This window comes from Limnobacter sp., assembly GCF_036405155.1.
Classification (GTDB): domain Bacteria; phylum Pseudomonadota; class Gammaproteobacteria; order Burkholderiales; family Burkholderiaceae_B; genus Limnobacter.
Genome location: NZ_DASWYD010000006.1, coordinates 288356 through 345100, shown reverse-complemented (window position 1 = coordinate 345100; position 56745 = coordinate 288356). Strand labels below are relative to the sequence as shown.

General features: G+C 55.3%; 55 protein-coding genes and 2 tRNA genes (2 of these 57 only partly in view). 25 read left to right on the top strand and 32 right to left on the bottom strand.

Annotated features, from left to right (window positions below):
• The 3 genes in view from argH to VGE55_RS07890 are tightly spaced (at most 28 nt apart) and all read left to right on the top strand, a layout consistent with a single transcriptional unit that may run on beyond the window.
• A protein-coding gene (argH, locus tag VGE55_RS07900; RefSeq protein WP_331131162.1) for an argininosuccinate lyase crosses the window boundary here: on the top strand, positions 1 to 1367 show its 3' portion. The gene continues 58 nt to the left of window position 1, outside the view; only the last 1367 of its 1425 coding nucleotides appear in the window; the start codon falls outside the window, past its left edge; its stop codon occupies positions 1365 to 1367.
• A 28-nt stretch (positions 1368 to 1395) separates the two neighbouring features.
• The gene (locus VGE55_RS07895) at positions 1396 to 1989 is read left to right on the top strand and encodes a TRAP transporter small permease subunit (protein ID WP_331131161.1); all 594 of its coding nucleotides are present in this window, start codon (positions 1396 to 1398) and stop codon (positions 1987 to 1989) included.
• Positions 1990 to 1996: 7 nt separating this feature from the next.
• Positions 1997 to 3427: a TRAP transporter large permease gene (locus VGE55_RS07890; protein ID WP_414674983.1), complete on the top strand. Its 1431-nt coding sequence runs from the start codon at positions 1997 to 1999 to the stop codon at positions 3425 to 3427.
• Here VGE55_RS07890 and VGE55_RS07885 read toward each other — a convergent pair.
• The 4 genes from VGE55_RS07885 to pmbA form a co-directional block, all read right to left on the bottom strand.
• Positions 3382 to 4569: a HAMP domain-containing sensor histidine kinase gene (locus tag VGE55_RS07885; RefSeq protein WP_331131160.1), complete on the bottom strand. Its 1188-nt coding sequence runs from the start codon at positions 4567 to 4569 to the stop codon at positions 3382 to 3384. The genes VGE55_RS07890 and VGE55_RS07885 overlap by 46 nt on opposite strands.
• Positions 4566 to 5234, bottom strand: a complete 669-nt coding sequence (locus VGE55_RS07880; RefSeq protein ID WP_331131159.1) for a response regulator transcription factor — start codon at positions 5232 to 5234, stop codon at positions 4566 to 4568. Before VGE55_RS07880 ends, VGE55_RS07885 begins: the two co-directional genes overlap by 4 nt.
• Before the next feature lie 221 nt (positions 5235 to 5455).
• The gene (locus VGE55_RS07875) at positions 5456 to 6544 is read right to left on the bottom strand and encodes a TRAP transporter substrate-binding protein (protein ID WP_331131158.1); all 1089 of its coding nucleotides are present in this window, start codon (positions 6542 to 6544) and stop codon (positions 5456 to 5458) included.
• 20 nt (positions 6545 to 6564) lie between these two features.
• On the bottom strand, positions 6565 to 7917 hold the full coding sequence (gene pmbA / locus VGE55_RS07870; RefSeq protein ID WP_331131157.1) for a metalloprotease PmbA: 1353 nt from the start codon (positions 7915 to 7917) through the stop codon (positions 6565 to 6567).
• Positions 7918 to 7962: 45 nt separating this feature from the next.
• Here pmbA and yjgA point away from each other — a divergent pair, with 45 nt between their 5' ends.
• The 4 genes from yjgA (at position 7963) to VGE55_RS07850 (ending at position 10229) form a co-directional block, all read left to right on the top strand.
• Positions 7963 to 8529, top strand: a complete 567-nt coding sequence (gene yjgA / locus VGE55_RS07865; protein ID WP_331131156.1) for a ribosome biogenesis factor YjgA — start codon at positions 7963 to 7965, stop codon at positions 8527 to 8529.
• A complete protein-coding gene (mog, locus tag VGE55_RS07860) occupies positions 8526 to 9113 on the top strand; it encodes a molybdopterin adenylyltransferase (RefSeq protein ID WP_331131155.1) in 588 nt (195 codons plus the stop codon). The genes yjgA and mog overlap by 4 nt, the downstream gene beginning before the upstream one ends.
• 27 nt (positions 9114 to 9140) lie before the next feature.
• The gene (locus VGE55_RS07855) at positions 9141 to 9815 is read left to right on the top strand and encodes an alpha/beta hydrolase (protein ID WP_331131154.1); all 675 of its coding nucleotides are present in this window, start codon (positions 9141 to 9143) and stop codon (positions 9813 to 9815) included.
• 132 nt (positions 9816 to 9947) lie between these two features.
• On the top strand, positions 9948 to 10229 hold the full coding sequence (locus VGE55_RS07850; protein WP_331131153.1) for a DUF3717 domain-containing protein: 282 nt from the start codon (positions 9948 to 9950) through the stop codon (positions 10227 to 10229).
• 24 nt (positions 10230 to 10253) lie between these two features.
• On the opposite strand, the gene VGE55_RS07845 is transcribed toward VGE55_RS07850, so the two are convergent.
• Positions 10254 to 11534, bottom strand: coding sequence for a PcfJ domain-containing protein (locus tag VGE55_RS07845; protein ID WP_331131152.1), 1281 nt, complete (start codon positions 11532 to 11534; stop codon positions 10254 to 10256).
• Positions 11535 to 11619: 85 nt separating this feature from the next.
• Between VGE55_RS07845 and VGE55_RS07840 the strand changes: the two genes are divergently transcribed.
• A complete protein-coding gene (locus VGE55_RS07840; RefSeq protein ID WP_331131151.1) occupies positions 11620 to 12432 on the top strand; it encodes a crotonase/enoyl-CoA hydratase family protein in 813 nt (270 codons plus the stop codon).
• 136 nt (positions 12433 to 12568) lie between these two features.
• Positions 12569 to 14053 (top strand): OmpP1/FadL family transporter, encoded by a 1485-nt coding sequence (locus VGE55_RS07835; RefSeq protein ID WP_331131150.1) that lies wholly within the window; start codon positions 12569 to 12571, stop codon positions 14051 to 14053.
• Between the two features lie 71 nt (positions 14054 to 14124).
• Here the strand turns inward: VGE55_RS07835 and VGE55_RS07830 are convergent, their stop codons facing one another.
• The 3 genes from VGE55_RS07830 to VGE55_RS07820 form a co-directional block, all read right to left on the bottom strand.
• Entirely contained in the window at positions 14125 to 14958 is an 834-nt protein-coding gene (locus VGE55_RS07830) for a sulfurtransferase (protein WP_331131149.1), read from the bottom strand.
• Positions 14959 to 15079: 121 nt separating this feature from the next.
• A tRNA-Glu gene (locus VGE55_RS07825) sits at positions 15080 to 15155 on the bottom strand.
• 16 nt (positions 15156 to 15171) lie between these two features.
• A tRNA-Ala gene (locus tag VGE55_RS07820) sits at positions 15172 to 15247 on the bottom strand.
• A gap of 195 nt (positions 15248 to 15442) precedes the next feature.
• Between VGE55_RS07820 and VGE55_RS07815 the strand changes: the two genes are divergently transcribed.
• The 4 genes from VGE55_RS07815 to VGE55_RS07800 are packed head-to-tail and all read left to right on the top strand — an operon-like array spanning position 15443 to position 18597.
• Complete coding sequence (locus VGE55_RS07815; protein ID WP_331131148.1) at positions 15443 to 16006, top strand: NUDIX hydrolase; 564 nt, start codon at positions 15443 to 15445, stop codon at positions 16004 to 16006.
• A 26-nt stretch (positions 16007 to 16032) separates the two neighbouring features.
• Positions 16033 to 16764, top strand: coding sequence for a leucyl/phenylalanyl-tRNA--protein transferase (gene aat / locus VGE55_RS07810; protein ID WP_331131147.1), 732 nt, complete (start codon positions 16033 to 16035; stop codon positions 16762 to 16764).
• Positions 16751 to 17491, top strand: coding sequence for an arginyltransferase (locus VGE55_RS07805; protein WP_331131146.1), 741 nt, complete (start codon positions 16751 to 16753; stop codon positions 17489 to 17491). Before aat ends, VGE55_RS07805 begins: the two co-directional genes overlap by 14 nt.
• Before the next feature lie 59 nt (positions 17492 to 17550).
• Positions 17551 to 18597 carry a quinone-dependent dihydroorotate dehydrogenase gene (locus VGE55_RS07800; RefSeq protein WP_331131145.1) on the top strand — a complete coding sequence of 349 codons (1047 nt, stop codon included), beginning with the start codon at positions 17551 to 17553 and terminating at the stop codon, positions 18595 to 18597.
• On the opposite strand, the gene VGE55_RS07795 is transcribed toward VGE55_RS07800, so the two are convergent.
• Both VGE55_RS07795 and VGE55_RS07790 read right to left on the bottom strand, forming a co-directional pair.
• Entirely contained in the window at positions 18598 to 20004 is a 1407-nt protein-coding gene (locus VGE55_RS07795) for a LutB/LldF family L-lactate oxidation iron-sulfur protein (RefSeq protein WP_331131144.1), read from the bottom strand.
• Between the two features lie 10 nt (positions 20005 to 20014).
• A complete protein-coding gene (locus tag VGE55_RS07790; protein WP_331131143.1) occupies positions 20015 to 20767 on the bottom strand; it encodes a (Fe-S)-binding protein in 753 nt (250 codons plus the stop codon).
• A 133-nt stretch (positions 20768 to 20900) separates the two neighbouring features.
• Here VGE55_RS07790 and VGE55_RS07785 point away from each other — a divergent pair, with 133 nt between their 5' ends.
• Positions 20901 to 21713: an IclR family transcriptional regulator gene (locus tag VGE55_RS07785; RefSeq protein ID WP_331131142.1), complete on the top strand. Its 813-nt coding sequence runs from the start codon at positions 20901 to 20903 to the stop codon at positions 21711 to 21713.
• Between the two features lie 18 nt (positions 21714 to 21731).
• On the opposite strand, the gene VGE55_RS07780 is transcribed toward VGE55_RS07785, so the two are convergent.
• Positions 21732 to 22598, bottom strand: coding sequence for a serine hydrolase (locus tag VGE55_RS07780; RefSeq protein ID WP_331131141.1), 867 nt, complete (start codon positions 22596 to 22598; stop codon positions 21732 to 21734).
• 96 nt (positions 22599 to 22694) lie between these two features.
• Positions 22695 to 23645 (bottom strand): histone deacetylase, encoded by a 951-nt coding sequence (locus VGE55_RS07775; protein ID WP_331131140.1) that lies wholly within the window; start codon positions 23643 to 23645, stop codon positions 22695 to 22697.
• A 181-nt stretch (positions 23646 to 23826) separates the two neighbouring features.
• Here VGE55_RS07775 and VGE55_RS07770 point away from each other — a divergent pair, with 181 nt between their 5' ends.
• Positions 23827 to 24390, top strand: a complete 564-nt coding sequence (locus VGE55_RS07770; protein WP_331131139.1) for a phasin family protein — start codon at positions 23827 to 23829, stop codon at positions 24388 to 24390.
• Positions 24391 to 24552: 162 nt separating this feature from the next.
• Here the strand turns inward: VGE55_RS07770 and VGE55_RS07765 are convergent, their stop codons facing one another.
• From VGE55_RS07765 to hrpA, 3 genes are all read right to left on the bottom strand, one after another.
• Positions 24553 to 25371, bottom strand: coding sequence for a competence/damage-inducible protein A (locus VGE55_RS07765; protein ID WP_414674982.1), 819 nt, complete (start codon positions 25369 to 25371; stop codon positions 24553 to 24555).
• Positions 25334 to 26098 carry an EI24 domain-containing protein gene (locus VGE55_RS07760; protein ID WP_331131137.1) on the bottom strand — a complete coding sequence of 255 codons (765 nt, stop codon included), beginning with the start codon at positions 26096 to 26098 and terminating at the stop codon, positions 25334 to 25336. Before VGE55_RS07760 ends, VGE55_RS07765 begins: the two co-directional genes overlap by 38 nt.
• A 79-nt stretch (positions 26099 to 26177) precedes the next feature.
• Positions 26178 to 30101, bottom strand: coding sequence for an ATP-dependent RNA helicase HrpA (gene hrpA, locus VGE55_RS07755; protein ID WP_414674981.1), 3924 nt, complete (start codon positions 30099 to 30101; stop codon positions 26178 to 26180).
• Between the two features lie 141 nt (positions 30102 to 30242).
• Here hrpA and argA point away from each other — a divergent pair, with 141 nt between their 5' ends.
• Complete coding sequence (gene argA, locus VGE55_RS07750) at positions 30243 to 31646, top strand: amino-acid N-acetyltransferase (RefSeq protein WP_414674979.1); 1404 nt, start codon at positions 30243 to 30245, stop codon at positions 31644 to 31646.
• A gap of 10 nt (positions 31647 to 31656) precedes the next feature.
• Positions 31657 to 32868 carry a PLP-dependent transferase gene (locus VGE55_RS07745; protein WP_331131135.1) on the top strand — a complete coding sequence of 404 codons (1212 nt, stop codon included), beginning with the start codon at positions 31657 to 31659 and terminating at the stop codon, positions 32866 to 32868.
• Between the two features lie 18 nt (positions 32869 to 32886).
• On the opposite strand, the gene VGE55_RS07740 is transcribed toward VGE55_RS07745, so the two are convergent.
• Entirely contained in the window at positions 32887 to 35142 is a 2256-nt protein-coding gene (locus tag VGE55_RS07740) for an arginine/lysine/ornithine decarboxylase (RefSeq protein ID WP_331131134.1), read from the bottom strand.
• A gap of 224 nt (positions 35143 to 35366) precedes the next feature.
• Here VGE55_RS07740 and VGE55_RS07735 point away from each other — a divergent pair, with 224 nt between their 5' ends.
• On the top strand, positions 35367 to 36515 hold the full coding sequence (locus tag VGE55_RS07735) for a hypothetical protein (RefSeq protein ID WP_331131133.1): 1149 nt from the start codon (positions 35367 to 35369) through the stop codon (positions 36513 to 36515).
• Here VGE55_RS07735 and dcd read toward each other — a convergent pair whose 3' ends face one another.
• The 4 genes from dcd to apbC form a co-directional block, all read right to left on the bottom strand.
• The gene (dcd, locus tag VGE55_RS07730; RefSeq protein ID WP_331131132.1) at positions 36516 to 37082 is read right to left on the bottom strand and encodes a dCTP deaminase; all 567 of its coding nucleotides are present in this window, start codon (positions 37080 to 37082) and stop codon (positions 36516 to 36518) included. It lies immediately after the preceding gene.
• 45 nt (positions 37083 to 37127) lie between these two features.
• Positions 37128 to 37742 carry a hypothetical protein gene (locus VGE55_RS07725; RefSeq protein ID WP_331131131.1) on the bottom strand — a complete coding sequence of 205 codons (615 nt, stop codon included), beginning with the start codon at positions 37740 to 37742 and terminating at the stop codon, positions 37128 to 37130.
• Positions 37743 to 37796: 54 nt separating this feature from the next.
• The gene (locus VGE55_RS07720; protein WP_331131130.1) at positions 37797 to 38720 is read right to left on the bottom strand and encodes an alpha/beta fold hydrolase; all 924 of its coding nucleotides are present in this window, start codon (positions 38718 to 38720) and stop codon (positions 37797 to 37799) included.
• Positions 38721 to 38810: 90 nt separating this feature from the next.
• A complete protein-coding gene (gene apbC / locus VGE55_RS07715) occupies positions 38811 to 39899 on the bottom strand; it encodes an iron-sulfur cluster carrier protein ApbC (RefSeq protein ID WP_331131129.1) in 1089 nt (362 codons plus the stop codon).
• 222 nt (positions 39900 to 40121) lie between these two features.
• On the opposite strand from apbC, the gene VGE55_RS07710 reads away from it, so the two are divergent.
• Complete coding sequence (locus VGE55_RS07710; protein WP_331131128.1) at positions 40122 to 40286, top strand: rubredoxin; 165 nt, start codon at positions 40122 to 40124, stop codon at positions 40284 to 40286.
• A 10-nt stretch (positions 40287 to 40296) separates the two neighbouring features.
• Here the strand turns inward: VGE55_RS07710 and VGE55_RS07705 are convergent, their stop codons facing one another.
• From VGE55_RS07705 to VGE55_RS07690, 4 genes are all read right to left on the bottom strand, one after another.
• Positions 40297 to 40461: a hypothetical protein gene (locus tag VGE55_RS07705; protein ID WP_331131127.1), complete on the bottom strand. Its 165-nt coding sequence runs from the start codon at positions 40459 to 40461 to the stop codon at positions 40297 to 40299.
• 65 nt (positions 40462 to 40526) lie between these two features.
• Positions 40527 to 41537, bottom strand: coding sequence for a DUF2804 domain-containing protein (locus VGE55_RS07700; protein WP_331131126.1), 1011 nt, complete (start codon positions 41535 to 41537; stop codon positions 40527 to 40529).
• 51 nt (positions 41538 to 41588) lie between these two features.
• On the bottom strand, positions 41589 to 42761 hold the full coding sequence (locus VGE55_RS07695) for a hypothetical protein (protein WP_331131125.1): 1173 nt from the start codon (positions 42759 to 42761) through the stop codon (positions 41589 to 41591).
• Positions 42762 to 42842: 81 nt separating this feature from the next.
• Positions 42843 to 44105 (bottom strand): hypothetical protein, encoded by a 1263-nt coding sequence (locus VGE55_RS07690; RefSeq protein ID WP_331131124.1) that lies wholly within the window; start codon positions 44103 to 44105, stop codon positions 42843 to 42845.
• 187 nt (positions 44106 to 44292) lie between these two features.
• On the opposite strand from VGE55_RS07690, the gene VGE55_RS07685 reads away from it, so the two are divergent.
• Positions 44293 to 45534, top strand: coding sequence for a DUF445 domain-containing protein (locus tag VGE55_RS07685; protein WP_331131123.1), 1242 nt, complete (start codon positions 44293 to 44295; stop codon positions 45532 to 45534).
• A 93-nt stretch (positions 45535 to 45627) separates the two neighbouring features.
• On the opposite strand, the gene VGE55_RS07680 is transcribed toward VGE55_RS07685, so the two are convergent.
• The gene (locus VGE55_RS07680) at positions 45628 to 46404 is read right to left on the bottom strand and encodes a ferredoxin--NADP reductase (protein ID WP_331131638.1); all 777 of its coding nucleotides are present in this window, start codon (positions 46402 to 46404) and stop codon (positions 45628 to 45630) included.
• A gap of 198 nt (positions 46405 to 46602) precedes the next feature.
• On the opposite strand from VGE55_RS07680, the gene VGE55_RS07675 reads away from it, so the two are divergent.
• Both VGE55_RS07675 and VGE55_RS07670 read left to right on the top strand, forming a co-directional pair.
• On the top strand, positions 46603 to 47550 hold the full coding sequence (locus VGE55_RS07675) for an alpha/beta fold hydrolase (protein ID WP_331131122.1): 948 nt from the start codon (positions 46603 to 46605) through the stop codon (positions 47548 to 47550).
• A 141-nt stretch (positions 47551 to 47691) separates the two neighbouring features.
• The gene (locus tag VGE55_RS07670) at positions 47692 to 48282 is read left to right on the top strand and encodes a YceI family protein (RefSeq protein ID WP_331131121.1); all 591 of its coding nucleotides are present in this window, start codon (positions 47692 to 47694) and stop codon (positions 48280 to 48282) included.
• Positions 48283 to 48300: 18 nt separating this feature from the next.
• On the opposite strand, the gene feoB is transcribed toward VGE55_RS07670, so the two are convergent.
• The 4 genes from feoB to VGE55_RS07650 all read right to left on the bottom strand — a co-directional run bounded on the left by feoB (position 48301) and on the right by VGE55_RS07650 (position 51474).
• On the bottom strand, positions 48301 to 50202 hold the full coding sequence (feoB, locus tag VGE55_RS07665; RefSeq protein WP_331131120.1) for a ferrous iron transporter B: 1902 nt from the start codon (positions 50200 to 50202) through the stop codon (positions 48301 to 48303).
• Positions 50199 to 50507, bottom strand: coding sequence for a FeoA family protein (locus VGE55_RS07660; protein WP_331131119.1), 309 nt, complete (start codon positions 50505 to 50507; stop codon positions 50199 to 50201). Before VGE55_RS07660 ends, feoB begins: the two co-directional genes overlap by 4 nt.
• 105 nt (positions 50508 to 50612) lie before the next feature.
• Positions 50613 to 51023, bottom strand: a complete 411-nt coding sequence (locus tag VGE55_RS07655; protein ID WP_331131118.1) for a carboxymuconolactone decarboxylase family protein — start codon at positions 51021 to 51023, stop codon at positions 50613 to 50615.
• A complete protein-coding gene (locus tag VGE55_RS07650) occupies positions 51013 to 51474 on the bottom strand; it encodes a hypothetical protein (RefSeq protein WP_331131117.1) in 462 nt (153 codons plus the stop codon). Before VGE55_RS07650 ends, VGE55_RS07655 begins: the two co-directional genes overlap by 11 nt.
• An 86-nt stretch (positions 51475 to 51560) precedes the next feature.
• On the opposite strand from VGE55_RS07650, the gene VGE55_RS07645 reads away from it, so the two are divergent.
• Complete coding sequence (locus VGE55_RS07645; protein WP_331131116.1) at positions 51561 to 51863, top strand: hypothetical protein; 303 nt, start codon at positions 51561 to 51563, stop codon at positions 51861 to 51863.
• A gap of 29 nt (positions 51864 to 51892) precedes the next feature.
• Here the strand turns inward: VGE55_RS07645 and VGE55_RS07640 are convergent, their stop codons facing one another.
• On the bottom strand, positions 51893 to 53830 hold the full coding sequence (locus tag VGE55_RS07640) for an ATP-binding protein (protein ID WP_331131115.1): 1938 nt from the start codon (positions 53828 to 53830) through the stop codon (positions 51893 to 51895).
• A gap of 183 nt (positions 53831 to 54013) precedes the next feature.
• On the opposite strand from VGE55_RS07640, the gene VGE55_RS07635 reads away from it, so the two are divergent.
• Entirely contained in the window at positions 54014 to 54286 is a 273-nt protein-coding gene (locus tag VGE55_RS07635; RefSeq protein WP_331131114.1) for a hypothetical protein, read from the top strand.
• Positions 54287 to 54310: 24 nt separating this feature from the next.
• Positions 54311 to 55384, top strand: coding sequence for an MBL fold metallo-hydrolase (locus tag VGE55_RS07630; RefSeq protein ID WP_331131113.1), 1074 nt, complete (start codon positions 54311 to 54313; stop codon positions 55382 to 55384).
• A gap of 27 nt (positions 55385 to 55411) precedes the next feature.
• Here the strand turns inward: VGE55_RS07630 and VGE55_RS07625 are convergent, their stop codons facing one another.
• Both VGE55_RS07625 and VGE55_RS07620 read right to left on the bottom strand, forming a co-directional pair.
• Positions 55412 to 55825, bottom strand: a complete 414-nt coding sequence (locus VGE55_RS07625) for a hypothetical protein (protein ID WP_331131112.1) — start codon at positions 55823 to 55825, stop codon at positions 55412 to 55414.
• Between the two features lie 217 nt (positions 55826 to 56042).
• Positions 56043 to 56745, bottom strand: partial view of an AarF/ABC1/UbiB kinase family protein gene (locus VGE55_RS07620; protein WP_331131111.1) — the 3' portion only. Its footprint extends 701 nt past the window's final position; only the last 703 of its 1404 coding nucleotides appear in the window; the start codon falls outside the window, past its right edge; its stop codon occupies positions 56043 to 56045.

Genomic DNA, 56745 nt, shown 5'->3' with positions numbered 1-56745 from the left:
TGTCCGAATTGGTGAAACGCTACACAGCCTCCGTGTTTTTCGACAAACGCCTGGCGCAATTCGACATTCAGGGCTCGCTGGCCCACGCCACCATGTTGGCTGAAGCCAAAGTGATATCTGCCAATGACCTTGCAGCCATTGAACGTGGCATGGCCCAAATTCGACAGGAAATGGCTGACGGCGAATTTCAGTGGCAACTGGACCTGGAAGACGTCCACTTGAATATTGAGCGGCGTTTGACCGAAATTGTTGGCGATGCGGGCAAGCGTCTCCACACAGGTCGCTCTCGAAACGACCAAGTGGCCACCGATATTCGCTTGTTCATGCGACACGAGGTTGACCGCATTCAAGGCTTGATCAAAGCCCTGATCAAAAGCCTGGTGGACGTGGCTGAACGCCACTTTGACACAGTCATGCCCGGCTTTACCCATTTACAGGTTGCCCAGCCCGTCACCTTTGGCCACCACCTGTTGGCGTATGCAGAAATGTTTGAGCGTGACCTTGAGCGCATGCAAGATTGCCGCAAACGCATCAACCGACTTCCACTGGGGGCCGCTGCCTTGGCCGGAACAACATTTCCGATCAACCGCCACCGCACAGCCGAACTGCTGGGTTTTGACGAACCCACCCGAAACAGCCTGGACTCGGTTTCCGACCGTGACTTTGCGATTGAGTTTTGTGCGGCGGCCAGCCTGCTGATGATGCATGTCTCCCGATTGTCCGAGGAATTGATTCTCTGGATGAGTCCACGATACGCCTTTATTGATCTGCCGGACCGGTTTTGCACGGGCTCATCCATCATGCCGCAGAAAAAGAACCCGGACGTACCCGAGTTGGCACGCGGCAAAACCGGTCGGGTTTATGGCCACCTGACTGGCTTGCTCACACTCATGAAAGGCCAACCACTGGCCTACAACAAAGACAACCAGGAAGACAAAGAACCCCTGTTTGACACGGTGGACACCGTGGTGGACACGCTCACCATTTTCGCCGAAATGATCGACGGCGTTCGAGTCAAGCCCGAGAACATGCGCCGAGCAACGCTGGAAGGCTATGCCACAGCCACCGATTTGGCCGATGCTTTGGTCAAAAAAGGCATGCCCTTTCGAGATGCCCATGAAGCAGTTGCTCGGGCTGTGCGCTACTGCGATGAACACACCTGCGGCCTTGAACAATTGACTGTTGCGCAATTGCAAGAAGCCCTGCACCTGAGCGAACTGGGTTACAGCGACGACTTGGTCAACCCCGCATTGCTGGACGTGTTGACCTTGGAAGGTTCACTCAAAGCCCGCAACCACCTGGGCGGCACAGCACCGGAACAAGTCAAACAAGCAGTGATGGCCACACGGAACAGGCTCAAGCTGTGAGCTTCGCACCTTTGCGAGTGTAAACACCATGCAGCGTCTTCTGGCATTTTCAGCACAAGTCAGCAAACTGAACAGGCACCTGGGCAGCAGCTTGGCGTGGCTCATCCTCATCACCACGTTGGTTTGTGCATACAACGCTGTGGTTCGCAAAGTGTTCAACATCAGCTCAAATGGTTTGCTGGAGGTTCAGTGGTATCTGTTTGGCACGGTGTTTTTATTGGGTGCCGCTTACACACTGGCTGAAAATGCCCATGTGCGCATCGACGTGTTGTCCCAACGGTTCTCGGTACGCACCCAACTGTGGATCGATGTTGTGGGCTATGTATTTTTCATGCTCCCACTGATTGGTTTCATGTTGCTGTACGGCTGGGACTTTGCAGCTGAATCGATTCGTATCCAAGAGATGTCTGCGGATGCAGGCGGCTTGCCGCGCTGGCCTGCAAAAATCCTGATCCCACTGGGCTTTGCCCTGTTGGGTCTGCAGGTGTTGGCAGAACTCATTAACAAATCCGCCATGTTGAATGGTTATTTGCCAGCGGTCAGTACCCAACAAAACAACAATGAGGCTGAAGTCCAGTCTGCCCTGTCAGCACTGGGCCAACCCACCAACCCACAGCCCTGACTGTCCCATGATGATCCCGACCGACTGGTTACCTGTACTCATGTTTGGCACCTTGCTGGTGTTCATGTTGTCTGGCTTTCCGGTCGCTTTTGCACTGGCGGCCAATGGTTTGTTGTTTGGCTATGTCGCCATTGAACAAGGCATGATGAACCCAGCGCTGCTCCAGGCGCTGCCAGACCGTATTTTTGGCATCATGAGCAATGATACGCTGCTGGCCATCCCCTTCTTCACCTTCATGGGCCTCATGCTCGAACGCAGTGGCATGGCTGAAGAATTACTGGAAACCGTGGGCCAACTGTTTGGGCGGGTTCGTGGCGGCCTGGCCTTTGCGGTGATTTTGGTCGGCGCGTTGTTGGCAGCCACCACGGGCGTGGTCGCGGCATCGGTTATTTCCATGGCGCTCATTTCCCTGCCTGTCATGCTGAAGTACGGTTACAGCCCACGGGTTGCAACAGGCACCATTGCTGCTGCAGGCACACTGGCTCAAATCATTCCGCCATCGCTGGTGCTCATCGTGCTGGCCGATCAACTGGGTGTATCCGTGGGGGCCATGTACACCGGCGCACTGGTACCCGGCCTGCTGCTGGTTGGCCTGTTTATGGCTTACATTGCGCTGATTGCCATGTTCAACAAACAGGCCCTCCCTGCACTGCCAGCCAATACCCACTTCTCCGCCCACACTCACCAAGGCCCAAGCATTTGGTCAGCGTTGTTGTTTGTTCTTTTGCCTCCGCTGGTGTTGATATTTTTGGTACTGGGCAGTATCTACCTCGGTTTGGCAACCCCAACCGAAGGTGGTGCCATGGGTGCCGTGGGCGCCACCGCCTTGACCGCAGCAAAACGCCGGTTGAACGGCACCCTGCTGAAGCAAGCGTTAGACTCGACCACCAAACTGTCCTGCTTTGTCATGTTCGTGCTCATCGGATCGACCGTGTTTGGACTGTCATTCCGAGCCATTGAGGGCGACTTGTGGCTTGAACACCTGATGGGCAACCTGCCCGGTGGCAAGGTTGGTTTTCTGCTGGCTGTCAACGTGTTGGTGTTTGTGTTGGGCTGCTTTCTGGACTTCTTCGAAATTGTCTTTATTGTGCTGCCACTGCTGGTTCCGATTGCAGCAAAGTTGGACATCGACTTGGTGTGGTTCGGCGTCATGGTGGCCATGAATTTGCAGACATCGTTCCTGACACCACCCTTCGGTTTTTCACTGTTTTATCTGAAGTCGGTGGCACCGAAATCCATCCGATCGATTGAAATTTATCAGGGCATCATCCCGTTTATTGGACTCCAGCTGCTGATGGTCGGCCTCATTTATGCATTCCCGAATTTGGTGGGCGAGAAGGCTGTGAGATCCGTGGACGATGCGCCGCTTAAAGTCGACGTACCCGAGACAAACTATTGGGACGGGCAACCACAATTCGTGCCCAAGTTCAGCGAATGAGGGTCTGACTTCTCTTGCTTGGGCGTTATCCGGTCAGCCAACTCAAGCTCGAACACAGTGCCTTGCTCAATGCGGCGACTGACTGACAAATTCCAGTTCATTTCGTCGCACAGTTTGCGCACCACATACAAACCGATGCCGGTTTTTGGCAAATCGGACCCGAAACTGGAAACCTCTGCTGAGTTGTCTTTCAAACTCGACTCATCAAAACCGGGTCCGGTGTCAATGACTGAAAACTGGTGCACGCCACCACGCCGGGTGTATCTCAATTCAACCTTTCCTTCGTGGGTGTGTTCAACAGCGTTGAACACCAAATTGCCAAGGACGCGTTTTAGCCGACGTACATCGGTGTAAATCATCAACTCTTGAACCTGAACGGAAAATTGCAAGCCTTTGCTTTCGGCCAGTTGCGAAATCCAGGTTTCAATTGAATGGCACAGATCGCTGCTGGACACCGATTCAATTTTCTTTTCCCGCTGCTCGCCCAACTCCAAGCGAGTTGCCTCCAGCATGTTTTCAGCCAATTCATGCAGCCAACGCTGACAGCTCATCATTTGCTTGACGACCTGACGGGCAGGCCCTTTGGCCACTTGGGTTTCAAGTGCGGGATGCCCCACCAACAATCCCAATGCATGCAAGGGTTGGCGCATGTCGTGCTGGACACCGGCAATCCAGCGCAGCCGGGCTTTCCATTCGGTCAGAACAGCCTTTTTGGATTCACGCCACCGGGCTTGCTGGTCGCGGCGGTGTTGAATGCGCTGCCGGGCAATTTGATAGCGACAACGGCGCTCCAAAGCCACCGCCCAAATCACCAAGGGCAACACCCAACACAACACGGTGAATGACCACTGACGCCAGCCCACAGAAAGCAACAAACCGGATATGCAGGAGGTGAATACCAGCAGCCACAGTTTTTCGGTGCTGGGCACCCGAAGTGCCCGCTTCCGCAACAGTTTTGCGTACAACAAGGCACCGGAGATGGCCGCCAGGGCGAACAACTGAAGCTGCGCAGACAAATCAATGTTGGTTAACGCAAGGCTGAGCGGGAAAACACACCAAACCATCAACAAACAACTCTCGTGGTTTTGTTGAATCCAGGCACTGATTTTGAGTAGACGGGCCATGCTTGCGTTGTAGGTCAATCCGAATACACCTCGTCAGACTTTTGCTCCTGCCAGGCACGGTACAACATCGCCGCCTCCAGGCGATTGCGTGCATTCAAACGGGCCAAAATGCTGCGCACGTGGGTTTTTACCGTCTCGGGTGACAGACCCAGGTTTTGCGCAATTTCATGGTTTGACTCGCCTTTGGCAATTCGATACAACACAGAAACCTGACGCTCGGTAATGCGCGCCATGCGCTGCCCAATCGTGAAGCTGTTGTTCGGTTGTGCTTTGGGGCTGATGTGTTCAGTCCAATTGTTTCGACGCAACTTCAACACCATGCTGTCCAAAACACTCAGCACACGGTCTTGGGAAATGCCCTTGGACACAAACTCGGTCTCGGGATACTGGTCGGCCATGTCACCCAGGATGTCCTCATTGCCTGAAATCACCAAGGTCCGGCTGTAATCGAAGGTTTCCAAAGCGGTTTCCAGCACTTTTTCGGGTGTCATGTCGGGCAACCCAAGGTCCAAGAGAACCAGGTCAGGTTGCTCAAAGCGACTGTGCTCCAAAGCCGGACCAATGCGGCTGAACAGTTTCACTTCAAGGTCGGAATAGCGTGCATTCATGATGTCACGCAGTGCCATGGCGATGATGGGGTGATCATCAATGATGAATACACGAAGCTGGTTAGAAGCTGACATGGAGCGTTCCCTACAAGTCAAATGCCGTTCATGATTGTCGAATCTGGTTCGCCACCAGACCTGAATCCATTACGACAGGCATTACAAGGTCAAACAACCCCGGATGGGGCGACACTGCGTTGGGTGACTAAGGGGTAGCCTTTGGTTCCAAAAGTGAATAAAAAAAAGGCGGCCTGTAAAGCCGCCTTTTATAGCCTGAGCAAGATGGTCAGGTCAAAATGTCACTTCGTTCTGGGTGTGTAGGTTGCCATGGCATTTTCGGCCACCCTGAACCAGTTGGCCTGGTCATTCCGAAAGCGATTCCACGACTCGAAGACTTTTTTGAATCGTGGATTGCTTTTGCACTCTTGAGCGTAGAGCTTCTCTGCCTCAACATAGGCAGCGTCGAGAAGGTCACGCGGAAAAATCCGCAACTGAGCGCCAGACTTCAACAAACGCCCCAAAGCCGCCGGGTTTTTGGCATCGTAGGCGGCTTGCATGGTCAAATTGACCTCGGCCGCAGCCACTTCAAACGCCACTTGGTAGGTTTTGGGCAGTTTGTTCCAGGCATCCAGATTGACAAAAAAACTCAACATGGCGCTGGGCTCCCAAAAACCTGGGTAGTAATAAAACCGGGCCACCTTTTGAAAGCCGAGTTTTTCGTCGTCATAAGGGCCAACCCATTCCGCCGCATCAATGGTGCCTTTTTCTAACGAGGGGTAAATATCACCACCGGCAATGGTTTGGGGAACCGCCCCCAGCGCCGCCATGATCTTCCCCCCAAAGCCTGGTATGCGCACCTTCAGGCCTTTGAGGTCAGCCAGCGATTTCAATTCCTTGCGCCACCACCCACCCATCTGCGTTCCGGTGTTTCCACCGGGAAAACTGGTCATGTTGTAGCCCTTGAAAAATTCGCGCATCAGCTGCAAACCACCACCGCTGTACATCCAGGCATTTTGTTGGCGGGATGTCATGCCGAATGGCAACGTGGTGTCAAACGCAAAGGTGGCATCTTTGCCCACGTAGTAGTAACTGGCCGTGTGCCCCACCTCCACTGTGGCATTTTGAACCGCATCGGCCACTTGCAAACCTGGCACAATTTCTCCGGCAGCGAAGGGGCGAATATCAAATTTTCCATCGGTCAACTGGGCCACCCGTTGGGCCAATTGGGGTGCTGCGGTCCAAATGGCATCGAGGCTTTTGGGGAAACTGGAGGCCAGCCGCCACTTCACGGAGGGCAGGTTTGCCGCCTGCGCCGCTCCAGAAACGACGGAAGCACCGACGGCCGCACTGGCACCCATCGCTGATGTCAAAAAATCTCGGCGCTTCATGGTCATTTCTCCTCCAGACTTCAATTGCCGGCAACGGTCATGGATTCAATCAAAATGCTGCCGTTGTGCTTGCTGCCTCGCCACTGCGCATCGTCGGACATGGCCACCACATTGGCCAGCATGTCTTTCAAATTGCCTGCAATCGTGACCTCTTCAACCGGGTGAACAATCACCCCATTCTCAACCCAATAACCAAACACCCCACGGGAATAATCACCCGTGACGCCGTTGACTCCCTGCCCCATCAGCTCGGTCACCAAGAGGCCCGTGCCCATCTGGGCCAGCAAAGCCTGCAAGCCACCACGCACCGTACGGGACGAACTGAGCACAAGGTTGTGCGTACCACCCGCATTGCCAGTGGATTGCATTTTCAGTTTTCGGGCCGAATACGTGGACAAAAAGTAGCCTTCCACCACACCCTTCTTCACCACGGTGCGCGGCTTGACTTTCACGCCTTCTTCGTCAAAAGGCGAACTGCCATGTGCCCCCAAAATGAACGGATCTTCTTTCAAGGTGATGTGGGGTGCCCACACCGGTTTTCCCAGGCTGTTGAGCAAAAAACTGGTCTTTCGATAGAGCGACGAACCCGACACTGCACCCACAAAATGGCTGATCAGGCTGGATGCAACTGGTGCTTCAAAAATCACCGGGCATTTCCGGGTGGTCAGTGGCTTGGAGCCCAGGCGTGCGATGGCGCGTGTGGCCGCAATCTGTCCAATTGATTTTGGCTTTTCGAGATTTTTTGGATTGCGCTCGGACGAATACCAGAAATCCCGCTGCATGGGACTGTCTTTTGATCGGCCGGCCTGTGCAATCGGCGACACCGAGAGTGAGTGGCGTGAATAAGGGTAGCCACCTTTGAAGCCACGGCTGTTTGCAGCCCAAAAATGCCCGGTTTCCACGGACACGTTGGCGCCATCCGAATTCCGGATTTTTGTAGAGACATCAAAAGCAGCCTGCTCCATGGCCAGCGCTTTTTCAACCGCTTTGGCGGTTGAAATTTTCCAGGGATGGTAAAGCTCGAGATCGCGATGCCGCCGCGACAACTCCTCGACCTCGGGTAGGCCAGCAAAACGGTCTGCAGCGGTGTATTTGGCAATGTCCAAAGCGGCCTGAATGGTGGCATCAATCGCCTGCTTTGAAAAATCAGACGACGAGGCATTGCCCCGCTTTTTACCCACAAACAGGCTGACCCCGAAGCTTTTGTCACGGGTGTGCTCAATGGTTTCCACCTTGCCCATGCGCACGCTCACGGACTGCCCAACGCCTTCGCTGATGTCCACGGCACAATCGCTGGCCCCAAGGCTTTTCGCCTTCTGGAGTGCGTACTCGGTCAATTCCTGAAAAGTCTCGGTTTTAAAGCTGAAGGCCATGGGTTCTCGCAAACAATGCTGCCAAAAATGGCTAATATACAGCCCATGAAACATCAAAACGACCACGACCACGCGTTTAACGACGATGATCCCCCCAGCAAATCGGCTGTGAAGCGGGAAATGCTGGCCTTGCAGGACCTTGGCAAAACCCTGTGCGAGTTGCCGTTTGAAAAAGTCAAAAAAGCACCGATTGGCGAACGCTTGCTGGAAGCCATCGCAGAGTTTCACAAATGCCGCAGTTTTGGAGCCAAAAAGCGTCAACTGCAATTCATTGGCAAATTGATGCGCCAAGAAGAGCATGACGATATCCAGGCCTGGGTGAATGGTGAGTCGGTTGAGCAAAAACTCAAAGTGCTCAACTTGCATGCCGCTGAACAATGGCGCGACCGTTTGATTCAAGAACCTGCCCTGCTGGCAGACCTCATCAAAGCGTATCCGCAAGCAGCGCAACTGAACCTGAACACCATGATTCGCCAGGCCGCATCAGAGCGAACAAACAACAAGCCCCCCAAAAATTATCGGCAGTTGTTTCAGGCCATCTACAAAATGATCGCCGAAGCCTCTGGTGGAGATGCATCGCAGGAAGGCGATTTGGAGGACGATGAAGAATGAGCCTGGACACCATCAAAATTGGTTTGGTCTCCGTGAGTGACCGTGCTTCACAAGGGGTATATCAGGACCAAGGCATACCCAGCCTCCGGGAATGGCTAACCAAAGCGCTGGAAAACCCGATTGAATTTGTCGAGGTGCTGATACCCGATGAGCAGGCCGAGATTGAAAGCGCCCTGATTAAGCTGGCAGATGATGACCGTTGTGCATTGATTTGCACCACCGGCGGCACTGGGCCTGCAAAAAGGGATGTAACGCCCGAGGCCACACTGGCAGTTGCTCACAAAGAAATGCCCGGTTTTGGTGAACAAATGCGACAAATCAGCCTGCATTTTGTGCCCACGGCTATTTTGTCCAGACAGGTGGCCGTCATTCGCAGCGACAGCCTGATCATCAACCTGCCAGGGCAACCCAAAGCGATTGCAGAAACCCTGGAAGGTTTGAAAGATGAGCACGGCAAGCCCATCGTCAAGGGGATATTTGCAGCTGTTCCCTACTGCATTGACCTGATTGGTGGGCCTTACATCGAGACCCGGGAGGCGGTGGTGAAAGCTTTCCGCCCGAAGTCAGCCATTCGCACAAAATAAACCGCGCTCGGCATCACAGGACAGCACATGAATACACCACTGCACAGCGTACGGGTCGAGACCGGGCCCAACCCCAAAAACTGCGTGATTTGGCTGCATGGGCTGGGTGCGGACGGTTACGATTTTGTACCCGTTGTGAAAGAACTGGAGCAACTTGGCCTGCCAGCCACCCGCTTCATTTTTCCGCATGCCCCGGAAATTCCGGTGTCCATCAATGGTGGATATGTGATGCGGGCCTGGTACGACATTCGGAATGTGGACCTTCAGCGCCAGGAAGATGAACAGGGCGTGCGCCAAAGCCAGCGCTGGGTCGACGGTTTGATTCAGGAGCAATGCGCTGCAGGCATTGCCTCCGAACGGATTGTGCTGGCGGGGTTTTCACAAGGCGGGGCTATTGCTTATCAGACTGGCCTTCGCAGTGAAGTACCCCTGGGCGGCATTGTGGCCTTGTCCACCTACCTGCCGTGCGAACAGACACTGGATGCCGAGCGCAGCCCAGCCAACCAAAACACCCCCATATTCGCTGCACACGGCGAGCATGACGACGTGGTGGTGGTCGAGCGGGGTCAGCGGGCCGTGCAATTGCTGAGCGACCGCGGTTACCGCGTGAGTTGGCACACCTACCCAATGGCACACTCGGTCTGTGGTGACGAAATTGTGGACATCGCGCGTTTTTTTGAACCCCTGCTGACCCGCGCTTAACCCAACCAATCCCTCACTCTTCCCATGCGCTTGATACAACAGGGCCGTCAAATTGGCCACAAAATATACTGTATATATTCACAGCTTTTTGGTACACTGAATAGCCCGAGTGATTCAATTCAGGTGAAATCAATGGCCAGCAACTTGCCAACCACCAGTCCGAATGCGGTTATCACCATGACCGAACTGGAAAATGCCATCAACTGGTGGCGTGCACAGCACCCTGCGCCACGGGACAGCATGACACTGTGCAAAGAAGCAGCCGCCTTGGCTGAGCTGTATGCCCAATGGATCTGGGAAGGCCGACATAGCCAAACCGTCGATCACATTGAACCCGCTGTATTGAGCCTTCTGGATGCTGCAAAAGCGGCCTCGCCTGCGCCACTGGTCGACAGCATGGCCAAAGCCGCCTGAGTCTGCTGAATTGGCCAGTTTGGCTTAGCGGGCCGATAGTTCGTAGGGGCCTGGTCGGCTTATTTTCAGGGCCAACAGTCTGGCGGCGGCCCACAGTTCATCCCCCACAGTCGCATTGCAAGGGCCCTTCAATTGGCTTACCTGCCAGCGACCCTGGCCAGTTTTGCGAAGCTCCAGCGTTGCGCGTTCAGCAGCTGCCCCGCGCTGCTGCAAGTGAAACAAGCACACATCCCCGGCCATGCAACGGTCGATGTACGATGGCACGCAGTGGTGCATCCGCTTGGCTTCCATCAGCAAAGCATTTAGCGACGTTAACTCAAAGAACAACACGCCACTGGTCAATTCACCCATGCCCAACACTTCCGGCCAGAAGACGTTAACGCGGGTCTTATCGATTTGCTTTTCCACCAAGTGCCAGTGGGATTGCCGAGCCATCAAAGTGTCGTAAGTCCATTCCCGTGTAATGCCGTTGCCGCCAGCCTTGGCCAGGGTGGGGTTGGCGAGCAACCAATCGGCAATCAACGGAAACTCCTCCTGCTCAATTTCCCGCTGTAAAGCAACACTGCCGCACTGATTGCGACGCGCCAACGCCAATCGAAGTGCGCGCAACAGGTTCAAAGCCTGGTCGATGTTCAACTGCTCATGATGCCGACGCAGCCAGGTTTGCAAGCCGCCAAAACCTTTGAGGGCCCCGGTTTGGGCATCCACCCACGACACAGGTATTTGTCGCCCCACCGCCGCATGCAGATTAACCCACGCAATGTGACTCAATTGGTTCCACTCAAACCGAGCAATGTAGGCACGGGACCGCCGGCACAACCACCGCCAGGTTGGCGCATTCAACCCCATCGCCATGAGACGGGTTTTGATCATTTTCCAGTTGTCCAGCGATGACCACATGCCCGGGTCATGGCGCAGCAAAGGCGCCAGGGTGGGTGCCTCCAGCAAGCGCTGCGAGAGAATGGTGCGATGCGCCCGCACACGGGCGAGGTCCAGCAAATTGGCACCACGCGGTTGAATCTTCAACAGCATGGCAACGCAATCTTTGCCATACCGGTCGCGCACGGCTTTAAACCAGGCGCGCTGCATGTCACTGAGCGTGATTTGTTGCAATGACAGACCGACAGCGTGATCGGCCCAAATGCGCTTCAGCGGAAAACTGGGCGGACACTGCCAAGGAGACAGGCGAAGGCTGGACAACAACTGGTGCGCCTGCTCCAAGCCCAACTGCACAGGAAGGCTTTCCATCAAGCGAATGCGGGCAAGCCCCGCCCACTCCAAATGCAGACCGGAATGTGTATTCACGAAACGCAGCGGCAATTCAGCAGAGTGCACTCGTTGTATGCTGTGCCGTGTAGTCAAACAATCATTCAAACTCAAGGGCTGCATCATGACAAACCAGGGCAAGGATCCCGTACAAATCGAAATATTACACGAAGGGCAAATCTGGCTGATTTCCATTCAGCGCCCAGAAGTCCGCAACTGCGTTGACAAACCCACAGCCGATGCACTGGAATTGGCATTCAACCAATTTGACCGGGACAGCACCGCCAAGGTGGCCATACTGACGGGTCAGGGTGGTCACTTTTGTGCGGGTGCAGATTTGACGGCAGTAGCCTCCGGCAACCCGGAAAGGGTCAACCGTCTGGAACGCCATGGCGCCGGGCCCATGGGCATTAGCCGCATGCAATTGAGCAAACCCGTGATTGCTGCGGTCAGCGGGTACTGCGTGGCGGGCGGCCTGGAATTGGCGGCATGGTGTGACCTTCGGGTCGCAGACACCACAGCCGTGTTTGGTGTGTTTTGTCGGCGTTTTGGCGTGCCGCTGATCGACGGCGGCACCGTTCGACTGCCTCGCCTCATCGGCCAAAGCCGAGCTTTGGACATGATACTGACCGGACGCGCGGTGGAAGCCCAAGAGGCCTATCAATGGGGTTTGGCCAACCGACTGGTGGAAGCGGGTGGCGCAGTGCAGGCAGCCACCGAACTTGCACGGCTGTTGTGTGATCACCCTCAGACCTGCCTTCGAAACGACCGGCAAAGCGTGCTCAACCAATGGTCTTTTGGTGAGCAAACTGCCTTGGCCGAGGAATTTGAGTTTGGACTGAACACGCTGCAATCCGGAGAAACCGTGCAAGGTGCCTTGGCGTTTCGGGATGGCGCCGGTCGCCACGGGGGCTTGTTGACTACGCAAAGCGAATAATTCGCGGGTCAGTACATTACCAATTGGTAACATTCACCAATATTGGTGATATACTTCGAGCCACACATAACGGCCCCCTGCGCACCACAGCAGGCGAGAAAAGCCGCATCAAGCCGAAATCTGGAGACAAAACAGCATGCATTTTACTGGCCGGCGCCCTGCGCCCTGCTTTACCATTCGCGCATTGGTGGCGGGTATTTCTGCCACATTCATCAGTTCAGCCGCCATGGCTGGCGGAACTGCGTTTGATGTGACCAGCATCAGCGCCATGGGCAATGCCCAAGCAGGCCAGGCGGCGGAAGGCGGGGACGCATCGGTGATCTTCGCAAACCCGGCGGCACTCACCCGCTTCAAGCGAGCTGAACTGACCCAGGGCGCAGCATTCATTACCGTAGACAGCCCCTATACCTCCAACCAGAACAACGATGGTGCTTCCACTGGGGCGCCACAAGGCCAAAACGGTCAGGTATTCGACCGAAATGATGGGTATGACGCATCGGTGCTGGCGCCCAATATGTACGTGGCCATTCCGTTGAGCGAAAAAACCGTGATGGGCTTTAGTGCATCGGGCTCTCATGGACTACTGGTGCACTACGACGCCAACTTCCCGGGACGAAATCAGGGTCGCGACATTGATTTCAAAGTGATTCGACTGAACCTGGGCGTGGGCCACAAGGTTAGCCCGACACTGTCCTTGGGTATCAACGGCTCTTATGAACGCTACTTCCAGTCCATCAAACTCAAATTAAACTACCGCGAAGCCGTTCAAAGTTTACTGGACCAAAACAATGCAGGCGCCTTGGCTGGGCCGGCCAATGCGCTGCTTCAAACACCGACCGAGGAAGGTGATGCAAAACTGCGCATGTTTGGTTGGGCGTTCAACGCACAAGTCGGCGCCTTGTGGGAACCCACCGAAAACACTCGCTTCGGTTTTTCCTATCGACCCAAAACCAAGTTTGAAAGTAACCGCGGCGTGTTTAGCATCAATGAAACCGCGGCCCAAACGCAATTCCGAAACAACCTCGCCAACCCCAACATTTTCGTCGGTGCAGCATCTGGTTTGGCTGGACTCGATTTGTCAACATCGGCCGGTGACTTGGCACCTTACCAACGGATCAAGCAAGACATCACATTGCCCGATGAACTGCGCCTGAGCGTATTCCACCACGCCACACCCAAACTGGATTTGATGGCCTCATACACCCGTCAGGACTTTTCAGTCACACAACTGCGCTATGTGCGGGAAAGCAACGGACGGTTGCTTGAAGATGTTCCTCAGAACTTCAAACCAGCGCAATCCTACCGAGTGGGTCTGAACTACAAGCTGTACCGTCGCCTGACGTTGAAAACAGGCTTTGCAACAGAGAATAGCGTTGTGAGTGATCAATACCGCATCACCATTTTGCCGGACAGCGACCGCAAGTATTACAGCATTGGCGCGCAATTGGACCTGAGCAGAGACACCGCACTGCACATGGCCTACCAGAAGGTCAAGTTTGCTCCGTCCCCTGTTGGCAACAACGACCAAATCACGCCGCCTGAAGTTCGCGGCGGTGACTTCAAGGGAACGGTTCAACTGGATGTAAATTACTTTGGTATCGGCATTACCGAACGGTTCTAATAACTAAAAATTGAGACAAGCAGTATTTCAAAGGCAGCCTTCGGGCTGCCTTTTTTATGTCAACTGCACCATTAAGACTTTTCCACTGGCCCGCCGCGCTGACACCATTCGCTCCAGCTGCCTGCGAACAAGCGCACATCGTCATGGCCCAGACAGGCCAATGCGAGCAGGTTGACGCACGCCGTGACACCCGACCCGCAGTACAGGATGGTGCGGTCCACAGCAGCCACATACGGCTCCCACATGTCCAACAATGCGTCTGGCGTTTTAAAAAGGCCATCATTGCCCAAGTTTGTTTTCCAGGGCATGTTCAATGCACCGGGTATATGGCCCGCCACAGGATCAATCGGCTCCACCTCGCCCCTGTAACGGGGCTGGTCCCGGGCGTCCAGCAAAACCAACCCTGCCTGCTGGCCACGCAATTCATCGAATTGAATGCGCATGTGTGGCTGCACGTTGGCCTCAAAAAGCCCGGGGGCTGCTGGAAGCGCTGTGCCCTGCTCCGTCAGGCTCAAACCTTGCGTCTGCCAGCTGTTCACGCCCCCATTGAGGACCTGCACCTTAGAGTGGCCAAAATAACGGGCCAGCCACCACAGGCGTGCTGCCATGGCGTGGTCACCATGGTCGTAAGCCACAATATGGGTGTCTGGACCAACACCGTGTTTGCACATGAGTTCCTCAAAGGCTTCAGGACTGGGCAAGGGGTGCCGGCCAGCAAGGGGTATAGAATGGTCCGACAGATCGTCGTCCAGGCTCAAATAATGAGCCCCAGGGATGTGCCCTGCGGCATAGGCTTGCCGCCCTGCACTGGGGTTCATTAAATCGAATCGGCAGTCGAAGACAACCAGCGATTGTGTCGGCTCGAAGGCCAGTAGTTCGTTGGGGGTAATCAAAGGAACATTCATTGAAACAGATACCGGTATGGAATACCGCCAGTGTAGCGCTGAAGGCCATAGCCATGCTCGAACATACCCTGAAAACAAAAACGCCACCGGATCAGTGATCTCGGTGGCGTTGTGCCGTATTTGGCATCCCCAAGGGGATTCGAACCCCTGTTACCGCCGTGAAAGGGCGGTGTCCTAGGCCTCTAGACGATGGGGACCTAAAACTTTGTCGCTTGGTGGAGGTAAGCGGGATCGAACCGCTGACCTCTTGCATGCCATGCAAGCGCTCTCCCAGCTGAGCTATACCCCCTAGCGAAGACCGAAATTATGAAGCAGTTTTTTGTTTTCGTCAACACCTTTGTCAGGTTTTTTGTTAACTCAACACTGGTTGAAAACCGCATCGTTGTTTGGTTTAGACCAGAATTGCCTCAGCAAACGGAGCAGGCCGAACTATACCCATTTGTCAGTTACACTGCAAGGGGTTTCCATCAAAAAAGTCACCTCTATGAAATTTTGCAGTGCCTGCGCCAGTCCACTTCAATTCCAAGTTCCCGAAGGCGACAACCGGGAGCGGGCCTGCTGCCCGTCCTGCGGGGCTATTCACTACGTCAATCCCAAAATTGTGGTGGGCACCATTCCCACCTTTGGCAACCAAGTACTGCTGTGCAAACGGGCCATTGAGCCCCGCTACGGCTTTTGGACATTGCCAGCCGGGTTCATGGAATTGAATGAAACCACCCACGACGGCGCACTGCGGGAAACCTTGGAGGAAGCCGGGGCCAAAGCGCAGCTTGGGCCTTTGTTCACCATGTTCGATGTGATTCGGGCCGAACAGGTGCACCTGTTTTTCAGGGCACACATGGACACACCCGAATTTTCGGCGGGCGTTGAGAGCCTGGATGTCAAACTGTTTGCCGAAGAGGACATTCCCTGGGACGAACTCGCTTTCAAAACCGTGTCCAAAACCTTGAAGCTGTTTTTTGAAGATCGGCGAAAAGGCCAATTTACCCTACACACCGGGGATGTGTTTGACCACACCGACTGGCCCCTGGACGCCTTCAAAGCCTAGGTGGCGGGCGGGAGCAGACAACCGGAATGGCCTCCATCACCCTGCCCTGGCTGGACACGCCAAACGACTTTCCACCCACCACGCAAGCCTTGACCGAACCGGCAGGCCTGCTGGCAGCCAGCGACACACTGTCGGTCGACTGGCTGATGCAGAGTTATCCGCGTGGCATATTTCCATGGTATTCCCCGGGCGAACCAGTTTTGTGGTGGTCCACCAACCCACGAGCGGTGTTGTATGTGGATGAGTTCAAACTCCACAGGTCCCTGCTCAAGGTCATTCGAAAGCAAGCAGGCGACCCCAACCGTGCAATTCGGCTGAACCATGCGTTCGAGGCCACCATTCGAGCCTGCGCAAGCCAAACCCGGGCCGGGCAACAAGGCACGTGGATTACCGAGGAAGTGATACAGGCTTACCTTGATCTGCACAGACGGGGCCACGCCCACAGCGTGGAGCATTGGCACCAGGGTGAACTGGTGGGCGGTCTGTATTGTGTGGCTTTTGGGCATATGGTGTTTGGCGAGAGCATGTTTGCCCGGCAAACCGATGCATCGAAGGTGGCTTTCGCCCATTTTGTATCTTGGCTAAAGCAACAGAATGTGCGCATAATTGATTGTCAGCAAGCAACACGCCACCTGATGTCATTGGGGGCCCGCTTGCTGGAGCGGAAGGTGTTTGAAGAAGAAATGGCGCATTCCATTTCCATGTCGGCCTTGAATTGGGAACCCTGCACACTCGCGTGGACGAATGACCCGACCTAAAGAATTACCGTTTTCGACCCTGCAGTTTTACTCCACTGCGCCCTACCCTTGCAGCTATCTGGAACACCGCTTGGCCAGGTCGCAAGTGGCCACCCCAAGTCACCTCATCAATGCGGATGTGTATAGCGAACTGGTTCGAGTGGGTTTTCGCCGTAGCGGGCTGTTCACCTACAAACCCCATTGCGATGGCTGCAAAAGTTGCACACCGCTGCGAATTGCCGTTCAACAGTTCGATGCCAACCGCAGCCAACGCCGTGCACTAAAAGCCTATTCAAACCTTCGCCCCAGTGTTCAACGCTTGCACTTCAATGCAGAGCACTATGCGCTGTATTTGCGCTACCAGTCCGAGCGCCACCAAGGTGGTGGCATGGACGAGGACAGCCGCGAACAGTACTCCCAGTTCCTGCTGCAAACCCGGGTGAATTCCAGGTTGGTGGAGTTTCGCGACCCGGAAGGCCAGTTGAAAATGGTCTCCATCATCGACATCCTGACCGACGGCCTATCCTCCGTTTACACATTCTTCGATCCGGATGAAAAGGCGGGTCTGGGCGTGTATGGGGTGCTTTGGCAAATCGAGCAAAGCCGTGACCTGGGCTTGCCGTATGTGTATTTGGGATATTGGATCGAAGAAAGCCAGAAAATGGCTTACAAGGCACATTTCAAGGCAGCCGAAATTCTTCAGGATGGCCGCTGGGTACCTCTGGCGCAGCTCGACCCTTCTCGCTAAACCGCGACGCAAAACGCCATTACAATGGCGGCATTGATTGATCCTTCCATCTGCCCACCATGCTGCCATTTTCACTGGTTCGCCCCCTGCTGTTTCAATTTGACCCTGAACGGGCGCATCACCTCACCTTCGGATCATTGAAGTTGGCCAATCAAGCGGGTTTACTCAACATGCTGATGCCGTCAGCCGTGGCTGACCCCGTCACGGTGATGGGCATTGAATTTCCCAACCGGGTCGGCTTGGCTGCAGGGCTGGACAAAGATGCCGCCTACATCAACGAGCTTGGCCAAATGGGTTTTGGTTTTCTCGAAGTGGGCACGGTTACACCCAAGCCGCAACCCGGTAACCCACAACCGCGCTTGTTCCGTTTACCCAAGGCCAATGCCATCATCAACCGCATGGGGTTCAATAACCTGGGTGTGGACAATCTCATCGCCAACGTGAAGCTAAGTCGTTATTCCGGTGTACTGGGCATCAACATAGGAAAGAATGCCGTGACCCCGGTTGAAGACGCTGCCAGCGACTATTTGCGAGCGCTTGAGGCTGTATACCCGTATGCCACATACATCACGGTGAATATCTCCTCGCCCAACACCAAAAACCTGCGGGACCTGCAGGGCGGCGACAGCCTAGACCAACTGCTGGCCTCGCTGAAGGCGCGCCAACTGGAACTGGCCGATGAGCATGGTCAATACAAACCCATGGCCTTGAAAATTGCCCCCGACCTGGATGACGAACAAATTGACGCCATTGCCCAGCGCTTGACCCACTACCGGTTTGATGGCGTGATTGCCACCAACACCACCATCGACAAAACTGCGGTGGCCCACCTGCCCCATGGCGAGGAACAAGGTGGGCTCAGTGGTACGCCGGTATTGGAAAAATCCACCGCAGTGATTAAACGCCTGTACGCTAGCCTGGGTGAAGCCATTCCCATCATTGGGGTGGGTGGTATTTCCAACGGTGTGCATGCCGTGGAAAAAATTCGGGCGGGCGCCAAGCTGGTCCAAATTTACACTGGCCTAATTTACCAAGGCCCAGAACTGGTGACCGAATGCGCGGCCACCATTGCCGCCAACTGCAAAGGCGCAGCCAAAAAACGTTGATCAGCGCTTGCGTGCCTTGTACAGGGCATGAAAGGTTTGACCATCGGGTGCAGGGAAGTTGCGCCCTTTCGTCCAACCGGAGGCCAGCGGCAGGTTCTGAATACTGCCAGTGCGCTTGCCCATCCAGGCCAACACAGCAACACCCACACGAGACGCCAAGCGATACAGCGGTGGATATTTGGCCACCCAAGCCCACAGCGTGAGCCCGACACGCTCTTTCCATGGGCGCAAGCCACGCTCCACCTGCTGTTCGCGCAGCTTGCGAAGCAATTCCGGCAGCGGGATTTTAACCGGGCATACCACATGGCATTCGCCGCACAGGGTCGCCGCCTGCGGCAGGTCTGGCGCATTGTCCAAGCCCACATAACTGGGTGTCAGCACAGACCCCATGGGCCCTGGATAGACCCAACCATAGGCGTGGCCACCAATTTTTTGATACACCGGGCAATGGTTCATGCAGGCACCACAGCGAATGCAGCGCAGCATCTCTTCAAACTCACCACCCAGCAAGCCGCTTCGGCCACCGTCGACCAACACAAAGTACATGTGTTCAGGGCCATCCAAGTCGCCAGCGCGCTTGGGGCCGGTCAACAACGACACATAGTTGGATATGCTTTGGCCGGTGGCTGAGCGGGGCAACAAGCGCAACAATGTCGCAAAGTCTTCCAGTGTGGGCACCACCTTTTCAATCCCGGTGATGGCCACATGTACCTTGGGGTTGACCGTGCACATGCCCTCGTTGCCTTCGTTGGTGACCAGGGCCACCGAGCCGGTTTCCGCAATCACGAAGTTACCACCCGAAATACCCATGTCGGCCTGCAAAAACTGCGGGCGCAAAATGTCCCGGGCCTCGTGGGTAATCTCTTCAATGTCTGTTTTGGCTGGAGTGCCATGCATCTTTGAAAACAGCTCGGAAATTTCTTCCTTGTTTTTGTGCACCACCGGCGCAATGATGTGTGATGGCGGTTCGTTGTTGTTGATCTGCAGGATGTACTCCCCCAGATCCGTCTCGCGCACCTGGATGCCCGCATGGTCCAGCGCTTTGTTCAGCGCAATTTCTTCCGTCACCATGGACTTGGACTTGACCACGGTTTTCACCGCATGTTTGCGCGCAATTTTCAGCACCAGCTCGCGGGCTTCGTCCGGCGTTGCGGCGTACAACACGGTGGCACCACTGGCCTTGGCTTTGGACTCAAACTGCTCCAGCCAAACATCCAGGCTTTTGACTGCACGGTTGCGAATGTCCACCGCAGCGTTGCGAGTGCCTTCAAAATCTTCAATTTCGAGAATGACATTGGCGCGCGCAGACACAAACTTGTTGGCCAATCGGCCCAGGCTACGCTGAAGGTTGGAATCACCCAGCTTTTCGCGGGCCTTCTGTTGAAAAAATACGCTTTGAACCTGCATGTTGCGCCCCTTAATCCGCGTTCAACTGGCCGGGCTTGCGGCCTGTCAGCAGTTCTGCAATGTGCAGCACCTGGGTTTTATCACCCCGGCGTTCCATTCGGCCCTGAATGTTCAACATGCAACCCAGGTCACCCAGCACAACCGCTTGCGCTTTTGAGTCCTTGATCTGTTCGCATTTGTCATCACAAATGGCCGCAGACACCTCGCCATACTTCACCGCGAATGTTCCCCCAAAACCGCAGCATTGGCGACTATCCCGCATTTCGCACAACTGGGTTGCACCTTGCATGGCCATCAATTGCCGAGGTTGATCCTTCACACCCAGTTCGCGCAGGCCGCTGCAGCAATCGTGGTAAGTGACGGTTTGCACAGGGGCATGCTGCGCCAATATGTCTGCCTTCACTTTCAGCACGTTGACGAGGAAGTCGGTCAGTTCATGGGTTTTTGCCGCCACCGATGCCGCCAATTGCTTAATTTCAGGATCGTTCTTGAATACGTCCAGATAATGAACCTTGGTCATTCCAACGCAGGAACCCGATGGTGCGACCACGTAATCAAACTGGTCAAATTCTTTCAGCCATTTCATGGCCAAGGCGCGGGTAGCGGGCGCATCGCCAGAATTCCATGCAGGCTGGCCACAGCAGGTTTGGCCCTCTGGCACAACCACCTCACAACCAGCGCTTTCCAGCAACTCCAACGTGGCAAAGCCAATCGATGGGCGCATGGCGTCCACCAGGCAGGTCACAAACAGTCCAACCCTCACGGTATCCCCTTGATGAAATCACGAGGCAGTGTATTCAGCCCCAGATGGCCTAACCAGTAGGAATAACCATAACGGATGACGAGCGATTGTGAATGCCGTACACTTCTCACCTTGTGAAAAGACTTTGCGCCACATGAACGAAGAACCCATCGGACGGACGAGTATCCAGGTCATTGAACGGATGATGCAATTGCTGGATGCATTGGCAGGACACCCCGACCCAGTCGCATTGAAAGACTTGGCTCGCGAGACCAAACTGCACCCGTCCACCGCACACCGCATCCTCAATGATTTGGTGGCCTGCCGCCTGGTGGACCGCACCGACCCCGGCCTGTATCGACTTGGCATGCGCTTGCTGGAGTTGGGTAACCTGGTGAAGGCCCGTTTAAACGTGCGCGAAGCCGCCATGGACCTGATGCGCAAGTTGCACCGCATGACCGGTCAAACCGTGAATTTGTCGGTGCGGCAGGGCGACGAGATTGTGTACGTGGACCGCGCCTACAGCGAACGGTCTGGCATGCAGGTGGTTCGAGCCATTGGCGGACGTGCGCCCTTGCACCTCACCTCCACCGGAAAACTGTTCTTGGCCACCGACACGCCAGAAAGCCTGAAGGCCTATGCGGAGCGAACCTCCTTGCGGGGCACTACCATCAACAGCATCACCAATGCAGAGGCACTGGAGAAAGAGTTGAACCTGGTGCGTGCGGAGGGGTTTGCCCGCGACAATGAAGAACTGGAGATGGGCGTGCGCTGCATGGCCGCCGGCATTTACGACGATTCATCCAAATTGATTGCGGGTTTGTCGATTTCGGCACCCGCAGACCGTATTCAGGAAGACTGGCTGAAGGAGCTCCAGTACACCGCCCAGCGGATCAGTGCATCGCTGGGCTGGCAAGGCCGCATCAGCGCGCTGGTGTCGGTGAGCAGCACCAACCGCGCGCGCTAATCCTGTTGTTGACCGTGCTTAATTAAAACGGGCGTTCACGAATTTGCGAATGCGCTCGGCATCGGCAAAACGACCGGCTGAACCCAACGCATCCAGTAGAACAATCACCAGGTTGCGCTCGCCCACTTTGGCTTGCATCACCATGCAACGACCGGCCTCGTTGATGAAACCGGTTTTCTGCAACACGATGTCCCAGTCGCCCTTGCGCACCAAGCGGTTGGTGTTGTGAAAGTTAAGCCGCTTGCCTTGAACAGACTCCACAGAGGCGCCAGGGTCGGTTGAAAACTCACGAATAAGGTCAAAACGGCGGGCAGCCATCACCAAACGCGCCAAGTCACTGGCGCTGGAGCGGTTATTGACCGACAAACCGGTGGTTTCTTCGTAATTGGTGCTCATCATGCCCAACTGCTTGGCCCGCTTGTTCATTTGAGCAACGCAGGCCGCCATGCCGCCGGGGTAACTGCGGCCCAGTGCCGACGCCGCCCTGTTCTCAGAGGCCATCAGCGCCATGTGCATGAGCTCCCGGCGCGTGAATTCGCTGCCCGGCTTCAAGCGCGAGTGGGTGTTCTTGTAGGTATCAATGTCATCGGTGGTGATCTCGATCACCTCGTCCAGATCCAGATTGGCCTCCAGATTCACCATCACTGTCATCAACTTGGTGATGGAAGCGATGGGGAGCACTGCGTGGGGGTTTTTGGCGTACAGCACTTCCTGAGAATCGGCGTCTGCAACCAAGGCCACATTGCTTTGTAACGACAGGGGGTCATAAGCACGGTCAAGCCCTGCTTTGCTACCGTGGGTGGTGCGCGCCAAAACCGGGGACGAAACACCCAAACACAAGGCGGTGGCCAGCAAAGCGGCCTTCACAACAAAAAACGTCTTCATGTAGGAAACAAGTCCTTTTATTGGAATTATGCGCTTGAGTGTACGCACAATTTCAGTGTTCGCCAACACCTATTTGAAGTAAATAGGCCTTAAATCTCAACGGTTTGTGCCAACAACATCACGATTCGCATGAATTTTTGCTGCACCAGCCAGCCTGAGCACTGTTTGGCACTGCAAATCCGTGAGGTGTTCCAGGTCTGGAAAATACCCGCCAGCCATCACCATAACCACTGGGACACCCAGTCGTGCAGCATGCGCCAACACCAGCGCATCGCGCTCCGCAATACCCTCATCGGTCAGGGACAAGCGCCCCAAACGATCAGCAGAATGCGAATCCAAACCCGCCACATAAACCAGCGCATCGGCTTGAAACGCTTGCTCAGCCTGAGCCAGCCCGTAGTTTAACTGCGAAAGGTAGGCATCATCGCCAGTTCCATCGGGCAAGGCGATGTCCAAATCACTTTCTTCCTTTTTAAATGGAAAATTGCTGGCTCCATGCATGGAAAAGGTGAAGATCGACGGGTCATTTCTACACAATGCAGCCGTGCCATCGCCCTGGTGGACATCAAGGTCAACCACCAGCACATTCAAACAGCGCTTGGAATGGCGCTGCAAAGCCTCGGTTTGGGCAACCCGGGCACCCACCACAATGTCATTGAAAACGCAAAACCCGGCACCCTCCGCCTGCTTGGCATGGTGCGTACCCCCGGCCAAATTGACAGAGGCGCCGTGCTGCAATGCACTTCGAAACGCTTCGACACTGGCCCCCACGGACCGAAGTGAACGCTCAACCATGGCGGGCGACCACGGAAAACCGATCAGCTGCTGCTCTTTGGCACTGAGCAATCCGTTCATTACCCGATCGATATAATTCGGGCAATGCGCAAGGGCCAACTGCCCTTGTGTGGCTGCCGCTGGCTTTTTGAGTTGAATTTCCTTTTTATATTCAGACACCTTGTCCCGAAGCATGCGGTATTTCTGCATGGGGAAACGGTGGCCTGCAGGCAAAGGCAACACAAACTCATCGGTGTAAAAAGCTTCAATCATTGAAAAAACCACACAGAAGCGAACTCAGTTATTGCAACGCACCATTTTGTTGTTGACAGGCATTTTTATTTTGGTAAACTTGGTTTTGTGCACCGCATCATACGGTGTCGAAAACAAAGGTGATACCAACCATCACCGCCCAATCATAACGTTAGCGGTACCCAACTCGATGGAGCAAAGAATGATGTTGACACCCGAACAGATCGTTGAAGTTCAGAAAGCCAATCTGGACAAGCTGCTGGGCTTGAGCCTGAAGTCGTTCGCCCACATTGAAAAAGCTGTTGAGTTGAACCTCAACACTGTTAAAACAGCCTTGGAAGACAGTGTTGAAGCCATCAAGGCTTTGACAGCCGCCAAGGACGTGCAGGATTTCGTGGCTGTTTCTTCGTCGGTCGCGCAGCCCCTGTCTGAAAAAGCAGTGGCCTACGGCAAGAACGTCTACACATTGGCCTCTGGCATTGCTTCCGAAGCAGCCCACTTGGTCGAAGAACAAGTCAACGAAGGCAACAAAAAATTCGTTGAACTGTTCGAAGCCGCATCCAAAAATGCACCCGCTGGTTCCGAAGGTGCCATCGCGCTCGTGAAATCTGCCATCACTGCAGCCAACAGCGCTTACGACAGCGTGAGCAAAGCGACCAAGCAAGCAGTTGAAATGGCTGAAGCCAATGTTGAAGCTGCTTCCAAGGCAACCCTGAAGGCTGCCAGTGCTGCTGCCAGCACTGCCAAGGGTCGCAAAGCTGCTTGAAGATTGTGGTAATGGATAGGCCCGTTCAGAGTCTCGGGCCTGTTTGATGTGTTTGTCTCCTCGTTCCCTCCTGGAACGATTCGGTCGTGAATCGAAAAGCTTCATGGCTAAGCCCATCCGGTTGGATGGGCTTTTTTTTATGCCGAACTGTTCAAGTCAAGCTTACAGCAGCTCAATGGGTGCAGCCAATGGACTCAAAGCCTGAAGCAAGGCTTCGAAACAAGCCTCGACCTGGGCTGCTTCTGCCTCACCCCCACGGGCCTTGACACCCAATTCAATGTGGCGCGCCAATTTGTCGTCCCCCACGCTGGGCAAGCTGTACAGCCGGGTTAGCGGAAAACGGGACTCCAACATTTCCATGATGGGCGTGATGCGTGCCTCTGGCGTGTTAAACAGACGCAAGGCCTTCTTGTGCTCGACCGACCGGTGATGCAGGTGGGGGTACAAGGTGTCCAGCACCCAGTCGATCATGGGCCAGGCCATGACAGGAAACCCAGGTACAAAGTGATGGCGGTTCACAGTGAAACCGGCAATTCGGTTGTAGGGGTTGGGAATCAGCGTGGCATCGGCCGGAAAATCGGCCATGCGAAGGCGAAACTCATCCAGGGGCTGCCCGCTTTCTTCACACCGTTGGCGAATCAACTCCATAGCACCGGGGTGACGAACAATGGGCCGGCCCAGGGCCATGGCCGCCGCTTGGCGGGTATGGTCATCGGGTGTTCCACCAATGCCGCCACAGCTCAGCACAATGTGGTCGGTTGCAAACGAGCGCCGCAAGGTGTCTGCCAAGTATTGGCGGTCGTCACCCACCATGGCAACCCAGGACAGGCTCAATCCACGAGCTTTGAGCCGTTCAATCACGGCAGGCACGTGTTTGTCTTGACGAAGCCCCGACAGGATTTCATCGCCCACAACGATCAGGCCGATGGACGGAATGCTGGTATCAGATGGGTTCAAGGGTGTGTTCAATGGTTCGGTCATGCTGGCGGCGAATGTGGTTCAAGAGGGACAGGTAGTGCCGGGTGAAGGCCAATGCCGACATCACCGGCATGATGAGCAACACAGGTGGGATGAAGCTGAGAAAGGCGCACACAATGCCAATCAGCCAGGCACCGCTGGAATCGGCCTTTTTAACCGCCTTCATTTCGTCGGTGGTGGCATGGTCGGCCAGCGCATCGTGGCGCATCACAGTGAGCAGCAATTGAGCCGTCAAAATAATGGGCAGCACGAATGCCATGCCGGGAATGATCCACAGGGGAAACGTGACAATCCACAACACCAAAAACACCACCGTGGCGCGAATGGCCACCCACAGGCCGCGGATCAAGCTGTTTTTACCCCGTTTTTCCAAGGCAGCAAAATCACGCTGCGCCAGGTAATTCAAAACCGGGGGCGTGACATACAAACCCGCCAGCAACACGGCCGATGTGGCCACAATCGGCCACATGAAACCAAACACAACCACGGGGACAATGATGAATTTGAGCCATGACAGCATGCTGGGCTCGGTGCCGGCATACACCGTCATGTCCATGCCCAACCAGTTGAGTAAAGCGAGCGCGGCGTTGTACAGGGGCTCAACCGAAAACCAAATCAGCAACAACCAAAACAGCGCGGCAATGCTCACCGAAATCAAGGTCAAGGCCAGCATTTTTGGCCTGAAGGAATCAATGAAAGCCTGAAACAGGGTTGACAGGGCTGAATTCAAATGGACACCTCCGCAGTGTTTCGCTGGGTTTTAATCCCACAGATGGTCACGATACCATTCATGGGGCATGCGATCACCATCATTGCCGACGGGACAAGGTTTCCCATGCTTTTTGCAATCGCTTGACTGAGACTGGCATGGGGGTGCGGAGTTCCTGTGCAAACAGTGAGACACGGAGCTCCTGCAACTGCCAGGCAAACTGGTTCAGGCTTTCGTCTTCAAAGCCTTTGAGCTGCGAGCTGGCCCGCACCCATTGCATTTGAAGGTCCAAGACCTCTTTCATGGCTTGCTTGTCGCGGTCCAAGCCGTTGCGCAGGCGTTCCAGGCGAATGTAGGCAGCTTTCAAGTAACGCGGGTAGTGGTTCAGTTGCTCCCAAGGACGCTTGAGCAAAAAGTCTTTCGGCATTAACCACTGCAATTGGTTTTGAATGTCTTTGCAGGCATCGGGGAAGCTCTTGAGGTCGGCCTGGAGCTTCTTGCTCAGTTTGGCATACTCGGTGAGCACCGCCATGCACAAGCGGCCAATTTCTTGGGCAATCAGGTTCAAACGACTTTTGCCCTCTTGAACCCGGCTGTTGAACTCTGCCTGGTTGCTGGGCATGCCCGCGGCGAGCACACTGCGAATCAAAGCCAGCTTGATCCATTGACTTTGAAGCTCATCGCTTGAGCCCAATGGCATGTAGAGCATGGCCACTTTCTGAAAATCCAGCAGGTTTTTGCTGAGGTATTTCAAGGGCTCTTTCAGGGCGATTGAAAACAGCCGCAGTACGCCGTCGCGATGAACGGCACGGGCTGTTTCCTCTTCATCGAAGACTTCCAGGATGCAATACTCTCCTTGGTCCTTCAGCGCTGGGTAACCGAAAAAGGTTTGCCCTCCCCGCTTGATTTCCAGCATATCGGGCAAATCGCCAAACGACCAATCGGTGATTTTCTCAGTGGACAGGTCGGCTGAGGCTGCCTTGGTGGGTTCGGCAATCGTCGAGCTCACGGCGTGAGCTTCCGGCTTTTGTGCGTCGGCGCGAACCTGGTCCTTGACTGCTTCCACCACAGCCGAGGATTTGAATGTTTCCTGAGCCTTGCGCCCCCATTCGGCTTTGAGCGCAGACAAACTGCGCTGCATGTCGAGTTGTCGGCCGTGTTCATCCACCAATTTGAAATTCATGAAGTGGTGGGGTGGCAAGGTTTCCAAACGAAAATCGGACAACAACGGCCGTGCGGGTGTGTTGGCGCTGACATGGTCTCGCAGGCTTTCCAGCAAGGGTTTTTCCCATTGCTTTGGGTCCAGGTGTTGCTCTGCAAAGCCTTCCGCAAATTGGGGCAAAGGCACACAATGGCGGCGCAATTTCTGAGGCAAACTTTTGAGCAACAGGTGGGCTTTTTCTTTCAGCATGCCGGGTACCAACCACTCCACGCGAATGGGGCTGATCTGGTTAAGCAGCATCAGGGGCACGGTGGCCGTTACACCATCTCGGGGGCTGCCAGGTTCAAAGTGGTAGGACAAATCAATCGACAATCCGCCCATTTCCAGCCGTTTGGGATAAAACTCGGTGGTAATACCCCCGGCGCGCTTGTTGAGCAGGTCATCGCGCGTGAGGTGAAGTGCTTTGAGTGCCTCTGGCGGTGCCTGTTTGGCCCAGTTTTCCAGGGTCTGCTGGTTAACCACCTCGGCGGGCAGTTGCTCATCGTAAAACTGGGCAATCAGGGAGTCGTCAACGAGAATGTCCTGCCGCCGGGCCTTGTGTTCCAGCTTTTCAATGTCGTCCACCAATTTGCGGTTGTGGACATAAAACGGCACACGGGTGGTCATTTGGCCGGGAACGAGGCCTTCCTGAATCATCAGCTTTCGAGCCGACACGGGGTCAAACCGCGCCAGGCTGACCCGGCGTTGCGAGTAAATGGGCAAACCATAGATGGTGCCGGTTTCCGTGGCTACAGCCTGACCGCTGCCCTTTTCCCAATGGGGGTTGTTGTGGTTGCGGCGCACCAGGTGAGCCCCCACTTTTTCCAGCCATTCGGGTTGAATTTTGGCAACCAAACGCGCATACAGGCGCGTGGTTTCCACCAATTCACCGGCCATCAACCATTTGCCGCCTTTCTTGAACAGGTTGGAACCCGGGTGTATGGCAAACCGAATGCCCCGCGCACCCAAATACACGGCTTCAGTCTCGTGTTTCAGGCCGATATTGCCCAAAAGGCCCGACAACAGGCTGAGGTGGATTTGGTCGTAGTCGGCTTCACTGGCATTGAACTTCCAATGGTGCTCTTTCACCATGGCCGACAATTGCTGGTGCACCTCGCCCCATTCCCGCATGCGGTTGGCATTCAAGAATTTGCGGGCCAAGGCATTGCGCATTTCTTTATTTGTAGACTCCCCCTGCTTCAGCCCTTGATAAAAGGCCCAGAGTTTGAGGAAGAACATGAAATCGGAATCGGGGTGCTGGAAGGTGGAATGGGCATTGTCGGCCGCCTCTTGCGCATCATGCGGGCGCTCACGCGGGTCTTGAATGGCCATGGCAGCGGCAATCACCAACACCTCAGTCAGGCAACCCCGGTGTGCCGCTTCAAACAACATGCGGGCAATGCGGGGGTCCAGCGGCAGGCGGGCCAGGGCTTTGCCAGTTTTGGTGAGTTGCCCTTGGTCGTCCAACGCGTGCAGCTCAGCCAACAACTGGTAACCGTCGGCAATCGCCCTGCCCATGGGCCTTTGTAAAAATGGAAAGCTTTCCACCTCAGTGAGGTGCAGGCTTTTCATGCGAAGAATGACCGACGCCAGCGAGGACCGCAGAATTTCCGGGTCGGTGAAGTCAGGCCGCGACTGGAAATCCACTTCACTGTACAAACGGATGCACACGCCATTGGCCACACGGCCACATCGACCGGCCCGCTGGTTGGCCGAGGCCTTGGAAATGCGCTCCACCTGCAACATTTCAACCTTGTTGCGGTAGCTGTAGCGCTTCACGCGGGCCAAGCCTGCGTCAATCACATAGCGAATACCCGGCACCGTGAGCGAGGTTTCAGCCACGTTGGTGGACAGCACAATTCTGCGGCGGCCGCTGGGGCGGAAAATTCGCTCCTGTTCCTGTGCAGTCAGCCGTGCAAACAAGGGCAGAATTTCCAAATCCCGCTGTGCATTGCGGCTAAGGAATTGCGCCATGTCGCGAATTTCACGCTCACCGGGCAAGAACATCAAAATGTCACCCTGCCCTTCGCGACACAACTCGTCCATGGCGTCCAGGGTGGCGGCGTTGAAGGCATCTTCATCCACCTCCTCGGGTTCGCTGCTGTTGCGAGTGGGGGATTTGGATTTTTTCCGGGAAAGGTCGTAATCCGTTGGGTCTTTGTAACGCACTTCCACTGGGTACAAGCGGCCGGAAACCTCAATCACCGGCGCTGCTTGGCCTTGCGCGTTTTCAAAATGCTTGGCGAAGCGCTCGGCGTCGATGGTCGCCGAGGTGACGATCAGTTTCAGATCGGGGCGCTTGTGCAGCACCTCCTTCAGGTAGCCCAGCAGAAAATCAATGTTCAGGCTGCGTTCATGGGCCTCATCGATGATGATGGTGTCGTAACGCTTGAACAGTGGGTCCGTCTGGCTTTCAGCCAGCAGAATACCGTCCGTCACCAATTTGATGGCGGTCTGCTCGGTCGATTGGTCCTGAAAGCGGATTTTGTAGCCCACCCATTGGCCAATCTCGCTGTTGAGCTCCTGCGCAATGCGCTTGGCAGTTGCCGTGGCAGCCAAGCGTCGAGGCTGCGTGTGGACGATTGCGCGGCCATTCAGCCCCCGCCCCAATTCGAGGCACATTTTGGGCAACTGGGTTGTTTTGCCCGAACCGGTTTCACCACACACAATCACGACTTGGTGGGCGGCAATGAGGCGCTTGATTTCATCGCGCCGCATGGACACCGGCAATTCTTCCGGATAGCGAATGTCGGGCGCGGTGAGTGGTCGCGCGGGGGCGCTTTCAACTGTGGATGGGGCGGGCTTTTGATCTTTTGACAACACTGCAAGGCCGATGGGGTTGATTGTCCGAGGAATTCGGGTGAAAAACAGCCACAACGCTGGACGGCGGCCACATGGAAATTATAATCAATCCATGGCTTTGAGCCCGCACCGCCCCACCGTTTGAGGATTAACCCATACCCCATGAGTACGCTTGCCCAGCCCGCCGCCCCCGAAGACCCCGACCCCGTCAGCCCCAGCGCTGAAGTGACGATGAAATCGGGCAACGATGAAGTCATCATGAGCAGCCAGACGTTTGTGGCTTGGCTGCGCACGGTTGCGCCGTACATCCATGCATTCCGGGGAAAAACCTTTGTGGTCGCCGTGGATGGTGAACTGGCCTTTCAGGGTTACCTGAATTCGCTGGCGCAGGACTTGTCGCTGTTGCATGCCATGGGCATGCGAATTGTGCTGGTGTGTGGGTCTCGACCGCAGGTTGAAGAGCAACTGGCGTTGCGCAACATTCAGCCCGTGTTCCACAAAGGCTGGCGGGTGACCGACAAAGCCGCACTGGAGTGCGCCAAGGAAGCGGCAGGCGAATTGCGCTTGGACATTGAAGCAGCCTTTTCACAAGGCTTGCCCAACACACCGATGGCGCATTCATCCATGCGCGTGGTGTCTGGCAATTTCATCACCGCGCGGCCCATGGGTATTCTGGATGGCGTGGACCTTCAACACACCGGCCTGGTGCGCAAAATTGATGTGAACGCTGTCAATTTCAGCCTGAACAGCAACGCCATTGTGGTGCTGTCTACCCTGGGTTTTTCGCCAACAGGCGAAGCATTCAACCTCACGATGGAAGACGTGGCGACCACCGCTGCCCGTGCGCTGAAGGCGGACAAGCTGATTTTTGTGAGCAAGATTGAAGGCGTGTTTGATGGCGATGGCCAGTTGCTGGAAGAACTGGAACTGGACCGCGCACGCGATTTGCTGCTGAATGGCAACCTGGACGAGCAAACCAAGGACTACCTTGAGTGCTGTATTTTGGCCATTCAAGGCGGTGTTGACCGCGCGCACATTGTGCCGCTGTTTCTGGATGGTGGTGTGCTGTTGGAGCTGTTCTCGCACGATGGTGTGGGCACCATGGTGTCGGAAGAAAACCTGGAAAGCCTGCGCCATGCCACGCTGGACGATGCAGGCGGTATCAAGACCCTGATTGAACCGCTGGAGATGGATGGCACGCTGGTGCGCCGTGGCCGTGACCGCATTGAGCGCGACATTGACCATTTTGTGGTGCTGGAACACGACGGCATTTTGTGGGGTTGCGCAGCCATGTACCCCTACCCCAACGAAGGCATGGCCGAACTGGCTTGCCTGGTGGTGCACCCGTCCTGGCAAGGCACGGGCGATGGCGAGCGCCTGCTGAAAAAAATTGAACACGATGCCCGCAAGCAGGGCTATAAAAAGCTGTTTGTCTTGACCACACAAACATCGCACTTTTTCATCAAACGGGGTTTTGCGCCGGTGGACGTCGACAAACTGCCGGCCGAGCGGCGGCGAATGTACGACCGCAGCCGAAACTCCCAAGTGCTGATCAAGACATTGTGAGAGCCCGCCGGTGAGCACATTCAAACCCAAAGACAATGGGCTGGATTTGCCCACCCACCTGCTGCACACGGACAATGCGGACACCACCGGCTACAGTGCATTGGCCACGCCGGTGTACCGGGGCTCCAGCATTTTTTTCAAGAACACCGCAGAACAGCGCCGTGAACACGACCCATTGGCGCTGAGTTACACCTACGGCATTCGGGACAACCCCACGCAATTCACCCTGGCCAAAAAGCTGGCAGAGATTGAAGGTGCCCAACATGCATTGGTGTGCCCATCGGGACTGTCGGCCATTGCCCTGGTGGCCCAGGCCTGCCTGAAAACCGGCGACCACTGGTGCATTCCCGACAATGCTTACGGCCCTGTGCATGCACTGGCCCACTCGCTGCAACAGGACTATGGCATTGAATTTTCGGTGTATGAAAGCACGCTTGTGGAGTCTTTAAAAGCCGCCGTCAAAACCAACACGCGGCTGATTTGGACAGAGTCCCCAGGTTCGCTGACCTTTGAGGTGCCCGACCTGCGTGCCATTGTTGCATTGGCCCAGACATTGGGTATACCCACGGGCATCGACAACACCTGGTCAGCAGGCATCGCCCTTAAACCGTTCGAGTTGGGCCTGGATTTCAGTATTCAAGCTTTGACGAAATACCAATGCGGCCACGCCGATGTGTTGTTGGGTGCGGTGCTGAGTAACAACAGCCGCTTGTTTGCCGCGGTTGAACGAAAAAACAGGCTGTATGGCTTGGGTGTGTCACCTGAAGATTGCAGCCTGGTGCTGCGTGGCTTGTACACACTGCCCCTGCGATTTGAAGCACAGGCCAAAACAGCGTTGGACTTGGCTCACTGGTTGAGCCTGCACCCTGCGGTCAAAACCGTGTTGCACCCGGCCCTGCCCTCGTGCCCTGGCCATGCTTGGTTCAAACGCGACTTTACGGGTGCTGCCAGTGTGTTTGCCGTGACCTTGCACCAGCGCTTCAGCGATGCAGATGCCTGCGCGGTGATAGACCGCTTGAAACTGTTCCGGATTGCCTATTCATGGGGCGGCCCTGAAAGCCTGGGCTTGGTGGTGAATATTCCAGACTCACGTCGGGCTCACTTGATGAGCCTGTTGGGTGAATGCGGCCCCATGCTGCGCTTGGCAGTGGGGCTTGAAACCTTTAGGGACCTGAAGGCAGACCTTGAACAGGCGCTGGGGGTGTTAAACCCAGGCGCCTGATGCAACAGCGTTTTGGCTTTATACCTTCACGCAGTCCACAAAGTACTCCACATCGCCATTGTCGTTTTCCACCTCGACCAAGCCGTGAATATCGGTCTCAAACCCAGGGAACTGGGCGTTGAACTCACGGGCAAACTTCAGGTAATCCACAATGGTGGCGTTGAAAATTTCGCCCGGAATCAACAAGGGAATGCCCGGTGGGTACGGCGTGAGCAAGGCTGAGGTGATGCGCCCTTCCAGTTCATCAATGGCCACACGCTCAATTTCCCGATGCGCCACTTTGGCATAGGCTTCAGCAGGCACCATGGCGGGCTGCATGTCCGACAGGTACATCTCGGTGGTCAAGCGGGCGACGTCCTTTTTGCGGTACATGTCGTGAATTTTGTGGCACAGGTCGCGCAAGCCCATGCGCTCGTAACGCGGGTGGGCCTGACAAAACTCGGGAATGACTCGCCACAAGGGCTGGTTTTTGTCGTAATCGTCCTTGAACTGCTGCAAGGCAGTCACCAGCGTGTTCCAACGGCCCTTGGTGATGCCGATGGTGAACATGATGAAGAAGGAATACAGGCCTGTCTTTTCGACAATAACGCCATGCTCGGCCAGGTATTTGGTCACGATGGAGGCTGGAATACCGGTGTCGGCAAACTGCCCGTTCACGTCCAGACCCGGGTTCACAATGGTGGCCTTGATGGGGTCGAGCATGTTAAAGCCGTTGGCCAGCTTGCCAAAACCGTGCCAAGGGTCTTCGGCGTGGATCATCCAGTCATCCTGATCGCCAGCACCATCGGCACTCAGAACGTCCGGTCCCCAGACCTTGAACCACCAGTCATCGCCAAATTCCTCAGACACTTTGCGCATGGCCCGGCGGAAATCCAGCGCTTCCACAATGCTTTCTTCAACCAAGGCCGTGCCGCCCGGGGGCTCCATCATGGCCGCCGCCACATCGCAGCTGGCAATGATGGCGTACTGCGGGCTGGTGGAGGTGTGCATGAGGTAGGCCTCATTGAACACGTGGCGGTCCAGTTTGCGGTTCTCGGACTCCTGCACCAGAATTTGCGACGCCTGCGACAAACCGGCCAGCAGCTTGTGCGTGGACTGGGTGGAAAACACCAAGGCGTCTTTGGTGCGCGGGCGATCACGGCCAATGGCGTGCATGTTTTTGTACAGCGAGTGGAAACTGGCATGGGGCAGCCAGGCTTCATCAAAATGCAGGGTATCAATCTCGGAGCCCAGTGTTTCCTTGATCATTTCCACGTTGTACAACACACCGTCATAGGTGCTTTGTGTGATGGTCAAAATGCGCGGCTTCTTGTTTTTGGCCTTGCTGGCAAACGGATGGCTTTCAATCTTCTTGCGGATGCTCTCGGGCTTGAACTCGTCCAGCGGAATTGGGCCAATCAAACCCAAGTGGTTGCGCGTGGGCGTGAGGAACACCGGAATAGCGCCGGTCATGGTGATGGAGTGCAAAATAGACTTGTGACAGTTTCGGTCCACCACCACAATGTCGCCCGGGGCCACGTTGGCATGCCACACCATTTTGTTGGAGGTGGAGGTGCCGTTGGTCACAAAAAAGCAGTGGTCTGCATTGAAAATGCGGGCAGCATTGCGTTCAGAAGCCGCCACTGGCCCGGTGTGGTCCAACAACTGGCCCAATTCATCCACGGCGTTGCACACATCGGCCCGCAGCATGTTTTCGCCAAAAAATTGGTGAAACATTTGGCCCACAGGGCTTTTCAAAAACGCCACACCACCCGAGTGCCCGGGGCAATGCCAAGAATAGGAGCCATCCTGCGCGTAGTGAACCAGGGCCCGGAAAAACGGTGGCGCCAGTGAATCCAGGTAGCTTTTTGCTTCGCGGATGATGTGTCGGGCCACAAATTCAGGTGTGTCTTCAAACATGTGAATGAAGCCATGCAACTCTTTCAGAATGGCATTGGGAATGTGGCGCGATGTGCGGGTTTCGCCATACAGATAGATGGGAATGTCCGCATTCTTGAACCGGATCTCTTCCACAAAGCTTTTCAGACTGGTGAGCGCGGTGTCCACCTCTTGCTTGCTGCCCAAGCCAAACTCTTCATCGTCAATGGACAGAATAAAAGCACTGGCTCGGCTTTGCTGTTGCGCAAACTGGCTTAAGTCACCGTAGCTGGTGACACCCAGCACTTCCACGCCTTCGGCCTCAATGGCATCGGCAAGCGCACGAATACCCAGTCCAGAAGCGTTCTCGGAGCGGAAATCTTCGTCAATGATGACGATGGGAAAGCGAAATTTCATTCGGGTGGTCCTGTCTTCAACAAACGATGGCCAACGGCTTGGCACGTGGAAGCCTGCATTATCCATCACAGGGGAGGTTGATCCAAGAAAAACCCGCAATTCGGTCCATTTGCAGCATGAAAAATAGGGTCTTAGACCGACAAATCTAATCACAAAGAGTGATGTCACAGGAATGTCAAAAAAGGATGGCCCAATCCGGGCAACGCCACCCTTTGCTGTCCGGCATGACGCGCATTTCACCCAGTAACACCGGCCCCGTTGTGGCGCCCGGCAACAGCGACTTCAGATTCCCGAAGTCGTGGCGCAGTGCGGTCAAAGAAGTCGAGCGAGGCCTCAACAACCACGAGTCTTGCTACAAACGGATTGTTCGTTTAAGGAAGCAAACCGACGACACCCGACATCGTCTGGACACACTGCTGATTTGCCCCACCATCAAGCCTGGCGGCTTTGTGCGCTTTCTTTGTTATGCAGCCAAATGGACCGAGGAAATGGGCGAAATTTGCGCCGACATCTCCAGCATTGTGGAGCGCTTGGTCCGGAAAACCCTGTCGAATGGACGCAATTCAGACCTGGCCGCTGTGATTGGATCGGGCGCTGGTCGACTGGTGACCGGCAAAATGAATGTCATGGGCATTTCAGTGAACAAGGCGGCTGGTGCGGCTTTTTACTTGTTGTCGACGGTGTTGTCGTTGTCGGCGTTGGCCTTGGTCAACAAACAGGCCATTGGCGCCGCTTTAGCGGTTGCTGGTGAACCGATTAAACAGAGCAGTCAACCCGACAAGGGGTTGGGTTGGTCTGCGCAACACCGCGCTTCCCGCTGTCTAGAAAATAGAAAAGAGAAATGTGTTGAGTGGGCCCGGCATTCCGACTTCACCCTACTCAGAAGGCTGGCCCGGGGTTTGGAGTGGCAAATCAGTCGAAGCAAAAGCTCTGAAGCCGATGCCTTGCCCGCCATTGAGCGCAGAACCCACTGCGATTACATGTGGAACAACTTGCACCAGTATGGTCGATTAACCCGCGGTTTGATGATCACGGGGCACACCCTCTTTCAGGTCACCAATCGCCTCTTTCTTTCGTGGGACAAGTACACCGCCAGGCTGCTGAACCAGGGGGTTTTAAAAAAGCGGATGGGCGAACTGTTGGGTCATCGGCTGTCCTCTTGCCTGCTGTATGCCGCCTCCACCGCCCTTTCGATACCCACCAGCCATTTGGTGGTGGGGCTTTCAACCATTGGGGCAGCCATCTGTGGAATCACTGTGGTCTGTTTTTTATTGGCGAAATGCACAGTGCTGTTGGGGGACTGGAAGGGCAATATGCGGCCCTTCAACAAGGGCCAGCGGGGCAATGAAACCAGAACCCTGAGCTTGCTGTGATCAGGTTTTTGGCAAAGTCACGCCGTGCTGGCCTTGGTACTTTCCGCCACGGTCTTTGTAGGACACTTCACAGACTTCATCGCTTTCGAAAAACAGCACCTGCGCACAACCTTCACCCGCATAAATTTTGGCAGGCAGTGGCGTTGTGTTCGAAAACTCCAAGGTCACATACCCTTCCCACTCGGGTTCAAAGGGCGTGACGTTGACGATGATGCCACAGCGTGCGTATGTGCTTTTGCCCAGGCAAATGGTGAGCACGTTCCGTGGAATCCGGAAGTATTCAACCGTGCGGGCCAGGGCAAATGAATTGGGCGGAATAATGCACACATCGCCTTTGAAATCGACAAAACTCTTTTCATCGAAATTTTTGGGATCGACGATGGTGCTGTTGATGTTGGTAAAAATCTTGAATTCGTCGGCACAGCGGATGTCGTAGCCGTAGCTGGATGTACCGTAGGACACAATTTTTCGATTGTCCACATGGCGAACCTGTCCAGGTTCAAAAGGCTCGATCATGCCGTGTTCCACCGCCATGCGGCGTATCCATTTGTCTGCCTTGATACTCATGTCCATCCCCATCGATCATTCAATGGCCGAATGGTAACCGATGATTCAACCCGCTTGCTGCAGGCCGTTAAGAATACCCTCCACTTCGGCTTGCATTGAGCTGGTCAAGGTTTCAACAAAATGTTTGACCAACTCCCCGAACTCGGATGGCGACACATTCTCCAAGGGCAACTGAATCAGAAACTCGAGCATCTCGGTGTCCATGTTGATACCCACTTGAACGTGAAAATCCAGCACATGGGCCATATCAAAAGCTTCGGCCAGGAAGTGGAGACACAGTTCCGCCGCATTGGGCATGTTCATGTTGTACAACGGAACACCCAGCACAACCCAGCGCTGCTGGGCCGACTGACCTGGGCGAAAGTACACATCTTGGCCCTGGCTACGACCGAGAATCATGCCCTCCCCATCAAACCATTCAAGCCCAGCCAAGCGAAGCGCCTGGTGCAGCATGTCGGAATCGGCGTTCAAGAACCCGTTGACCAGCGGGGCTTGGGCAGGCTTTACACCCGAGGACGGCCTCGGCGACTCTGGTGCTGTGGGTGCACGATAATTTTGAGTGGGCTTGGCCGGGTTGGCATTTGCGGCGGGACGGGATGCTGGCGAGAATGATGGACGCTGCTGAGGATGTTTCATCGGGATGCCTGAAATCAGTGACATGAATTCAGTGGAACTTTTTGGAGTCCAGGTTCCGAAAGTGCTCCGTTGTGCGGCTTATCGTGCAGAAATCGATGAATCGAGCAGTTTGGCGATGGCATCAGAAACGGTTTGGATCATGGCGGCAGAATCTGGCAAGTGTCCAAGACCCGACTTCAAATGCAAAGTTGACCTGGGCAGCATTTCTGACAACAGCAAGGCACCGCCCGGTGGGCATACGCGATCCTGCTCACCTTGAACAATGGCGATGGACCATTCCGCTTGTGCGCAAATGGATAGATCACGTGCCCACTGGTCCATGGATATAAAACAACCATGGCTCAAAAAATGGGCTTGCAATCTGTATTTGCGCAGCAATGCCTCTTGCTGGTCGACAGTCAGAGCGGGCAATCCGACGGGCCCAGGCTCACGGGAAGTCTGCAAAAGCGAGTTTTCCAGTGCATTCCAAACCCGCACCGCCAACAATTGGTCCGCCGGGGCCCCAGTCAACACCTTGTCAAACAAGGCTTGCCCCCGGGATCCTGGTTTGACTGCACGCGCAAACAAATTCGGATCCAGTTGTTCCAGTTCAGCAATGAATGCGTCCACCCTCAATGCCCAAGGAATGAAAGGCGCACGCAGGACGATACCGGCCACTCGCTCGGGTGCATGCGCCGCCAAAGCGACTGCAAGCGTGGCTCCCCAAGAGCCTCCAAGAATGTGAAAACGTTCAAGCCCCACATGGTCAGCCACTTGAAGGGCGTCGTCGATGAGCCGTTGCGTGTCAATGGCGGAGAAATCAATGTCCTCGCTCAGCCCGCTGTTGCGTTGGTCGAACCCAAACCAAGGCAGCCCCAGTTGACGCAGTGGTGCAACATGGGCCGCGGACAGGCGGCCACCAGGACCGCCATGCAGGACCATCCATGGAATGTCAGACTGGTGAGGGGAAACGGGATCGGCGGGTTCACACCAGACGGCGAGGTTGCCCCCCAAATCCAGCATCAAATTGGGTTCCCGCCACACCCCGAGTCGACCAGGTCCTGAATAAGCCTGGTTGAATCGGGAAAATGGCGAACCACTCGACATGGTTGATCAGGTGTTTTGTACGACGATGGAGGGGAATTTCAAAGACATGTCTTTGGATTGTTCGGCAATCCGAACGGCCACTTTGCGAGCAATGTCCTTGTAAGACTTTGCAAGATCGCCATCGGGGTCGGCAATCACGGTCGGTTTTCCAGAGTCTGCCTGCTCGCGAATTCGGATGTCCAGCGGCAAACCACCGAGGTAATGCAGATTGTAGTCGGCCGCCATTTTCTGCCCCCCGCCCTGTCCAAAAATATGTTCCTGGTGACCACAGTTGGAACACACATGAATGGCCATGTTTTCAACAATGCCCAGAATGGGAACACCCACCTTTTCGAACATTTTCAAACCCTTGCGGGCGTCCAGCAGTGCAATGTCCTGGGGGGTGGTCACAATGACAGCGCCAGTCACCGGCACTTTCTGCGACAAGGTCAACTGAATGTCACCGGTGCCGGGGGGCATGTCGACAATCAGATAATCCAGATCACGCCAGTTGGTTTGCTTGAGCAACTGCTCCAGTGCGCTGGTGACCATGGGGCCGCGCCAAACCATGGGGGTGTCTTCATCAATCAAAAAGCCAATGGACATGGCCTGAATGTTGTGGCCTTCCATGGGGTCAATGATTTGACCGTCCTCCGATTGAGGGCGCCCTGTGATACCGAGCATGGTGGGCTGTGAAGGGCCGTAGATGTCGGCATCCAGCATGCCAACCCGAGCACCCTCGGCAGACAACGCCAGCGCCAGGTTAACAGCGGTGGTGCTTTTGCCCACCCCACCCTTGCCGGAAGCCACCGCAATAATATTCTTGACGTTGGGCATCGGCTTTAAGCCGCGCTGAACTGCATGGGTTTGAATCTTGATCGAACCATTCACACTGACGTTTTCAACACCAGCAACGGTGCGCACTGCCGCAATGGCTTGTTTGCGCAACCCATCCAACTGGCTTTTACCGGGATAGCTCAGTTCGAGGTCAAGGCTGACATCACCGCCATCGACTTGGATGTTCTTAATTTGCTTTGCGGACACCAAATCCTTACCGAGATTGGGGTCGATGACACTGCGCAGCGCTTCACGCACCGTGTCTACACTGACTGCCATACACATTCTCCTCGAGCGACGTCGATCGTTAACTGTTATTAGCGGAGAGTCTATCGGTTTTTCAGGGTGTCCGGATGAGGAAACCCCGAAAGAAAGCGTGCGGAACAGATGAGACAAACCCTAACTGATGTGAATGATTGACCAAGTGAGGGCATCCTCCACTTTTTGCAGACAGGTGTTGATAGCATGGCGGTCGTTGGATACGCACACTGGAGTCAACCCATGAAAACCTATGTTTGCATTGTTTGTGGCCTGACCTACTCGGAAGCAGCAGGCATGCCCTCAGAAGGCATTGCGCCTGGAACCGCCTGGGCGGATGTTCCTGCGGACTGGCTATGCCCAGACTGTGGCGTTGCCAAGTCTGATTTCGAAATGGTTGAAGTCTAATCAGAAAAACTTAGTCGCCCGACACGGCGTCCACACCGGCCTCAACCACAGCCCCGGTGACCCGGATGCCTGTTGACACCACAGCACCGGTGACGGAAATGGCGGCACCTGCTGTGGCGGAGGCCACAGCACAGCCCTGCAGGCCTTGCAACGTCAGCAGTAACCCGACAACCATCACACACATTCTTTTCATGTCAGCTCCGATGGGCCAAGCGCTTGGCCAGTGTTGAATGGTGAACTTCACCATTTTGCATAGTGGTCTTCACACCAGCCGGTCAGTGAATTCAGTTGGAACGTCCTTCCCAGGCCAGCGACCGCTAGCGTACCCGAAAACTCGCCATGGCATTGATTGAAACGACTGGCCAAGACACCCAAGTTCCGGTGATCGTCAATGCTGCCAATCGGGGTGAATTGCAAATCAACCTGACCGCATTGGGAATAAACGCGCCATGGCTTCAAGACGTTGTCACGGTCATAGTCAAACAACACCAAAGGCAGGTCGTGACGTTGCCCATCAACCCAAACCACGTTTTCATGTGCGCTGGTCTCATTGACTCCGCGGGCCAAGTTGATGGACAAGCGGGTTTGAGCGGTGTCATCCATGCCCGTTGCGCAGGCCCAATTCCAGAACGTTTCGCGCCGCAGAAAGCCTGCTGTCCAGTCGTGATAACACCCGGTATGTTCCGGCAGCTCAGTAGCCGACGTACCACAACGGATTTGACCGCGCACCAGGCAGGCACTGGTTTTTTGGGCGTAGGCAAACCCGGTGTTGCCAATGGGGGTATTCATGGACAGCACTTCGCCGGGCGTGCACAGCAATTCAACTTCACCGCTGAAATGCGGGCCCAAGCTGAACTCTAGACGCCGCAACGTTGACTCTCGATGCGAGCGCACCCAGTGCTGCTTCAACCAAGGGTGTTTCCAGTGGCTTGTGCCCAAGGGCTGGTAATCCACCGTCAACCCCATGTCCAAGGGCAAATCGAACTGCAATCGCTGGCGGAGGTTCCCATGTTGAACCATGTAGGCAAACACCGAATTAACAAGCCCCAAACGCACGAGGCCCAAACCGAAGGTAAATCCTGGTGCGCTTAGCCCATAGAAGTCAAAGTGTTTCATCAACCAGGGCTTGACCCAAGCAGGACGAGGACGCCCCAAGGCTGTTCGGGCGTCAAAGTCACGCCAGTTAATATTATCGGGCAAGGCGTCGAAACGACCCCAGCGCGGCTGACCGTTGGGCTGAATGAGGTTCATGAATGGAAAAGGGGCAGACGATGTCTGCCCCCTTGTTTCAAGATATTGACATTAAACCGGCAAATTGCTGGTCACTGGGTCCAAAGCCGATGGGTCCAGCATGCTGGCCACGGAGGACAACGGCGTCCCTGCCGCAGCTCCCATCAACGGGTCCAACACCATGTCCAAAGGCGTGCCTGTGGTTCCACCCGCGCTGCCGCCAGCATCACCACCGGCGCCACCACCAGCAGCATCAGCCAAGGGGCCGAGCACCATGTCCAAAGGTGTGCCTGTGGGGCCATCGGTCGTGCCGCCACCGCCGGCACCACCCGCAGCATCAGCCAATGGACCAAGCACCATGTCCAACGGGGTGCCTGTGGGGCCATCGGTCGTACCGCCGCCACCTGCGCCACCCGCAGCGTCGGCCAAAGGCGCCAACACCATGTCCAAAGGTGTGCCAGTTGGTCCATCGGTTGTGCCGCCGCCACCTGCACCACCCGCAGCGTCGGCCACAGGGCCAAGCACTGCATCGAGCGGGGTTCCGGTTGGGCCAGCATCGCCACCTGCACTGCCACCACCACTGGCGCCTGCAGAAATTGCATCACTCAAGGGGCCTGTGACTGCCGCCAAAGGGGTGCCTTCCGCGGCACCAAAAATGGGATCCAAAGCCGCGTCCAAAGGCGTACCTGTCGTGCCGCCCGTTGTTCCGCCACCATTTTCGCTGGGCGTCCCTGTGCCGCCCGACGATGTCGACGTCGGCCCTGTGCCCTCGTCACTGCCGGAAGACAGCAAACCAATGCCAATGGCACCCGCGCCAACCGCCGCGGCGGTGCTGTCCAGGGCCATGCCGGCCAACAATCCGCCATCAAACAGGCCCAGCAAACCACCGCCTGAACCTTCGCCGGTGGCTTCCACGCCCTGCATAACCACTTGGTCTGCAAACTCGGGATCCAGATTGGCAATGGTCACGCCATCTTGCGACAACGCTTCAAACACGTAGGCCAGCTTGTCGCCTTTCATGGTGGTGTCGACGATCACGCTACCGGAAGGGGCAACCATCAGCTTGCCCATGGGCTGACCATATTGGTCTGCCAAGGTGATGGAGGTACGCCCATCCTGACCGGCGGTGATCACATCACCCGCGGAAACCGGCTCACCCGATTTCAGCGCAATGGTTTCACCATTTCTCATCACCGTGACAGTGCCTTCTACATCACCGACGGTACCAATAACCTGTGCTGCCATGCTGCCTCCAATTGTCATTATTGTGATCAATCACCACGTTGGTAGTGATACTGGCAAGAAACATCAATGGATTCAGCCAGACTAGGTCAACACAAAGATCAGGATGCCCAGCACGCTGCCCCAGACGGCGCCGATCAACGGCATCATCCATTCATAGCGGGAAAATACGGGTCGAAGGGCCCGCTCAAACTCCAGGGGTGGCAAGGCCGCAAGCCGCTCTACAATCACTTCTTCAATGCGCAAAGCGTCGTTTAGATAGACTCTGGCAGCCATGAGGTGCGACTCCAGTTTGCTGGCAAACACCTGCGAGGCATCCCGCTTGATGGCCACCCATTGCTCTGCCCCCAACAGCGTGACCAGCAATGGCTTGATCCCTGCGGACTCCAGGTCCATGGCCTTCTGAACATGGTGCTCAATCAAGGTGGACAAGTTGACTGAATTGGGGCCGCGACACAGGGCCAGAACAATATTTTCAGTGGTGAGTACTTCCCTGGCCGCTGTTTGGGCAAACATTTCGGCAATGTGGCGCTGGTCCCTGAAGAAGAAACCGGTAAAACGCCCCAAGCGCACACGCCCATGGTCTGGATGAAAAAACAGGCTCTGGAGCGCCAACGAATTGGCGACAGCCCCAAGAATTAAACCAGCCATTGCAGACACATACCATTGAATATTGAAGTGGTTTAGAGCAACCAAACCCAACCCGACCACCAAACCCGCAAACAGGGCAAAGCGGAGGATGTAAGCCATCGGGTCACGGCCCGCACTCTTGAACAGGTCCACCACCAAAAATGGCTTGGTGTTGATCACGTCCAGCACCAACGTCTTAAGGCTAAGGTAGTAAGCAGGCTTTTTCTGCAAATCCAGAATGATTTGCTTGGCCGAGCTGGGCACAATCCCCCGAATCCGCATGATGATGGAGTTCTGAATGAAGCTCGGAAGGCTTTCCCAGAGGGTGGGTTTGTGACGCAACATGACCTCGCGACAGGCCAGGTCAGCCGTTTCCTGCATGGGTGGTGTCAAGCGGTCGGACAAACCTTGTGCAGGAATGCGCCGAATCATTTCATCCAAAGGCAACAGCTTGTGGGTCATCAACCGCACTGCAATTTCGGCCATGATGTTTTTTTGATGAGGCACCAGGCCTTGCCAGCCCAAACCCTCAAGCCCCAGCTGATGTAAGCCCAGTTTTCGAAACAGAGGAATCCGGATGCCCTTGAATTCCTGGGGATTGAACATGAGCCAGAAAGCGGCGGCCTGAAAACCCCAGGCCAGGAGCAAACCACCCAAACCCGCTGACAAAAACACCGCCCACACTGGCAAGCCCAGATGCGAAAAGGAAAATTCCAAAACGAAGCCCCGATTTGATGATAAAAATTATTGATCTAGATGTATTGGCACTTGGCCGGAAATTTGGCCGTTATACTTCCGCAATGGTGCAACGGTTTTTCAAGGTTTATTACAACACCGAGCAGCGAGCACCAATATATCTAATACTCTATCAATAAAAACTAAAAACTCTTAGGGGACGCCTTCAATGAACTGGGCTAACATTTGGGCCGATGTTCAGGCCAATTACCTGATCTACGGTTCCATTCCCATTGTCGCGGCCATCTTGGGATACATCACCAAGATTGCTGCGGTCAAAATGATGTTCTACCCGATGAAGTTTGTCGGCATTCCACCCTTTTTTGGGTGGCAAGGCATTGTGCCCCGCAATGCATTGCGCATGGCCTCAATTGCAGTGGACACCATCACCACCAAACTGGTCTCCGTTCGAGAAGTGGTCTCCAAACTCGACTCCGAACGCTTGGGCAAAGAATTGGAAGGCCCGGCCATGGAGGTGATTGAAAGCATCATCCGAGAGGTGATGTCGCGTCATCAACCGCGGCTTTGGGAAAGCCTGCCGAACTTTGCCCAGCGAAAGCTGATTGATCGTGTCAAAAAGGATGTGCCGGGCGTCATCACCAGCGTCATGGAAGACATCAAGAAAAACATTGATGAAATCATGGACTTGAAGGCCCTGGTGATTCGGATCCTGATGAAGGACAAGCACCTGCTGAACCGCATTTTCCAGGAGGTGGGCCGAGACGAATTCAAGTTTTTTGGCGTGTCAGGCCTGTACTTCGGTTTCATGATTGGCTTGGTGCAGATGTCCCTGTGGATCTTTTTGAAAGAGCCCTGGATTTTGCCAACCTTTGGTTTCCTGGTGGGCTTTATTTCCGACTGGGTTGCGCTGAACATTCTGTTCGAACCCAAGAAGCCCATTCCATTTGGCTCCTACACCATTCAAGGTTTGTTCCTGAAGCGTCAACAGAAGGTGGCAGCCGATTACGCGAAAATCATCGCCAACGACATTTTGACCCCACACACCATCATCGGTGAAATGGTGGCGGGCCCCTTGTCCGAACGGGTCCAGAAAATGGTGGATGAACGGGTTAGGGAAATGGTCGACAGCAAAGCCAGCATTGTCAAACCGTTTGTGGTCATGGCGGTGGGTGCCGAAACCTTCCAGAAAATGAAGCAGGACACCGCCGAGCTTTTGATGGAGCGTCTGGAAGACGTGATCATGCATGCAGAAAGCTACGTTCAAACCTCGTTGGACATTGAAAACGTGGTGGGCAAAAAAATGCAGGCCATGACTCCCCTGGAATTTGAAGGCCTGCTTCGCCCGGTCTTCAAACAAGAGGAATGGATTTTGATCATCGTGGGTGCTGTGCTGGGCTTCCTGGTGGGTGAAGGCCAGTTGATGGCCATGATGCACTTCGGTGTGTTGTAGCGCCCTGCCCGCTGTGGGCTTTGTCATCACCGCATAAAAAAAGCCAACCGGTTTCGGTTGGCTTTTTTGTTGGCCTTGCTGCGCAGGTGGCGATTACTTTTCGACAAACGCCCGCTCGAACACATAATCACCAGGCTCGCCAATGCCCGGCGAGACCACAAAACCTTTGGCGTCCAGAATGGAGCGGATGTCGGCCAGCATGCTGGGGCTGCCGCAAATCATGGCGCGGTCTGTTTCCGGGTTTAGGGGTGGCAAACCGATGTCTTTGCACAAGTCGCCATTTTCCATCAGTGTGGTAATACGCCCGATGTTTTTGAATTCCTCACGGGTCACCGTGGGGTAATAAATCAGCTTTTTGCGAACTTCTTCACCCAGAAATTCGTTGTTGGGCAATTCCTCGGTGATGTATTCACCATAGGCCAATTCGCTCACGTAGCGCACGCCGTGCACCAGCACCACCTTTTCAAAGCGCTCGTACACGTCTGGGTCTTTGATCAAGGCCATGAATGGAGCGAGGCCAGTACCGGTACCAAACATGAACAGGTTCTTGCCCGGCTTGAGGTCGTCGATCACCAAAGTGCCGGTGGGCTTTTTGCTGACCAGCACTGGGTCGCCCACTTTCAAATGCTGCAAGCGCGAGGTCAGTTTGCCATCGGGTACTTTGATGCTGAAAAACTCGAGGTGCTCTTCATAGTTGGCGCTGGCAATGCTGTAGGCACGCAACAGGGGTTTGCCCTCCACTTCCAGGCCAATCATCACGAAATGTCCGTTGTGAAAACGCAAGCCCGGGCTGCGGGTGGTTTTGAAACTGAAAAGCGTGTCGTTCCAGTGATGAACTTCAGTGACGTGTTCTTGAATCAAATTGGACATGGCTGGTGTATTAAAGCGCCGCAGTGCGGCAAAGTTTGCAGTGGCGCCCATGATAGCGCAGCGCCGCAAAAAACGGTCTAAGTCATTCTATTTTTTAGTTATTTGCTTATTTGGAGTTGCCACTCTAAAAGCTTGTCCCATTCAATGTACGCAAGGAGGTTATAAAGTTAAATCAAACACCTACACACAATAAAAACCATGGCAGAGACAAGCACCCTTCAACATCTGGTCAATACGCGACAGGTGGTCCACTCCGGCGACGTAGACCTTGCAGTGACGGCTTACGGCGACCCGCAAAATCCAACCATCATTCTGGTGCACGGGTACCCCGACAACAGCGCTGTCTGGAACCCGGTGATTGAGTATCTGTACCATCATTTTCATGTGGTGACCTATGACGTGCGAGGTTGCGGAGAATCCACCGAACCCGGCTGGATGTGGGACTACACGCTGACCAAACTGTCGGAAGACTTGCAGGCGGTGATGCGGGCGGTTTGCCCCACGCAACCCGTGCATTTGGTGGCGCATGATTGGGGTTCCATACAAACCTGGGAAAGCGTGACAGACCATCGCCTGAAACCCCGCATTGCCAGCTACACCAGTATTTCCGGACCTTGCCTGGACCACATCGGGCAGTGGTTCCGGCAGGGTTTGACCATGGGTAACCGGAAGGCCTTGGGACAGGTGCTGGGCCAAGCCGTGCACTCGTGGTACGTGGCGGCTTTCCAGTTGCCACTGCTGGCCCCCTCGGTCTGGAAATTGGGCCTGGACAAGGCTTGGCCGGGCATTTTGAAACGGATGGAAGGCCAGGCTGTTGAAGCCAACGGGTCTCAGCGCAAAGATGGCGTGAATGGCATTAACCTGTACCGCGCCAACATGGTGCCCAGGTTGAGCAACCCGCGCATTCGACAAACATCGGTACCGGTTCAACTGCTGGTGCCCACCAAAGACAAATTTGTGACGCCGCCCATGGTGGAATCTTGCTACCCCTACGTGAGCAACCTGTGGCGAAGGGATGTGGAGGCCCACCACTGGGTGATCCAGACCCATTCGGAATGGGTGGCCAATTGCATTGCCGAGTTTGTGGAGTTTGCGGACACAGGCCGTGAAACACCCAGCCTTGCAAAAACACGGGTCGAACTCTAAGGCACCGGAAGACGCTGCGTTCATCCATCAGACTGGAGTCATTCAAACGATTTGAATGACTTCTTCAAGCTTTTGATGCAGGTTTGCATCACCCTGCCCGTACACTCAAGGTTTGTTTCAACCTGAGTCACCGGAGCATCCATGAAGGCATCAACGTTCATCGCGAAATTTCTTTCACTGTCCTTGGGTTTTGCAGCGTTTGCAGGTGCTGCCCACGCCGCTGAATACACGATCGACCCCAGCCACACCTACCCTGCGTTTGAAGCTGACCACATGGGTGGCGTGTCAAAATGGCGCGGCAAAATCAACAAATCTGAAGGGACTGTGAGCTTCGACGCCGCGGCAAAAACCGGCAAGGTGGATGTGACCATCCAGATGGCCAGCATCGACTTTGGTTTTCAAAAAATGAATGAGCACGCGATTGGCCCAGATATTTTCGACACGGCCAAATACCCCACAGCACGTTTTGTCAGCGACAAGTTTGTTTTTGAAGGCAACAAATTGGTGTCCATTCCCGGCCAGCTCACCTTGAAAGGCGTGACCAAGCCAGTGACCCTCAAGGTGAATGAGTTTTTGTGCAAACCCCATCCGTTTGCCAAGCGTGAGGTGTGTGGTGCCGATGCCGAAGCCGTGATTAACCGCGGAGATTTTGGTGTGGATTACGGTTTGGCCATGGGTTTTAAACCCGAGGTGAAACTGCTGATTTCTGTTGAAGCCATCAAGAACCCCTAACAGAACCTGTGGTTTTGGCTATAGGCCCAAGGCCAGGCTTGCGTGGTACGTGATGAACGACGCCACGTAAGCCAGCACAAACAGATAGCCTGCCGCAGCCAGCGGCATGGTCCACCCGCCTGTTTCGCGCCGAATGGTGGCCAGCGTGCTAAGGCACATCGGCGCAAACACATACCAAGCCAACAAAGAAAATGCGGTTGCCAGGGTCCAGCCCTGGGCAATCAGCGGCATCAAGGCCTGTGCGGTGTCCTCGGTTGCCGACGACAGTGCATACACTGTGCCGAGCGAACTCACCGCCACTTCACGGGCCGCAAGCCCGGGAACCAGGGCAATGCTGATTTGCCAGTTAAACCCGATGGGGTGAAACACCACGGCCAGTGCTTTGCCCAGCATGCCCGCCATGCTGTATTCAATGGGTGCCCCTGTGGCCCCAACCGGGGGCGCCGGGAAGCTCGCCAAAAACCACAACAGAATGGTCAAGCCCAGAATGATGCCGCCCACCCGGCGCAGAAAAATCAGCACCCGCTGCCACAGCCCCAGACCAACGTTCCACAGGCGCGGCCAATGGTAGCTGGGCAGCTCCATCATGAGGGAGCGGACCTGACCACGGGTTGTGAACTGCTTCAAGACCCAGGCCACCAGCATGGCACTCAAAATGCCCGCCAGATACAGCACAAACAACACAACGCCCTGCAACTCCACCCCACCCCACAGGGCTCGGGATGGCACAAAAGCGCCTATCAGCAGCGCGTACACGGGCAGCCGTGCCGAGCAGGTCATGAGCGGTGCAATCAGGATGGTGACCAGCCGGTCACGCGGATTGTTGATGGTGCGGGCCGCCATGATGCCCGGAATGGCACAGGCGAAGCTGGAAAGCAACGGTATGAAAGATCGACCCGACAAGCCCACGCCACCCATGATTCGATCGAGTAAAAACGCAGCCCTGGGCAAATAACCAGACTCTTCAAGAATGAGGATGAAGAAGAACAAAATCAGAATTTGGGGCAGGAATACAAACACGCCACCCACGCCCGCAATCACGCCGTCCACCATCAGGCTTTTGAACCAGCCATCGGGCAGCAAGGAACCCACCCAGGCGCCCAACTGCGTTGCACCGGCATCGATCAAGTCCATGGGTGCTTTGGCCCAGGTGAACACAGCCTGGAAAATAAAAAACAAAATAACGGCCAACAAAGCTGGACCAATCACCGGGTGTAGCACCACACGGTCAATGCGGTCACTGGTGTGCTGTGGGACAAGGCCATCCAGTTGCAAGCGTTCCAAAATGCCCTTGACGGCCTCGTGATCGCCACGTGCATCCAGTTCAGGATTTTGATTGCAGCCAGACTCGGCAGCCACCAAGCCATCCACACCGCCTTTCCACACATCGGGTTGATCGAGCAAGGCACGCAAAGCTTGCGCGCCATCCCCGACAATGGCCACGGTTTTAACCACCGGCAAACCCAGTTCGCGGGACAGTCCGTCCAAATCAATGTGCAAGCCCTGCTTTTCAGCCAAATCGACCATGTTGAGGGCCACCACACACGGAATGCCCAAGCGTTTAACAGCCAGCACGAGGCGCAAATTGCGGCGCAGATGCGTGGCATCCACCACACACACCACCAGGTCTGGGCGCTTTTCACCTTGGGCACGGCCGTACAACACATTCACGGTGACCGCTTCGTCTGGAGAACGGGGGTGCAGGCTGTAGGCGCCGGGCAAATCGAGCACACGCAAAGCCTTGCCATGGCTGGTCAGCATTTTGCCTTCCTTGCGCTCCACCGTGACGCCGGCGTAGTTGGCCACTTTCTGGTTGCTGCCAGTCAGGCGGTTAAAAAGTGCGGTTTTGCCACAATTGGGATTGCCGACCAAGGCCACCAAGGGGCCGCCCTTGAAGAAGTGCACAACCTGCTGGTTCATGCTGCGGCCTTGAAGGCTCCAGAGAGGGAATCAGCCACATTGACACAAGCGGCCTCTGCGCGCCGAAGGGCGAAGGTGGAGTCGCCAACGCGAACCACCAATGGGTCGGAACCAGGCATGCCTCGGGTAAGAACCACCACCGTTTCGCCGGGAATAAAACCAATTTCATACAGCCAGGCAGCCCATTCCGGGCTTTGCTCCGGTGCGCAGACTGACACCACGACCTTGGGCACGTGAAGGTCAATGTCGTGCAAGCCTTGAATGCCTGTTGTTGGATGAATACTGGTGTGAACCGCTTGAAGCATGGTCGCGCAAGTGCCTGTTGAAACCCAAACAATTCAAATGAGAATTGTTTTTATTATAAACACAGCACTGCGCATTCGCCAATCAAAAGATGGTGCTTGTTGCGCTTATTCCGCTTTTTCGGCGGCCAACTCTTCCAGCAGCGCTTTGGCCTGCCGCATGCTGTCCATGGCAGCAGGAAAACCGCAGTACACGCTGGCGTGAATAATGAGTTCACGCAGTTGCTCGGGTGTCACGCCATTGTTCAGCGCGCCCCGCATGTGCAACTTCAACTCGTTGGGCCGATTCAACGCCATGAGCATGGACACCGTGGCAATGCTGCGCAGCTTGGGTTCAAGCCCCTCTCGGGTCCACACGGTGCCCCAGGCATGGGAAGTAACGATGTCTTGCAGGGGTGCGGCAAAATCGTTGGGGTCGGCCACCGCCTTGGACACATAGGCCTGGCCCAGTGTCCGTGTGCGCATGGCCTTGCCGGCCTCGTAGTTGACCGGTTTGTTTGCCGATGAATCAGCGGGCATATTTCTCACCAATTTTTTCAATAAACCGGTCTACGATACCTTCAAACATGGTCTTGATGAAGCCAGGTGTTGCCGCTTTCAGCAACATGGGCACCTTGATGTCACGCAGTTGGCCATTGATCTGGATTTCAACCGCCACCTCACCGCCTTTGTCATGGAACTCAAAGCAGCCTGACAAGGTGGCATTGCCCACGCCTTCCTTGCCCTTGAAATTCAATTTGCCATTGGCTTTGTCTACTTCGTAAGTGGCCGCATAGTGCACGGCATGCGACACACCCATGGCGCCAATCGGCTTGAGCTTCCACTCAAAGGCATTGGGGCCCAATTTGGTGAGACTTTCCAGCTTGGGGAAAATGGAAATCAGCGGCTCAATGGCTTCCAGATCGGCCATCAGTCGCTTGTAATCCACTTTGATGGTGGCTGTTTTGTCCAATGCGAGCTTGCTGTCCATGTGCGTGAATCTCCTCAGATTTGTTGGGTGTGCCACGCCGTACAGTACACTGGCGTGCAGAAACGTCAATTCTTTCAATTATACTCATGAGTAACATCCCTGTAGACCCCCTGGCTCGAATTCAATTTCTGAACAAGCAATTGGAAGACGAGGCCTTTGACACCACCACCGCATTGATCACGGCATTTCGCAGTGAAAAGGCCTTGTTGGCTGAATTACCAGCGGTATTTGAGGGCGCCCTGGAAAGTATTCTGGAGCGTCTGGAGAGTGTGGCCATGTTCTCCGGTGAAAGCTGCTCTTTCAGCCAAAGTGACTTGCTGGCAGCGCTCAGCATTTGGCTGGAAAAAGCCCGCTCATACCTGGAAAAGCAATTGGGGATCGAGAACTAATCAAAACCACGCAACCCCAAGGCAACGGGTCAGGCGTCCATGGTGCCGGGCTGGGCAGCACGCAAGCGAAGCAGCCGAGCCAAGAGCTCGTCCAGTTTGTCAAATTGCACTGGCTTGACCAGGTGTTCCTGCATGCCTGAAGCCATGGAAGCCTGAACAGTGGCCTGATCAGACAGCCCGGACAGGGCACACACAAAGGTGTGGGCGCTTGCGCCCTGAACATCCGCCCGCAATCGGCGGGTGGTTTCATGCCCATCCATCTCTGGCATGTCGATGTCCATGAGCACCAAGTCAAAACGGGTTTGCTGGGCCAGTTTCAGTGCTTCAGCCCCACTTTCGGCCTGCACCACGCGATGACCGCGTTTGCTGAGGTAACGGTTGAGCAGCTTCAGGTTCATGGGGTGATCGTCGACAATCAGAATGTCCATCGCCCCATGGGCATCCTCGTCCACCGCAGCCACCGCGGCCGGCTGCTCGCGCTGCGCCACGGGCAAGTTCAAACTCACCATGAACACAGACCCCACCCCCGGCTCGGATGTGACCTCGATTCGCCCCCCCATCAGGTCCACCAGCCCCTTGGAAATGGCCAAACCAAGACCTGTGCCGCCAAACTGGCGATTGATGGCCCGATTGGCTTGGGTGAACCGGTTGAACAATTTGCGCACACTGGCTTGAGAAATGCCGATGCCACTGTCGGAGATTTCGATGAATGCATCCACACGGCCATTGACCGGGCTGGAGGACAACAAACGGATGCGAACAAAGCCCTGATCCGTGAACTTCAGGGCATTGGAGACCAGGTTTTGAATAACCTGCCGGAGACGGTTTGAATCGCCGCGCACCCACAACGCCCCGGCCGGCTCGTGACTGTAGGCGAAATCCAGCGACCGTTGCAAAGCCAACGGTCGATTCAGGTCCGTGACCTGGCGAAGCAGACCATCCAGATCAAACGCGAAAGCCTCCAGCCGGATGCCATTGGCCTGAATGCGCGAATAGTCCAGGATATCGGTGAGGATCAAATTCAGACTGTTGGCAGCGGATGAAATATTGTGTGCATCTGCTTTCTGGTGCGGGTCGCTGGCATTGTCTTCGAGCAGGCGGGCAAAACCGACAATCGCATTCAGCGGTGTGCGAAGTTCATGGCTCATGGTGGCCAAAAACTCGGATTTGGCCTGGTCGGCTGCTTCCGCCTCTTCGCGGGCCTGCACCAGCGCACTCACATCCATCCAGACCAACATGAGTTGAACGCCACCGTGCACCACACGCCGCAGCGCCGTCACCTGAAGATACATGGGCACTTCGCCAGCCCGGCGGTTGAGGGCCAACACCAAAGACTCCCGCTGCGGAAACGCCACTTTGCTGCTCACCAACTGAACGAGGGACTCCCGGTACTTGGTTTGTACGGGCTTGAGCAACACGGACCAATCGGCCCGTACGTCATCACGCTGAACCGGCAAAAAACGCTGCACAGACTCATCCACGTATTCCACTTGTGGAGCACCAGTGGCCGGGATGGACAACACCATCACAAAACCGTTGATGCCCTGTTGAATGCCCTGAATGCGCTCTGCGCTTTGACGAAATGCAGCAGTGAGCAGAGCGTTTTCCCGTTCGGCTGACTCGACCCGGTCAATGAGAATGTCGATGATCTGGCCCGCATGGGGAAAAGACCCGGGCTGAAACAAATGGATGGCGGCCGGATTGCCCCACAACTTCGAAACCAGCCAGACCCGCGCTAGCCAGCCACCCACGATACCGGCCAAACCCGCCGTCACCGACAAAAGCAATAATTGCCCAACCCAAGCCAACTGGCTGATTTGGCTCCAAAACACCAGGGCACTGAGCAGTGAAAAGACGAACAGCAACAGCGACACCGGGCGCGCTTGCCACAAAGACCGGGTCTGCCGGAACAAAGCCCCAAAGAAGCTGGTGCCGTTGGTCGAGCCTGTGTCAACTGAAGAGTGCAATGGTCCAGAAACCCACAAAAAGGTGTACACGTTCAAGGAGCCGAAGGGCCCGCCTGAAACTGATACCGCCAGCCCACGCAATTGGATGAATACAACACACGCTTAAAAATACTGTACACAGTTACAGTGTTTATTGTACAGTTGTTTCTCAGAGTGATACCAATTGAGCGAAAGGGGAACAACATGAGTGTAAAGCGCTTTGTGGCATTTTGGTTTGTTTGGGTGGTGGCCTGTGCATGGATCATTGAACCTGGCGTCATCAACCCCTTGTTCTCTGTAACAGAACCCAGCATATCGCTGGCCTGGAATTCGGTGAGCAGCGATGTGGGCCATGCCGGCTTTTTGACAGAATCCATCCATCCAGTAGAATCCATGGACTATTTCAGGGCCATCTGCATGCTCTACTTGGGGCTGCCACTGATGGCGTATTTGGGTACTCAATGGAAGGCGCTGTAACACCAAGCAGCGAAATGGGGGGTTATGAAGTTCGGTCTGAAAACCATGGCGTTTTTGTATTCCGCCACCCTGTTGTCTGGATGCGCATCGTCCAACCCCTACTACGATGCGAGTAAGCCACACCACCGGCCCGATGGGTTTGTCAACAGCGACGGCACCCGCATTGCCAAGTCCATGGAGGATGTGCTGCGCTGGTACCGGGAACGTTTTGGAAAAACCCTTCCACCACCCCCCGGGGAATTTCGCGCCTCCTACGCCGATTTCAAAGTTCACCCCTTCTCCAAGGCCGAATGGGAAGCCGCTGGCGACCGAACGGCAACCTGGCTGGGCCATGCCACCGTATTGCTGAAAATCCAGCAATTCACCGTTCTGACTGACCCGCACTTTTCCCCGCGCGCCTTCCCCATTCAGTGGGCAGGCCCGGCCAAACGAAAAGTGGAAAGCCCGGTGACCGTTGACCAATTGCCCCCCATCAATGCGGTGGTGATCAGCCACAACCACTACGACCACCTGGACAAAAACACCATCGTTGAATTGGCCAAACGTCAGCCCAGCACCGTGTTTTTGGTGCCTTTGGGGGTGGAGCGCACGCTGACCGATTGGGGCGTTGAAAACACCGTTGCGCTGGACTGGTGGGACACTGCCGAAGTCAATGGAGTGCCCATCACGCTGGTGCCCGCCCACCATTGGTCCACACGCACCTGGAGTGATCGCAACGAAACCCTGTGGGGCGGTTGGGTGGTCCAACACCCTGCCCTGCGGTTCTACTTCTCTGGCGACACGGGCTACAGCAAGGATTTTGTTGAGATTGGCAAACGTTTGGGACCTTTCGACCTGAGCGCCATTGCGGTGGGCGCCTATGAACCCCGGTGGTTCATGAAGGAACAGCACATCAACCCGGAGGAAGCGGTCAGAATTCACCGCGAGGTGAAATCAGCGCGCTCTTTGGGTGTTCACTGGGGAACCTTTGAGCTGACCGACGAGGCGCTGGACCAGCCGCTGGGCGATGTCCGACAGGCGGCACAGCGCGCAGGCCTTGCAGAAGACGAGTTCGTCATGCTGGAGCATGGGCAGACCCTGGCGCTCGACAAACCCTAGATTTGTCTAGATCAGAATGACCAAGTTTCAGATCAAGCGGTGAACATTGGGGGTGCAGTGACGGACCAGGCACAACGCCAGCAAGTCATGCAACTGCTCGTCCGATGAGTCGTCGGACAAAAAGTGCATGCCCGCAATCGATACCCAACGGCGGCGGTCCAGACGGGCACTGGTGTCCTGAATAATCACCACCTGAGTCCCTGTCGCGTACAAATCCGCAAGCGTATTCTGGATCAACTCGGAAGAACGTTGGTAACTGGCCCTCACCACCACCACACCGATCTTGAGGAACTTCGCAGCATTGGCCAATTCTTTGGCGGTGGCACGAGGCAACACCTCATGCTGGCCCCACGTACCGGCGGCCACGGCGCACAATTTCTTCAACAGTTGTGTATTCGGCTCAAGAACAACGACGCCGACAGAATCGAGTGCTGCTGCCATGATTTGCCTTTTGTCTAGGACAAGATAATGAATTGAACCACAGGGACAGCGATTGGGCAAGACAAAAGAACTATTCAATCCATAGAAAAGATTGATTGAATGTCCATGCTTTGTGTGAGACTCATCATAGCCGCCGTTGTTCCAGCAAGCTTCGAGGAAAAGTTGATTGAATCGGTCAATCGCGACAATTGCAGACCGTCGCGCGGCCTGTTGGTCATCAATCGGGCAGATTCAGGTACGGTTTGAGTAGCTCGTGCAGGCGCAACTCGGCCCGCAAAGTGCGCAAAGTCACCAGTACCCCACCAATGCGACGGTGAAGGAAAATGATTTCCTGGGGGGGAATCTTGAAATGCTTGGACATCATTTTGAGTGCAGCCGTTTGTCCTACACGAGCGGGCAGATCGGAGGGCCCAAAACAGTAAGCACCCCCGGGGGTGTACAAGCGTTCGGGAACCCCCGGAGAAAACGGCTTGCGGAAAGGTTCGACAATCAACTCGGTGAGATCACCAAAACCCTCAAGCACGGAACGGGGCGTGTCCGGATCCATCAGGCCAATCTCCAACACGCCTTCGGCGATCTCTGCACGGTTGCGCATCAGTGAGCCACGCACGATTTTCGCGTAACTGTCCACAAAGCGGGCCTCGAATGGGCGTGTCGCGCCAAAGTCCAGTGTTACAACCTGATCATTGTCGCCTTCGGCATCGATGCGCACCCGGTAGTTGCCAAAGTGTGGGTCCGTCTGAACCAGCTTCCAGTCAAAGAACTCGGTCACAAACAGGTCCACAAAAGCCTTGGCCAGCTTGTTGCGCCGCGCCTGTGACAATGCCTGCACCTCGGGAGAAGACACAGAGTAACCCGGCTCGTACCTGGTGGTTAACACCCGTTGCGCGCAAAACTCGGGGTACACCTTGGGCACGATG

What these genes read in the sequence shown, in the direction of transcription:
- VGE55_RS07895 (WP_331131161.1), top strand. Translation starts at nt 1,396, where the DNA reads ATGCAGCGTCTTCTGGCATTTTCAGCACAAGTCAGCAAACTGAACAGG.
- VGE55_RS07890 (WP_414674983.1), top strand. Translation starts at nt 1,997, where the DNA reads ATGATGATCCCGACCGACTGGTTACCTGTACTCATGTTTGGCACCTTG.
- VGE55_RS07880 (WP_331131159.1), bottom strand. Translation starts at nt 5,234, where the DNA reads ATGTCAGCTTCTAACCAGCTTCGTGTATTCATCATTGATGATCACCCC.
- VGE55_RS07875 (WP_331131158.1), bottom strand. Translation starts at nt 6,544, where the DNA reads ATGAAGCGCCGAGATTTTTTGACATCAGCGATGGGTGCCAGTGCGGCC.
- pmbA (WP_331131157.1), bottom strand. Translation starts at nt 7,917, where the DNA reads ATGGCCTTCAGCTTTAAAACCGAGACTTTTCAGGAATTGACCGAGTAC.
- yjgA (WP_331131156.1), top strand. Translation starts at nt 7,963, where the DNA reads ATGAAACATCAAAACGACCACGACCACGCGTTTAACGACGATGATCCC.
- mog (WP_331131155.1), top strand. Translation starts at nt 8,526, where the DNA reads ATGAGCCTGGACACCATCAAAATTGGTTTGGTCTCCGTGAGTGACCGT.
- VGE55_RS07855 (WP_331131154.1), top strand. Translation starts at nt 9,141, where the DNA reads ATGAATACACCACTGCACAGCGTACGGGTCGAGACCGGGCCCAACCCC.
- VGE55_RS07850 (WP_331131153.1), top strand. Translation starts at nt 9,948, where the DNA reads ATGGCCAGCAACTTGCCAACCACCAGTCCGAATGCGGTTATCACCATG.
- VGE55_RS07840 (WP_331131151.1), top strand. Translation starts at nt 11,620, where the DNA reads ATGACAAACCAGGGCAAGGATCCCGTACAAATCGAAATATTACACGAA.
- VGE55_RS07835 (WP_331131150.1), top strand. Translation starts at nt 12,569, where the DNA reads ATGCATTTTACTGGCCGGCGCCCTGCGCCCTGCTTTACCATTCGCGCA.
- VGE55_RS07830 (WP_331131149.1), bottom strand. Translation starts at nt 14,958, where the DNA reads ATGAATGTTCCTTTGATTACCCCCAACGAACTACTGGCCTTCGAGCCG.
- VGE55_RS07815 (WP_331131148.1), top strand. Translation starts at nt 15,443, where the DNA reads ATGAAATTTTGCAGTGCCTGCGCCAGTCCACTTCAATTCCAAGTTCCC.
- aat (WP_331131147.1), top strand. Translation starts at nt 16,033, where the DNA reads ATGGCCTCCATCACCCTGCCCTGGCTGGACACGCCAAACGACTTTCCA.
- VGE55_RS07805 (WP_331131146.1), top strand. Translation starts at nt 16,751, where the DNA reads ATGACCCGACCTAAAGAATTACCGTTTTCGACCCTGCAGTTTTACTCC.
- VGE55_RS07800 (WP_331131145.1), top strand. Translation starts at nt 17,551, where the DNA reads ATGCTGCCATTTTCACTGGTTCGCCCCCTGCTGTTTCAATTTGACCCT.
- VGE55_RS07795 (WP_331131144.1), bottom strand. Translation starts at nt 20,004, where the DNA reads ATGCAGGTTCAAAGCGTATTTTTTCAACAGAAGGCCCGCGAAAAGCTG.
- VGE55_RS07785 (WP_331131142.1), top strand. Translation starts at nt 20,901, where the DNA reads ATGAACGAAGAACCCATCGGACGGACGAGTATCCAGGTCATTGAACGG.
- VGE55_RS07780 (WP_331131141.1), bottom strand. Translation starts at nt 22,598, where the DNA reads ATGAAGACGTTTTTTGTTGTGAAGGCCGCTTTGCTGGCCACCGCCTTG.
- VGE55_RS07775 (WP_331131140.1), bottom strand. Translation starts at nt 23,645, where the DNA reads ATGATTGAAGCTTTTTACACCGATGAGTTTGTGTTGCCTTTGCCTGCA.
- VGE55_RS07770 (WP_331131139.1), top strand. Translation starts at nt 23,827, where the DNA reads ATGATGTTGACACCCGAACAGATCGTTGAAGTTCAGAAAGCCAATCTG.
- VGE55_RS07765 (WP_414674982.1), bottom strand. Translation starts at nt 25,371, where the DNA reads ATGACCGAACCATTGAACACACCCTTGAACCCATCTGATACCAGCATT.
- argA (WP_414674979.1), top strand. Translation starts at nt 30,243, where the DNA reads ATGAGTACGCTTGCCCAGCCCGCCGCCCCCGAAGACCCCGACCCCGTC.
- VGE55_RS07740 (WP_331131134.1), bottom strand. Translation starts at nt 35,142, where the DNA reads ATGAAATTTCGCTTTCCCATCGTCATCATTGACGAAGATTTCCGCTCC.
- VGE55_RS07735 (WP_331131133.1), top strand. Translation starts at nt 35,367, where the DNA reads ATGACGCGCATTTCACCCAGTAACACCGGCCCCGTTGTGGCGCCCGGC.
- dcd (WP_331131132.1), bottom strand. Translation starts at nt 37,082, where the DNA reads ATGAGTATCAAGGCAGACAAATGGATACGCCGCATGGCGGTGGAACAC.
- VGE55_RS07725 (WP_331131131.1), bottom strand. Translation starts at nt 37,742, where the DNA reads ATGTCACTGATTTCAGGCATCCCGATGAAACATCCTCAGCAGCGTCCA.
- VGE55_RS07720 (WP_331131130.1), bottom strand. Translation starts at nt 38,720, where the DNA reads ATGCTGGATTTGGGGGGCAACCTCGCCGTCTGGTGTGAACCCGCCGAT.
- apbC (WP_331131129.1), bottom strand. Translation starts at nt 39,899, where the DNA reads ATGGCAGTCAGTGTAGACACGGTGCGTGAAGCGCTGCGCAGTGTCATC.
- VGE55_RS07710 (WP_331131128.1), top strand. Translation starts at nt 40,122, where the DNA reads ATGAAAACCTATGTTTGCATTGTTTGTGGCCTGACCTACTCGGAAGCA.
- VGE55_RS07705 (WP_331131127.1), bottom strand. Translation starts at nt 40,461, where the DNA reads ATGGTTGTCGGGTTACTGCTGACGTTGCAAGGCCTGCAGGGCTGTGCT.
- VGE55_RS07700 (WP_331131126.1), bottom strand. Translation starts at nt 41,537, where the DNA reads ATGAACCTCATTCAGCCCAACGGTCAGCCGCGCTGGGGTCGTTTCGAC.
- VGE55_RS07695 (WP_331131125.1), bottom strand. Translation starts at nt 42,761, where the DNA reads ATGGCAGCACAGGTTATTGGTACCGTCGGTGATGTAGAAGGCACTGTC.
- VGE55_RS07685 (WP_331131123.1), top strand. Translation starts at nt 44,293, where the DNA reads ATGAACTGGGCTAACATTTGGGCCGATGTTCAGGCCAATTACCTGATC.
- VGE55_RS07680 (WP_331131638.1), bottom strand. Translation starts at nt 46,404, where the DNA reads ATGTCCAATTTGATTCAAGAACACGTCACTGAAGTTCATCACTGGAAC.
- VGE55_RS07675 (WP_331131122.1), top strand. Translation starts at nt 46,603, where the DNA reads ATGGCAGAGACAAGCACCCTTCAACATCTGGTCAATACGCGACAGGTG.
- VGE55_RS07670 (WP_331131121.1), top strand. Translation starts at nt 47,692, where the DNA reads ATGAAGGCATCAACGTTCATCGCGAAATTTCTTTCACTGTCCTTGGGT.
- feoB (WP_331131120.1), bottom strand. Translation starts at nt 50,202, where the DNA reads ATGAACCAGCAGGTTGTGCACTTCTTCAAGGGCGGCCCCTTGGTGGCC.
- VGE55_RS07660 (WP_331131119.1), bottom strand. Translation starts at nt 50,507, where the DNA reads ATGCTTCAAGCGGTTCACACCAGTATTCATCCAACAACAGGCATTCAA.
- VGE55_RS07655 (WP_331131118.1), bottom strand. Translation starts at nt 51,023, where the DNA reads ATGCCCGCTGATTCATCGGCAAACAAACCGGTCAACTACGAGGCCGGC.
- VGE55_RS07650 (WP_331131117.1), bottom strand. Translation starts at nt 51,474, where the DNA reads ATGGACAGCAAGCTCGCATTGGACAAAACAGCCACCATCAAAGTGGAT.
- VGE55_RS07645 (WP_331131116.1), top strand. Translation starts at nt 51,561, where the DNA reads ATGAGTAACATCCCTGTAGACCCCCTGGCTCGAATTCAATTTCTGAAC.
- VGE55_RS07635 (WP_331131114.1), top strand. Translation starts at nt 54,014, where the DNA reads ATGAGTGTAAAGCGCTTTGTGGCATTTTGGTTTGTTTGGGTGGTGGCC.
- VGE55_RS07630 (WP_331131113.1), top strand. Translation starts at nt 54,311, where the DNA reads ATGAAGTTCGGTCTGAAAACCATGGCGTTTTTGTATTCCGCCACCCTG.
- VGE55_RS07625 (WP_331131112.1), bottom strand. Translation starts at nt 55,825, where the DNA reads ATGGCAGCAGCACTCGATTCTGTCGGCGTCGTTGTTCTTGAGCCGAAT.